The sequence below is a fragment of the Streptomyces sp. NPDC006602 genome (genome assembly GCF_042870385.1).
Taxonomy (GTDB): Bacteria; Actinomycetota; Actinomycetes; order Streptomycetales; family Streptomycetaceae; genus Streptomyces.
Genome location: NZ_JBIAHG010000003.1, coordinates 401,782 through 457,626, shown reverse-complemented (window position 1 = coordinate 457,626; position 55,845 = coordinate 401,782). Strand labels below are relative to the sequence as shown.

Annotated in this window: 54 protein-coding genes (1 of these 54 only partly in view); 34 read left to right on the top strand and 20 right to left on the bottom strand. The window is 69.6% G+C overall.

Annotation, left to right across the window (positions count from 1 at the left end):
- Window positions 1–206 precede the first annotated feature (206 nt).
- Complete coding sequence (locus tag ACFYO2_RS10845; protein ID WP_388347036.1) at window positions 207–2,039, top strand: phosphoenolpyruvate carboxykinase (GTP); 1,833 nt, start codon at window positions 207–209, stop codon at window positions 2,037–2,039.
- 195 nt (window positions 2,040–2,234) lie between these two features.
- On the opposite strand, the gene ACFYO2_RS10840 is transcribed toward ACFYO2_RS10845, so the two are convergent.
- The 6 genes from ACFYO2_RS10840 to ACFYO2_RS10815 form a co-directional block, all read right to left on the bottom strand.
- The gene (locus ACFYO2_RS10840) at window positions 2,235–2,837 is read right to left on the bottom strand and encodes a hypothetical protein (RefSeq protein WP_388347034.1); all 603 of its coding nucleotides are present in this window, start codon (window positions 2,835–2,837) and stop codon (window positions 2,235–2,237) included.
- Window positions 2,824–4,356, bottom strand: coding sequence for a substrate-binding domain-containing protein (locus ACFYO2_RS10835; RefSeq protein ID WP_388347032.1), 1,533 nt, complete (start codon window positions 4,354–4,356; stop codon window positions 2,824–2,826). The genes ACFYO2_RS10840 and ACFYO2_RS10835 overlap by 14 nt, the downstream gene beginning before the upstream one ends.
- A complete protein-coding gene (locus tag ACFYO2_RS10830; RefSeq protein WP_388347030.1) occupies window positions 4,353–5,522 on the bottom strand; it encodes a toxic anion resistance protein in 1,170 nt (389 codons plus the stop codon). Before ACFYO2_RS10830 ends, ACFYO2_RS10835 begins: the two co-directional genes overlap by 4 nt.
- A 13-nt stretch (window positions 5,523–5,535) precedes the next feature.
- Window positions 5,536–6,609, bottom strand: a complete 1,074-nt coding sequence (locus tag ACFYO2_RS10825) for a substrate-binding domain-containing protein (protein ID WP_388347028.1) — start codon at window positions 6,607–6,609, stop codon at window positions 5,536–5,538.
- A 300-nt stretch (window positions 6,610–6,909) separates the two neighbouring features.
- Entirely contained in the window at window positions 6,910–7,332 is a 423-nt protein-coding gene (locus ACFYO2_RS10820) for a hypothetical protein (RefSeq protein ID WP_388347026.1), read from the bottom strand.
- A 100-nt stretch (window positions 7,333–7,432) separates the two neighbouring features.
- The gene (locus ACFYO2_RS10815) at window positions 7,433–8,644 is read right to left on the bottom strand and encodes a pyridoxal phosphate-dependent aminotransferase (protein ID WP_388347024.1); all 1,212 of its coding nucleotides are present in this window, start codon (window positions 8,642–8,644) and stop codon (window positions 7,433–7,435) included.
- A 126-nt stretch (window positions 8,645–8,770) separates the two neighbouring features.
- Here ACFYO2_RS10815 and ACFYO2_RS10810 point away from each other — a divergent pair, with 126 nt between their 5' ends.
- Together ACFYO2_RS10810 and ACFYO2_RS10805 are read left to right on the top strand one after the other, a co-directional pair.
- The gene (locus tag ACFYO2_RS10810) at window positions 8,771–9,535 is read left to right on the top strand and encodes a hypothetical protein (RefSeq protein ID WP_388347022.1); all 765 of its coding nucleotides are present in this window, start codon (window positions 8,771–8,773) and stop codon (window positions 9,533–9,535) included.
- 161 nt (window positions 9,536–9,696) lie between these two features.
- Window positions 9,697–10,587 carry a serine protease gene (locus ACFYO2_RS10805; RefSeq protein WP_388347020.1) on the top strand — a complete coding sequence of 297 codons (891 nt, stop codon included), beginning with the start codon at window positions 9,697–9,699 and terminating at the stop codon, window positions 10,585–10,587.
- A 3-nt stretch (window positions 10,588–10,590) separates the two neighbouring features.
- Here ACFYO2_RS10805 and ACFYO2_RS10800 read toward each other — a convergent pair whose 3' ends face one another.
- Complete coding sequence (locus ACFYO2_RS10800; RefSeq protein WP_388347018.1) at window positions 10,591–12,213, bottom strand: amidohydrolase family protein; 1,623 nt, start codon at window positions 12,211–12,213, stop codon at window positions 10,591–10,593.
- A gap of 10 nt (window positions 12,214–12,223) precedes the next feature.
- Complete coding sequence (locus ACFYO2_RS10795) at window positions 12,224–13,489, bottom strand: amino acid deaminase (RefSeq protein ID WP_388347016.1); 1,266 nt, start codon at window positions 13,487–13,489, stop codon at window positions 12,224–12,226.
- A gap of 147 nt (window positions 13,490–13,636) precedes the next feature.
- On the opposite strand from ACFYO2_RS10795, the gene ACFYO2_RS10790 reads away from it, so the two are divergent.
- The 3 genes from ACFYO2_RS10790 to ACFYO2_RS10780 are packed head-to-tail and all read left to right on the top strand — an operon-like array spanning window position 13,637 to window position 16,091.
- On the top strand, window positions 13,637–14,923 hold the full coding sequence (locus tag ACFYO2_RS10790) for a sugar kinase (RefSeq protein WP_388347014.1): 1,287 nt from the start codon (window positions 13,637–13,639) through the stop codon (window positions 14,921–14,923).
- Window positions 14,920–15,684, top strand: a complete 765-nt coding sequence (locus ACFYO2_RS10785) for an IclR family transcriptional regulator (protein ID WP_388347012.1) — start codon at window positions 14,920–14,922, stop codon at window positions 15,682–15,684. Before ACFYO2_RS10790 ends, ACFYO2_RS10785 begins: the two co-directional genes overlap by 4 nt.
- Window positions 15,681–16,091, top strand: a complete 411-nt coding sequence (locus ACFYO2_RS10780; protein WP_217241283.1) for a RidA family protein — start codon at window positions 15,681–15,683, stop codon at window positions 16,089–16,091. The genes ACFYO2_RS10785 and ACFYO2_RS10780 overlap by 4 nt, the downstream gene beginning before the upstream one ends.
- Before the next feature lie 115 nt (window positions 16,092–16,206).
- Here ACFYO2_RS10780 and tnpB read toward each other — a convergent pair whose 3' ends face one another.
- Window positions 16,207–17,670 (bottom strand): IS607 family element RNA-guided endonuclease TnpB, encoded by a 1,464-nt coding sequence (gene tnpB, locus ACFYO2_RS10775; protein WP_388347010.1) that lies wholly within the window; start codon window positions 17,668–17,670, stop codon window positions 16,207–16,209.
- Window positions 17,671–18,093: 423 nt separating this feature from the next.
- Here tnpB and ACFYO2_RS10770 point away from each other — a divergent pair, with 423 nt between their 5' ends.
- Window positions 18,094–18,687 (top strand): hypothetical protein, encoded by a 594-nt coding sequence (locus ACFYO2_RS10770; protein ID WP_388347008.1) that lies wholly within the window; start codon window positions 18,094–18,096, stop codon window positions 18,685–18,687.
- A gap of 71 nt (window positions 18,688–18,758) precedes the next feature.
- On the opposite strand, the gene ACFYO2_RS10765 is transcribed toward ACFYO2_RS10770, so the two are convergent.
- Window positions 18,759–20,099, bottom strand: a complete 1,341-nt coding sequence (locus ACFYO2_RS10765) for a M14 family metallopeptidase (protein WP_388347006.1) — start codon at window positions 20,097–20,099, stop codon at window positions 18,759–18,761.
- 425 nt (window positions 20,100–20,524) lie between these two features.
- On the opposite strand from ACFYO2_RS10765, the gene ACFYO2_RS10760 reads away from it, so the two are divergent.
- Complete coding sequence (locus tag ACFYO2_RS10760; protein WP_388347004.1) at window positions 20,525–21,844, top strand: Nramp family divalent metal transporter; 1,320 nt, start codon at window positions 20,525–20,527, stop codon at window positions 21,842–21,844.
- Here ACFYO2_RS10760 and ACFYO2_RS10755 read toward each other — a convergent pair.
- Both ACFYO2_RS10755 and ACFYO2_RS10750 read right to left on the bottom strand, forming a co-directional pair.
- A complete protein-coding gene (locus ACFYO2_RS10755; protein WP_388347002.1) occupies window positions 21,841–23,106 on the bottom strand; it encodes a hypothetical protein in 1,266 nt (421 codons plus the stop codon). The genes ACFYO2_RS10760 and ACFYO2_RS10755 overlap by 4 nt on opposite strands.
- Window positions 23,107–23,161: 55 nt before the next feature.
- Window positions 23,162–23,671, bottom strand: coding sequence for a SigE family RNA polymerase sigma factor (locus ACFYO2_RS10750; RefSeq protein WP_388347000.1), 510 nt, complete (start codon window positions 23,669–23,671; stop codon window positions 23,162–23,164).
- 167 nt (window positions 23,672–23,838) lie between these two features.
- On the opposite strand from ACFYO2_RS10750, the gene ACFYO2_RS10745 reads away from it, so the two are divergent.
- Together ACFYO2_RS10745 and ACFYO2_RS10740 are read left to right on the top strand one after the other, a co-directional pair.
- A complete protein-coding gene (locus ACFYO2_RS10745; protein WP_388346998.1) occupies window positions 23,839–24,273 on the top strand; it encodes a hypothetical protein in 435 nt (144 codons plus the stop codon).
- Window positions 24,274–24,470: 197 nt separating this feature from the next.
- Window positions 24,471–24,869 carry a nuclear transport factor 2 family protein gene (locus ACFYO2_RS10740; protein ID WP_388346996.1) on the top strand — a complete coding sequence of 133 codons (399 nt, stop codon included), beginning with the start codon at window positions 24,471–24,473 and terminating at the stop codon, window positions 24,867–24,869.
- Window positions 24,870–25,001: 132 nt separating this feature from the next.
- Here the strand turns inward: ACFYO2_RS10740 and ACFYO2_RS10735 are convergent, their stop codons facing one another.
- Window positions 25,002–26,705: a chitinase gene (locus tag ACFYO2_RS10735; RefSeq protein ID WP_388346994.1), complete on the bottom strand. Its 1,704-nt coding sequence runs from the start codon at window positions 26,703–26,705 to the stop codon at window positions 25,002–25,004.
- A 373-nt stretch (window positions 26,706–27,078) separates the two neighbouring features.
- Here ACFYO2_RS10735 and ACFYO2_RS10730 point away from each other — a divergent pair, with 373 nt between their 5' ends.
- The 14 genes from ACFYO2_RS10730 (at window position 27,079) to ACFYO2_RS10665 (ending at window position 38,332) form a co-directional block, all read left to right on the top strand.
- Entirely contained in the window at window positions 27,079–27,942 is an 864-nt protein-coding gene (locus tag ACFYO2_RS10730; protein ID WP_388347572.1) for a hypothetical protein, read from the top strand.
- Between the two features lie 66 nt (window positions 27,943–28,008).
- A complete protein-coding gene (gene cpaB, locus ACFYO2_RS10725; RefSeq protein ID WP_388346992.1) occupies window positions 28,009–28,716 on the top strand; it encodes a Flp pilus assembly protein CpaB in 708 nt (235 codons plus the stop codon).
- A 9-nt stretch (window positions 28,717–28,725) separates the two neighbouring features.
- Window positions 28,726–29,985 (top strand): CpaE family protein, encoded by a 1,260-nt coding sequence (locus ACFYO2_RS10720; protein WP_388346990.1) that lies wholly within the window; start codon window positions 28,726–28,728, stop codon window positions 29,983–29,985.
- An 11-nt stretch (window positions 29,986–29,996) separates the two neighbouring features.
- Complete coding sequence (locus ACFYO2_RS10715) at window positions 29,997–30,389, top strand: TadE/TadG family type IV pilus assembly protein (protein ID WP_388346988.1); 393 nt, start codon at window positions 29,997–29,999, stop codon at window positions 30,387–30,389.
- A gap of 1 nt (window position 30,390) precedes the next feature.
- Window positions 30,391–30,777: a TadE/TadG family type IV pilus assembly protein gene (locus ACFYO2_RS10710; RefSeq protein WP_388346987.1), complete on the top strand. Its 387-nt coding sequence runs from the start codon at window positions 30,391–30,393 to the stop codon at window positions 30,775–30,777.
- 24 nt (window positions 30,778–30,801) lie between these two features.
- A complete protein-coding gene (locus ACFYO2_RS10705) occupies window positions 30,802–32,139 on the top strand; it encodes a CpaF family protein (protein ID WP_388346985.1) in 1,338 nt (445 codons plus the stop codon).
- Between the two features lie 11 nt (window positions 32,140–32,150).
- On the top strand, window positions 32,151–33,095 hold the full coding sequence (locus ACFYO2_RS10700) for a type II secretion system F family protein (RefSeq protein WP_388346983.1): 945 nt from the start codon (window positions 32,151–32,153) through the stop codon (window positions 33,093–33,095).
- An 18-nt stretch (window positions 33,096–33,113) separates the two neighbouring features.
- Window positions 33,114–34,001, top strand: coding sequence for a DUF5936 domain-containing protein (locus ACFYO2_RS10695; RefSeq protein WP_388346982.1), 888 nt, complete (start codon window positions 33,114–33,116; stop codon window positions 33,999–34,001).
- Between the two features lie 4 nt (window positions 34,002–34,005).
- Entirely contained in the window at window positions 34,006–35,409 is a 1,404-nt protein-coding gene (locus ACFYO2_RS10690; RefSeq protein ID WP_388346981.1) for a sensor histidine kinase, read from the top strand.
- A gap of 14 nt (window positions 35,410–35,423) precedes the next feature.
- Entirely contained in the window at window positions 35,424–36,191 is a 768-nt protein-coding gene (locus ACFYO2_RS10685) for a response regulator (RefSeq protein WP_388347570.1), read from the top strand.
- 100 nt (window positions 36,192–36,291) lie between these two features.
- A complete protein-coding gene (locus ACFYO2_RS10680; protein ID WP_388347567.1) occupies window positions 36,292–36,489 on the top strand; it encodes a Flp family type IVb pilin in 198 nt (65 codons plus the stop codon).
- A 56-nt stretch (window positions 36,490–36,545) separates the two neighbouring features.
- On the top strand, window positions 36,546–37,082 hold the full coding sequence (locus ACFYO2_RS10675; RefSeq protein ID WP_388346979.1) for a hypothetical protein: 537 nt from the start codon (window positions 36,546–36,548) through the stop codon (window positions 37,080–37,082).
- Window positions 37,083–37,116: 34 nt separating this feature from the next.
- Entirely contained in the window at window positions 37,117–37,692 is a 576-nt protein-coding gene (locus ACFYO2_RS10670) for a hypothetical protein (RefSeq protein WP_388346977.1), read from the top strand.
- A 7-nt stretch (window positions 37,693–37,699) separates the two neighbouring features.
- Window positions 37,700–38,332 carry an OmpA family protein gene (locus ACFYO2_RS10665; RefSeq protein WP_388346975.1) on the top strand — a complete coding sequence of 211 codons (633 nt, stop codon included), beginning with the start codon at window positions 37,700–37,702 and terminating at the stop codon, window positions 38,330–38,332.
- Window positions 38,333–38,675: 343 nt separating this feature from the next.
- On the opposite strand, the gene ACFYO2_RS10660 is transcribed toward ACFYO2_RS10665, so the two are convergent.
- The gene (locus tag ACFYO2_RS10660; RefSeq protein ID WP_307161941.1) at window positions 38,676–39,053 is read right to left on the bottom strand and encodes a VOC family protein; all 378 of its coding nucleotides are present in this window, start codon (window positions 39,051–39,053) and stop codon (window positions 38,676–38,678) included.
- 142 nt (window positions 39,054–39,195) lie between these two features.
- Here ACFYO2_RS10660 and ACFYO2_RS10655 point away from each other — a divergent pair, with 142 nt between their 5' ends.
- The gene (locus ACFYO2_RS10655) at window positions 39,196–39,384 is read left to right on the top strand and encodes a hypothetical protein (RefSeq protein ID WP_388346973.1); all 189 of its coding nucleotides are present in this window, start codon (window positions 39,196–39,198) and stop codon (window positions 39,382–39,384) included.
- Between the two features lie 89 nt (window positions 39,385–39,473).
- On the opposite strand, the gene ACFYO2_RS10650 is transcribed toward ACFYO2_RS10655, so the two are convergent.
- A complete protein-coding gene (locus tag ACFYO2_RS10650) occupies window positions 39,474–39,665 on the bottom strand; it encodes a hypothetical protein (RefSeq protein WP_388346971.1) in 192 nt (63 codons plus the stop codon).
- Window positions 39,666–39,676: 11 nt separating this feature from the next.
- On the bottom strand, window positions 39,677–40,489 hold the full coding sequence (locus ACFYO2_RS10645; protein ID WP_388347565.1) for a helix-turn-helix domain-containing protein: 813 nt from the start codon (window positions 40,487–40,489) through the stop codon (window positions 39,677–39,679).
- 292 nt (window positions 40,490–40,781) lie between these two features.
- Between ACFYO2_RS10645 and ACFYO2_RS10640 the strand changes: the two genes are divergently transcribed.
- Together ACFYO2_RS10640 and ACFYO2_RS10635 are read left to right on the top strand one after the other, a co-directional pair.
- Window positions 40,782–41,168, top strand: a complete 387-nt coding sequence (locus tag ACFYO2_RS10640; RefSeq protein ID WP_388346969.1) for a hypothetical protein — start codon at window positions 40,782–40,784, stop codon at window positions 41,166–41,168.
- 128 nt (window positions 41,169–41,296) lie between these two features.
- Window positions 41,297–42,346 carry a hypothetical protein gene (locus ACFYO2_RS10635; RefSeq protein WP_388346967.1) on the top strand — a complete coding sequence of 350 codons (1,050 nt, stop codon included), beginning with the start codon at window positions 41,297–41,299 and terminating at the stop codon, window positions 42,344–42,346.
- 28 nt (window positions 42,347–42,374) lie between these two features.
- Here ACFYO2_RS10635 and ACFYO2_RS10630 read toward each other — a convergent pair whose 3' ends face one another.
- Complete coding sequence (locus tag ACFYO2_RS10630; RefSeq protein WP_388346965.1) at window positions 42,375–42,746, bottom strand: DUF192 domain-containing protein; 372 nt, start codon at window positions 42,744–42,746, stop codon at window positions 42,375–42,377.
- Window positions 42,747–42,850: 104 nt separating this feature from the next.
- Here ACFYO2_RS10630 and ACFYO2_RS10625 point away from each other — a divergent pair, with 104 nt between their 5' ends.
- From ACFYO2_RS10625 to ACFYO2_RS10600, 6 genes are all read left to right on the top strand, one after another.
- A complete protein-coding gene (locus ACFYO2_RS10625) occupies window positions 42,851–43,441 on the top strand; it encodes a dihydrofolate reductase family protein (RefSeq protein ID WP_388346963.1) in 591 nt (196 codons plus the stop codon).
- A gap of 44 nt (window positions 43,442–43,485) precedes the next feature.
- Window positions 43,486–44,319 (top strand): methyltransferase domain-containing protein, encoded by an 834-nt coding sequence (locus ACFYO2_RS10620; RefSeq protein ID WP_388346961.1) that lies wholly within the window; start codon window positions 43,486–43,488, stop codon window positions 44,317–44,319.
- 727 nt (window positions 44,320–45,046) lie between these two features.
- Window positions 45,047–45,820, top strand: a complete 774-nt coding sequence (locus ACFYO2_RS10615) for an isoprenyl transferase (RefSeq protein WP_388346959.1) — start codon at window positions 45,047–45,049, stop codon at window positions 45,818–45,820.
- A 419-nt stretch (window positions 45,821–46,239) separates the two neighbouring features.
- The gene (locus ACFYO2_RS10610) at window positions 46,240–47,565 is read left to right on the top strand and encodes a PhoH family protein (protein ID WP_388346957.1); all 1,326 of its coding nucleotides are present in this window, start codon (window positions 46,240–46,242) and stop codon (window positions 47,563–47,565) included.
- A gap of 413 nt (window positions 47,566–47,978) precedes the next feature.
- A complete protein-coding gene (locus ACFYO2_RS10605; RefSeq protein WP_388346956.1) occupies window positions 47,979–48,662 on the top strand; it encodes a transglycosylase SLT domain-containing protein in 684 nt (227 codons plus the stop codon).
- 124 nt (window positions 48,663–48,786) lie between these two features.
- Window positions 48,787–50,097 (top strand): AI-2E family transporter, encoded by a 1,311-nt coding sequence (locus ACFYO2_RS10600; RefSeq protein ID WP_388346954.1) that lies wholly within the window; start codon window positions 48,787–48,789, stop codon window positions 50,095–50,097.
- A gap of 143 nt (window positions 50,098–50,240) precedes the next feature.
- Here the strand turns inward: ACFYO2_RS10600 and ACFYO2_RS10595 are convergent, their stop codons facing one another.
- From ACFYO2_RS10595 to ACFYO2_RS10585, 3 genes are read right to left on the bottom strand one after another with little or no spacing between them, the layout of a single operon-like run.
- Window positions 50,241–52,583: an ABC transporter permease gene (locus ACFYO2_RS10595; protein ID WP_388346952.1), complete on the bottom strand. Its 2,343-nt coding sequence runs from the start codon at window positions 52,581–52,583 to the stop codon at window positions 50,241–50,243.
- Window positions 52,580–53,269: an ABC transporter ATP-binding protein gene (locus ACFYO2_RS10590; RefSeq protein ID WP_388346950.1), complete on the bottom strand. Its 690-nt coding sequence runs from the start codon at window positions 53,267–53,269 to the stop codon at window positions 52,580–52,582. The genes ACFYO2_RS10595 and ACFYO2_RS10590 overlap by 4 nt, the downstream gene beginning before the upstream one ends.
- Complete coding sequence (locus tag ACFYO2_RS10585) at window positions 53,266–53,790, bottom strand: PadR family transcriptional regulator (RefSeq protein WP_388346948.1); 525 nt, start codon at window positions 53,788–53,790, stop codon at window positions 53,266–53,268. Before ACFYO2_RS10585 ends, ACFYO2_RS10590 begins: the two co-directional genes overlap by 4 nt.
- Before the next feature lie 291 nt (window positions 53,791–54,081).
- On the opposite strand from ACFYO2_RS10585, the gene ACFYO2_RS10580 reads away from it, so the two are divergent.
- Window positions 54,082–55,845: the 5' portion of a transglycosylase domain-containing protein gene (locus ACFYO2_RS10580; protein ID WP_388346946.1), read on the top strand. Its footprint extends 537 nt past the window's final position; the window shows 1,764 of its 2,301 coding nt (coding positions 1–1,764); it begins with the start codon at window positions 54,082–54,084; its stop codon lies beyond the right edge, outside the window.

Genomic DNA, 55,845 nt, shown 5'->3' with positions numbered 1-55,845 from the left:
CCAAGTGGACGCAAAGTGGCGATTTTACACGTGGCAATCCTCACTCCGCTCATTTGTACGGCCCTCTGGACAGATGGGCGTACTCGTCGGATGATCAAATGAGTGCGGTCGGCACCGGATGAGCGCCAGAGGGAATCGACGCGAAGCATCCGGGCCGCGGCCCCCACGGGGCAACAAAGGACAAAATCCCTCACTTAGGAGCAATCGTGGCGCGCGACATCGCGGCTCCCCCCGTCATCCCCACCACCCACAAGGAACTGGTCTCGTGGGTGAACGAGATCGCAGAACTGACGCAGCCGGACAGCGTGGTCTGGTGTGACGGATCAGAGGCCGAGTACGAGCGCCTGTGCGAGGAGCTCGCGGCGAAGGGCACCTTCAAGAAACTCGACCCGATCAAGCGGCCCAACTCCTACTACGCCGCCTCCGACCCGACCGACGTCGCCCGCGTCGAGGACCGGACCTTCATCTGTTCGGAGCGGGAGGAGGACGCCGGCCCCACGAACCACTGGAAGGACCCCGCGGAGATGCGGGAGATATTCCAGGGCTCCGAAGGCCAGGGCGGCGTCTTCCGCGGCTCGATGCGCGGCCGGACGATGTACGTCGTCCCGTTCTGCATGGGCCCGCTGGGCTCGGACCTCTCCGCGATCGGCGTCGAGATCACCGACTCCGCCTACGTCGCCGTGTCCATGCGCACCATGACCCGCATGGGTCAGCCGGTCCTGGACGAACTCGGCTCCGACGGCTTCTTCGTGCGTGCTGTGCACACGCTCGGGGCGCCGCTGGAGGAGGGCCAGGAGGACGTTCCCTGGCCGTGCAACTCCACGAAGTACATCTCGCACTTCCCCGAGACCCGCGAGATCTGGTCCTACGGCTCCGGCTACGGCGGCAACGCCCTGCTCGGCAAGAAGTGCTACGCCCTGCGCATCGCGTCCGTCATGGCCCGCGACGAGGGCTGGCTGGCCGAGCACATGCTGATCCTGAAGCTCACGCCCCCGCAGGGTGAGTCCAAGTACGTCGCCGCCGCCTTCCCGAGCGCATGCGGCAAGACCAACCTCGCCATGCTGGAGCCGACCACCCGCGGCTGGACGGTCGAGACCATCGGTGACGACATCGCGTGGATGCGGTTCGGCGAGGACGGCCGCCTGTACGCGATCAACCCCGAGGCCGGTTTCTTCGGCGTCGCGCCCGGCACCGGTGAGCACACCAACGCCAACGCGATGAAGACGCTGTGGGGCAACGCCGTCTTCACCAACGTGGCGTTGACGGACGACGACGACGTGTGGTGGGAGGGCATGACCGAGGAGCCCCCGGCCCACCTCACGGACTGGAAGGGCAACGACTGGACGCCGGAGTCCAAGACCCCGGCCGCCCACCCGAACGCCCGCTTCACCGTCCCCGCCTCGCAGTGCCCGATCATCGCGCCCGAGTGGGAGGACCCCAAGGGCGTGCCGATCTCGGCGATCCTCTTCGGCGGGCGCCGCGCCAGCGCCGTGCCGCTGGTGACGGAGTCCTTCGACTGGAACCACGGCGTCTTCCTCGGCGCCAACGTGGCGAGCGAGAAGACCGCCGCCGCCGAGGGCAAGGTCGGCGAGCTGCGCCGCGACCCCTTCGCCATGCTGCCGTTCTGCGGCTACAACATGGGCGACTACATGGGCCACTGGGTCGACGTCGCCAAGGGCAAGGACCCCGAGAAACTTCCGAAGATCTACTACGTCAACTGGTTCCGCAAGAACGACGAGGGCAAGTTCGTCTGGCCCGGATTCGGCGAGAACAGCCGCGTCCTGAAGTGGATCGTGGAGCGTCTTGAGGGCAGGGCCGAGGGCGTCGAGAGCCCGATCGGCATCCTCCCGGCCAAGGGCGCCCTCGACACCGACGGCCTCGAACTCTCCGGGTCCGACCTGGACTTCCTGCTCACGGTCGACAAGGAGGTCTGGCGCGAGGAGGCCGCCCTGGTCCCCGAGCACCTCAACACCTTCGGTGAGCACACGCCCAAGGAACTGTGGGACGAGTACCGCGCACTGGTGCAGCGCCTGGGCTGAGACAGCCCCTCCAGATGCCGCGGCCGGCTCGATCGTGCCCTGACCAGCAACATCGTCACGGCCGGCCGCGGTCATGGCACCCCGTACCGGCGAGGTTTTGCACAACGGCGTGTAGAGCCCTGGGCCTGTCGTCGTCCTCCCGTCCGCCCCGACGCGAGGACGACGACAGGCCCTCGCCCTTTTGGCCGGGCGGTCTTACTTCGACCGGTCCTCCAGATACCGCGTGTGCGACTCCTGCCGCCGCGCCTCCGTCTCCCGCAGGGCCGCGGCCAGCCGCTCCGCCTCCTCGTGCAGCAGCGTCAACTGCCGCTCCAGATGCCGCTCCGGAGACTCCTGGCCCGGTGCGAGCCGCGCCCACCATCGGGTCCGTACGAACGTGTCGACGGCCTCGGGAACGTCCTGCCGTACGGCCCGCGACAGCGTGTGCACGCCCTCCGGGTCCTGGACGAGCACCTCGGTGACCCAGCCGGGATCCAGCAGGGCGGCCAGCAGCTCGGTGAGTTCGGTGAGGCGGCCAGCGGCGGCGGGCGGCAGCTCGACGTCCCCGAGGTAGGACGTGAGGCGGCCGAAGTCGGCCCGGAGCTCGTCGAGTTGGGCCGACGGGTCCGGGAAGTCCGGCAGCGAAGGCCGCTTGGGCGGGGCGACCAGCGCGCCCGCGCCGTACAGACCCACCACGACCACGGGCCAGTACGGCCCCGCGACCCCGGCGAAGGTCAGTGCCAGCCCCGCCAGACCGCACGCGCTCCCGGCGATGTTCTTACGGGACTCGAGATAGCCGAGCAGGTTACTGGTAGCCACGGATCTCCTCGAAGGCGCCGTCCAGCGAGCCCTGCCGGGCGTCGAAGAGGCGGCCGCCGGTCAGCTCGGCGATGTGCCCCAGTTCGGAGCGGTCGGAGTCGCCGAAGAGAATGGGGAAGACGGGCGTCTCCTTCTGCGCGGTCCCGAGCCCGGCGTAGAAGTCGTCGAACTCCGCCGCCTCCGCGCCCGCCGTGTTCTCGCCGTCCGTCATCAGCACGATCGACGTGAAGGTGTCCCGGCCGGCGTCGAGGTGCTCGTACGCCTTCTCCAGGGAGGTGTAGATCGCGGTGTCGCCGTCGGCGGTGAGCGCCTCGGTGTCCTCGCGGATGGCGTCGAGGCCGGCCTGTGGATCCGCCGGTTCCACCACATGCGTCCGTACGCTCTTCACCGCCGACCCGAACGGCATCAGCGTGACCTCCTCGCGCTCCCGGAAGTCTCCGGTGAGACCGGCGAGCGCGTCCTTGAGCCCGGACAGCCGGTCGCCCTCCATCGAGCCCGAGGTGTCGAGGACGTAGACGGTCCTGGACGGGCGGCGCAGCTCGTTCTCGTACGAGTCGAGCAGGCCGTCGGCGACGGAACGGCTGCCCGGGAAGGGCAGTTCACGCCGCCGGGCCGGGTCGAGGCCGGACGCGGGCTGCACCGAGGCGACGACCGGGCGCCGGTGGGTGCGCTCGGTGATCTCGCGCTGGATGTCCGGTGTGCGCAGGGCCTCGGTCAGCCGGCGGACGTCCTCGCGGGTGGCGGCGTCGGTGGCCGCGAGGGAGGAGAGCGGGTAGTCGGCGGTGACGACCCCGTCGCGGGGGCGGATCACGGTGAGGCCCGGGATTCCCTTGAGGACGGACTCGTAGTTGAGGAGCGCGTCGACGTTCCCGCGCCGCTCGTACGCCGCCGCCAGCCAGCCCGACGACCCCGACGTCAGCCGCTGCCCCCGGAAGAACTCCTTCAGCCGGGGCGCGGCCTTCGTGACGTCGGCGTCCGTGAGCGCGGACTGCGCGCCGGAGAGGGCGGACGCCACCGAGACCAGCGTGGAGAAGCCGGAGTTGGAGCGGGCCGGGTCGGTCATGCCGTACGTCAGCTTCCCGTCCTGGACGGCCTGCTCGACCTGCGCCCAGGTGACGTCGTCCGGCTTCCAGCCGAGCGCCCGGACGGTCGCCGGCTTCACGCCCACGGCGACCGGGCTGGACATGACCGGCGTCTCGGACACGACCTTCTTCGCCGCGTCGGGACGCAGGCGCAGGTAGTCGTCGGACGACAGCCACAGGGCGTCGTACTTCCCGTCCGCCTCGCCCTTCGCCAGCAGCTCCACGGCGTCCAGGGTGCCCAGGTAGGTGGGCCGGACCTTGACGCCGGTGTCCTTCTCGACCCGGTCGAGGACCGGGGCCATGTCGGCGATCTCGCTGGAGGCGAGGATGCGGAGGGTGCCGGGTTCGGGGGCGCCCGTGTCGTCGCCCCGCTCCTGTGCCGCGGTGCAGCCCGTCAGGAGCGCGAGGGCGAGGAAGGCCGTGAGTCGTCGTCTCATGCAAGGCCCCCTTCCAGCACGCCCTGCGACCGGCTCCGCTCCAAGTACGTGCTCGCCTGCTGGAGTTCAGAGGTCAGGGACTCCACGGTCGCCGCCATCACCTCCGTCGCCTGGACCTTGTAGGTGTCGATGGCGTCGAGCGTGCGGTAGATCTGCTGGAAGGCCGACCGCAGGGTCTCGGCGCCGACCGCCGGGTCCGCGGCGATCCGCTGGATCTCGCCGCTCTGCGTGGCGAGCATCTCCGCGTTGCCCCGGATGAGGTCCTCGGTCGTCCCGCGCAGGGCGCCCACCTGGTCGACGACCTTCTTCTGGTTGTCGAGGGCGGAGGCCAGCATCACGGAGATGCGCAGCGCCGACACCGTGGTCGTGGCCGCCCGGTCGACGCCCTTGATCAGCTCCTCGTTGTTGCGTCGTACGACGTCCATCGCGAGGTACCCCTGCGCGCACACCGCGAGCTGGGTCAGCAGGTCCTGGTGCTTCTGCCGGACAGGGAAGAGGACGTCTGCGCGCAGCGAGTCGGCCTGCTGCGGGTCCGTCGCCTCCACGCCGGTGACGTGCTGCTCGACGGCCGCGGCCAGGGCCTCGGCCAGCACCACGTACTCCTGGAGCTTGCCCATGGTCTCCCACAGGCGGACCCGCTCGGTCAGCAACGCGGCGTTGTCACGCCTCAGTTCGTCCTGACCGCCGCGCAGCGAGCCCACGATCTTGTTCAGGGTCCCCTGCGCGGAGGCGTACTTGGAGACGTGGTCGCGCAGCTTGTTGCCGCCGGGCAGCCGGGACAGGAACTTCCGCCCCTTGGCGGCGGGCAGGTCACGCGGATCGAGGTCCTCGACGACTCGCCGGAGCTCGACGAGCGAGCCCGCCACCTGCGACTGGGCGTCGCCGCCCTTGGCGGGCAGACTCCGTACGGTCCGCTCCAGCATGCGGTTGGACTGCGCGGCGGCGCTGCGCATCTCGCCGGCGCCGAGTGCGGTGATCTCCCCGATCTTGCCGGCGAACTCGGGGGAGCGGGCGTCGAGAGCGGCGAGGCCCTCGATGTACGTGGCGGCCTTCTTGGCCATGTCGGTCCGGACGGTGTCGTCGACGGGGACGAGCCCGCCCGCCTTCTCCCGGGGCACGGGCGTGACGGCCTCGGGCGGCGTGAGGACGAAAGTGTCTTCGGTCATCTGCTGTTCCCCCTTATCCGCGCGCCCGGCGCGCCATCGCGTGCAGCACCTCGTAGGTGGGCACGGGCGCCTGCCGGACGCCGGTCAGCTTCTGGTTGAGGTACGCGGCGTGGGCGGCCGTGGCCTTGGTGAACTCGGCGGTCGCGCCCTGCGGCCGGAACCCGTGCCGGACGGCCAGCTCGCGCAACTGCGGATCGCTGCTGAGGACTTCGCCGAACGTGCGGCCGTTCTCCGTGAGCGGTACGACGGTGTGGTCGCTGTTGGCGGTGGTGTCCGGGTAGAGGACGGTGAGGTCGTCGGCCCCCTCGCCCGCGCCGAGCAGCGCGGCGACCTGCGACTCGTACACCAGCACCAGCGGATTCCCGGCGCCGCTGACGAAGTCGCGGAAGGCCGCGTCCGTGCTGGACTGCTGGGCGCCCTGCACGCTGACCAGCTTGCGCATCAGGGGTGCTGTCCGGTCGACGTCGGCGTCACTCGCGGCCACCTTGCCGCCGGCGGCGACGTAGGAGGCGGCGGCGAGGTAGAGGGAGCCGGAGTTGGAGGTCTCGGGGTCGGTGGTGGCGACGTAGAGCGTGCCGGTCAGCTCCCCGTACTTCTCGGCACCCTTGAGCTGCTGCCAGGTCCGGTCGCGCTCGGCTGCGTCGAGATAGGCGGCCATCTTCAGGGTGCCGCGGTTCTTGTCGAGGGCGGCGAGTCCATTGGCGGCGAGCACCTCGGCGGCGCCGCGATGGGCCACGACGACGAGCGGCGAGTAGAAGGGCACGGGCAGCGGCTGCCGGACCCTGTACTTCGCGGCGAGCTCGGCGGCCGGCGCCTGGCTGGACGGGAAGGCGAGGTCGTAGCCCTCGAGGTCCAGCCCCTCCATGGCCCAGGACCCGGAGGTCTCGGCCTTGACGGTGTAGCCCTTGGCGGCGAGGGCCTTCACCACGTCGGGATCGGCGAAGAACTCCGTCTTCTCCGATCCGATCACTGCGCGCACGGTCTTCGTTGCCGTGCTCTTGTCCCCGTTGTCCCGGCCCGCTGCGACGGCTGCCACCACGCCGCCGACCAACAGAACCGCGAGGACGATTCCTACGATTCGTCTCACAGGAGGAGAGTGCTCGCGGAACCCAACATTCCCCGGCGGAAAGCATGAACGGGGGGTGACGTACCGGTCCCGGTACTGCAGCGCCGCAAAGGGGCGCGGGGAACTGCGCGACAGGCCACGGACAACCCGCGGCCGTCCGACGACAGATCCTCCACGGCGAAACGCACCGCATCCAACCGGCACTTCGCAACCGGCGAGAACAACAACCGCCGCTCAAGCCGACGCAGTGCGTGGCACCCGGTCCGCGCCTCGCTTCGGGTGCACGCGGACCGGGGCCGTCATGGGGAGCCCGGTGAGGGCTCAGCGCGCGGCGAGTTCCCGCGGCTCCAAGGCCGCCGCGTGCGCGTCCATCCGCTCGGCGGACAGGATCGCCGCCGCGGTGTCGGCACGGGACGCGGCCACCACCAGCGCGCGGCCCGCGAACGCATGCGCCCGCCGGTGCAAGGACGCGAGGTCGCTCCGGCCGGTCGTGGTCGTGAGCGGTGCCCGGGCCGGCGCACGGCCTCCGCGCAGCCGGGTCACCTGCTCGGCGAGCCGGTCGGCAGCGGTGTCCAGGTCGGTGGACGGCGCCAGTGCGCGGAGCTCGTCCGTGACGGCGAGCAGCGCGGCGAGATGGCCTGCGAGCTGGATGTCCAGCTCTTCCTCACGGGAACGGTGAGGGAAGTCGGAGGGGGTGCCGGCCATCGTGCTGTGGACCGACTTGGTGCGGATCGGCTCGTACATGGGATGGCCTCCTGTGCTGTCAGGAAACCATCCTAGCTTAGATCTCGTCTAAAGTTGAGCGATCCATAAGTGATCCCCGAGTTGCCCCGTCAAACGCCCGTCACGGCTGGCTGTAGCCGTCCAGGAAGTTCCCGATCCGGGTGATCGCCGATCGCAGGTCCCCCGCCGTCGGCAGGGTCACGACCCGGAAATGGTCCGGCTCGGGCCAGTTGAAGCCGGTGCCCTGGACGACCATGATCTTCTCCTGCCGAAGCAGGTCCAGGACCATCTGCCGGTCGTCCTTGATCTTGAAGACCTTGGGGTCGAGGCGCGGGAAGAGATACAGCGCCCCCTTCGGCTTGACGCAGCTCACACCCGGGATCTGGGTCAGCAGCTCGTAGGCCACGTCCCGCTGCTCCCGCAGCCGTCCGCCCGGCAGCACGAGGTCGTTGATGGTCTGCCGCCCGCTGAGCGCGGCGACGACCCCGTGCTGACCCGGCATGTTCGCGCACAGGCGCATGTTCGCCAGGATCGTCAGACCCTCGATGTAGGAGTCGGCGTGCGCGCGCGGCCCGGAGATCGCCATCCAGCCGACCCGGTAACCGGCGACCCGGTACGCCTTCGACATCCCGTTGAAGGTGAGGGTCAGCAGGTCGGGGGCGACCTTGGCGGTCGGGATGTGCGCCGCCTCGTCGTACAGGATCTTGTCGTAGATCTCGTCGGAGCAGACCAGCAGGTTGTGTCGGCGGGCGATGTCGGTCAGCCCGCGCAGCATCGCCTCGTCGTATACCGCGCCGGTCGGGTTGTTCGGGTTGATGATGACGATCGCCTTGGTGCGGTCGGTGACCTTCCGCTCCACGTCGGCGAGGTCGGGCATCCAGTCGGCCTGCTCGTCGCACCGGTAGTGCACGGCCGTACCGCCCGAGAGGGAGACCGCCGCGGTCCACAGCGGATAGTCGGGCGCCGGGATGAGGACCTCGTCCCCGTCGTCCAGCAGCCCCTGCATCGCCATCACGATCAGCTCGGAGGCACCGTTGCCGATGAAGACGTGCTCGACGTCCGTCTCGATGCCGAGGGTCTGGTTGTGCATCACGACGGCCCGGCGTGCGGCCAGCAGGCCCTTCGCGTCGCCGTAGCCGTGCGCCGACGAGACGTTGCGGAGGATGTCCTCCAGGATCTCGGGCGGGCACTCGAAGCCGAACGCGGCCGGGTTTCCGGTGTTCAGCTTGAGGATGCGGTGCCCTGCCGCCTCCAGGCGCATCGCCTCCTCGAGAACCGGGCCCCGGATCTCGTAACAGACGTTGGCGAGCTTGGTCGACTGGATCACCTGCATGTCTGGGAGCTTACGGCCCGGTAACGCTTCATGGGTCGTGTTTTCCGCCACGTGAGACGCGTCGGTTTGGGTGGTTATCGCCGACAGCTGTCGCACGGGCCCCTCCCGTCTCTACAATGCGCGGCCATGTCCAGGCCACCTCAGTACGAGAACGGGGCGTACGGCGCCGACGGCGCGACCGGCGTCCACGGCACGGGTGCGGGCGGCGCGCCGCAGGAGGTACCGAAGGTGTACCTCCCGCAGGTCGAGTCGACGCCCCCGTACGAGGCGTACGTCGATCCGGCCGCCGCGCACGGCTGGCAGAACGCCTACGACGAGACGGCCGAGCTGCCTGCGGTGGCCGATGGCGGGCCGGTGTGGCTCGGCGAGCCGGTGGCCGACGCCGGGCCGGTGTCCGGAGCCGGGCCGGTGTTCGGAGCCGAGCTGGTGCCGGTCCGCGCTGCCGGCCCGGTGCCGCGGCGGTCGCGGCGGAAGCCGAGCCGGTGGCGGTCGCGCCGGGTGGTGGTCGCCGCCGGTGCGGCGGGCGCGGTGTCGGCGGCGGCGCTGATCGCCGGGTTCTCGTTCTCGGGGTCCTCCTCGGACGGACCGCGGGGCAAGGAGGGCACGAGGTCGGCGCCGGAGGAGTCCACCGGCTCGGCGGGCTCCTCGTCCTCGGACGGCTCGGCGTCTTCCGGTTCCCCGGACACCGCGGGGCCGGGCGGTACGCCGTCCGCCGGGGCGGACGCCTCGAAGGGCGGCTCGCCGGACGAGTCGAAGTCCGGCGAGCCCTCGGCCACGGCGTCCACGGACCCGGCCACCGCCCCCACGGCCACCTCCTCCGCCGCCCCGGACGACTCGGCCCCGGGCAACTCCGACGGCAAGGGGCACGGGAGCACGAAAGCGCCCAAGTAGCCGCGAGCCGGCCGCGAAACCGGGGAGGTGTTTTCGGCCCCGTCCCCAGGCCGAAAACGCCTCCTTGCCCCCACGCACCCCTCAATTCACAATGCGCATGACAAAACTGCGGGTGGCCGGAAGATCTCCGGTCACCCTCGTCATGCAGAGGGGACCCCCACATGAGAAAGCCTCTCGTCGCCGCACTCTTCGCCCTGGTGATCGCCGGGGCGGGCGCGGCACCCGCGGTCGCGGCACCCGTGCCCACCGCACCCGCGGCAGGCGCACCAGCTCCCACGGCCAAGGCGGACACGAAGGCGGCCGCGTCGCCCACGCTCCAGGCCGTGACCCTCGCCGGGACCGTCGCGCTGAGCAACTGTTCCGGCTCCGTCGTCCGCTTCCCGAACTCCCTGGACACCGCCCCCGCCCTGGTGCTCACCAACGGCCACTGCCTGGAGAGCGGCTTCCCGGACCCCGGCGAGGTGATCGTCAACCAGGCGTCCAGCCGCACCTTCGGCCTGCTCAACTCGGCCGGCACCCGCGTCGCGACCCTGCGCGCCAGCAAGATCGCCTACTCGACGATGACCGACACGGACGCCACGATCTACCAGCTCACCAGCACCTACGCGACGATCCGGAACTCCTACGGCATCAGCGCGCTGACCGTGCAGGACACGCACCCCACGGCCGGAACCGCGATCACCGTCGCCTCCGGCTACTGGAAGCGGCTCTACAGCTGCAGCATCGACGGCTTCGTGCCCACCCTGAAGGAGGGCGACTGGACCTGGAAGGACTCGGTCCGCTACACCTCCGCCTGCAACACCATCGGCGGCACCTCGGGCTCGCCGGTCGTCGACCAGGCCACCGGCAAGGTCGTCGCCGTCAACAACACCGGCAACGAGGACGGCGAGAGCTGCACGGTGAACAACCCCTGCGAGGTCGACGCGGCCGGCAACGTCACCGTCCGCCAGGGCATCAACTACGCCCAGGAGACCTACCGGTTCCCGGGCTGCTTCACGACCGGCAACCAGCTCAGCCTGAGCGCGAGCGGCTGCGTCCTGCCCAAGCCGTAGGGCTCACGGCGTCCTGCGCACCGCCCGCCCCGCCAGTACGTCCGTCCGCCGGCCGTCCTCGATCACGAAACGGCCGTCGACCAGCACGTACGGGATGCCCGTAGGCAGCACGCGCGGGTTCTCGAAGGTCGAGCCCGCCGCCACCGTGGCGGGGTCGAACAGCACGAGGTCCGCCCGGTAACCCTCGCGGACCAGCCCGCGGTCCGGCAGTCGCAGCCGGGCCGCGGGGCGTGCGGTGAGACGGGCGACGCACTCCTCCAGGGACAGCACGCCCAACTCCCGTACGTACCGGCCGAGGTAGCGCGGGAAGGTGCCGTACGCGCGCGGGTGCGGCTTGGCGCCCTGGAGGATGCCGTCGGAGCCGCCGGTGTGCACGCGGTGCCGCATGATCGCCCGGACGTTCTCCTCGTGGCCGACGTGCTGGAGGATCGTCGTGCCGAGCCGGTCCTCGAGGAGGAGCCGGCGGGCGGTGACCCAGGGGGCCTCGCCGCGCAGACCGGCGGACTCCCGGACCGTACGGCCGACGAAGTCCGCGAGCCCCGGATCGGTCACGCCGGAGATCTCGATCGTGTCCCACTCGACGGGCACCCCGTGACAGCCGTCCGCGCCGACGACCTCCAGATCGTGCCGGATGCGCTCGGCGCTCTCCTCGTCGGCCAACCGCCCCAGGATCTCCTCTGGCCCGCCCTCGCTCGCCCAGCTCGGCAGCAGCGCCACGAGCGTCGTACTGCCGGGCGTGTAGGGATACGCGTCGAGGCTGAGGTCGGCTCCGGCGGCGAGCGCGTCGTCCAGGAGGGCAAGCAGCTCGGACGCGCGGCCCTTGTTCACGCCGAAGTTCATCGTGGCGTGCGCGAGATGGAGCGAACAGCCGGCTTCCCGGGTCAGGGCCACCATCTCCTCGTACGCCTGCACGGCCCCGGCCCCGTACGAGCGGTGATGCGGGCAGTAGTAGCCGCCGTACGACGCCACCACCCGGCACAGTTCGGTGAGTTCGGCGTCCTTGGCGTACATGCCGGGCGTGTAGGTGAGGCCCGACGACATGCCGACCGCGCCCTGCTGCATTCCCTCCGCGACCAACTGCCGCATTCGGTCCAGCTCCTGGGGCGTCGCCTCGCGGTCCTCCCAGCCGACGGCGAGCGCACGGACCGTGCCCTGGGGGATGAGGTAGGCGGCGTTGACCGCGATGCCCCGCCCCCCGAAACCGAAGTCGAGCCGGTCGAGGTACTCGCCGACCGACCGCCAGTCGAAGTCCAGGTCGTCGCCGTGCCCGTTCCAGCCGGTGATCGCGCGGCGGACCTCGGCGAGCGTGCGGTCGTCGACCGGCGCGTACGACAGCCCGTCCTGGCCGAGGACTTCGAGCGTGACGCCCTGCGCGGCCTTGGCGCTGTGGTCGGGGTCCCGGAGCAGGGCCAGGTCGCTGTGCGCGTGCATGTCGATGAAGCCGGGGGAGAGGACGAGCCCTTCGGCGTCCAACTCGCGGACTGCTTTGGGGCGTTGGCAGCCCGCCGCCGCGGCCTCCTGGACGATCGACACGATTCGGCCGTTGTCGATCACCACATCGGCGCGGTACGACGGACCGCCCGAGCCGTCCACGACGTCCGCGTCCCGGATGACGAGCTCTTCCACGCCGGACCTCCTAAAAGAACGTACGGATGTAGTCGACCACCGTGCCGTCCGCCTCCGCGACCGGGATCAGCTGCCACTTGTCGAAGGACGTGCACGGGTGGGACAGACCGAGGCCGAGCCAGTCACCGACCTCCAGGTCCGCCTCGGGGCCGGTCCGCAACCAGGCGTGCTGGTCGGAGAGCGCGGTGACCTCGATGCCGGTCGCCGGGTGTTCGGTGCCGTCCCGCCGTACGACTTGAGCGAAGGGCAGGTCCAGGTCGTACGCCGCGTCCCGCTTGCCCGCGTTCGCGAAGGCCTGCTCGGCCGAGGGCCGGGACACCACCTGCGTCCAGAGCCGGAAGGCGGGCTCCAGGGCGCCCTCTTCGGGGACGCGGTTGAAGGGCGTGATCTTGCGGTAGTGCCCGTCGTCGTGCGAGACGTAGGCGCCCGAGCGCAGCAACTTCAGTACGGGGGAGGAGAGTTCGGGAATCCCGGCGAAGACGTCCGCGACCGCGTCGAACCAGGCGCTGCCGCCCGCGCTGACGACGATCTCGTCGGTGTGCGCGAACCGGCCCGCCTTGTCGAAGTCCACGGCGAGCGCGATCAGCCGCCGCAGCCAGGCGCGCACCCGCTCGGTGTCCGCTTGCGGGACCTCGCCCTCATAACCGGCGACGCCGACGAGGCGCAGTGCCCCCGCCCCCGCCACGGCGTCCGCGACCGCCGCGCACTCCGCCTCCGTACGGACGCCGGTGCGGGCACCCTCGCCGGCGGCGAGCTCGACGACGACGTCCAGGGGGCGGCGGGCGCCGCGCAGAGCCGCGTCCATCAGCTCGACGCCGCGTACGGAGTCGACGTAACAGATGAGACGGAAGTCGTCGTCGGCGTCGAGTTCGGCGGAGAGCCGGCGCAGGGCGGCCGCGTCGACCAGCTCGTTGGCGAGGAAGACCCGCTGGACGCCGAACGCGCGGGCCACCCGCACCTGGTGCGGCATCGCGAGCGTGATGCCCCACGCCCCGTGCTCGATCTGGCGCTGGAAGAGCTGGGGGGCCATCGAGGTCTTGCCGTGCGGGGCGAAGGCGAGGCCGTGGCGGGTCGCGTACCTCTCCATGAGCCGCAGGTTGTGCTCCAGGCGCTCGGCGGAGAGGGCGAGCACGGGGGTCACGAAGCCGTCGGTGAAGAGGTTGCGGCGCTCGGCGGCCAGCTCGCCGACCGTGCGGCCGTCGGCGTCCGGGGGGAGGCCCTTGAAGCGGTGGTCGACGCGTTCCTCTGCCAGGCGGGCGAGCGCTTCGCTGGCCATGGAGCCTCCCTGATCAGGTGCGTTGCGTAGACGTTGCACTACTTGCAACGCTCATTGCGTATATCGCTTGCTGCTGTCTAACATCTCGGCCAACGCGGGGTCAACGAAGCCGCCGCCCCCGCACAAGATTCAGGAGCTACGACGATCGTGACCATCAGCGGACCCTGCAATGCCCCCGACGTCGTGGACGTCGTCGCGCTCGGCGAGTCCATGGTCACCTTCCTGCCCTCCCGGCCGGGCCGCCTCGCCGATGTCCCGTGCTTCGCGCGGGGGATCGGCGGTGCGGAGTCCAATGTGGCGTGCGTGCTGGCCGCCGCCGGCCATTCCGCGCGGTGGGTCAGCCGGGTCGGCGCGGACGGCTTCGGCGACCACCTGGTCGAGGTGATCGGGGGCTACGGCGTCGACGTCTCCACCGTGCACCGGGACCCGGCCCGTCCGACGGGCATCTACTTCCGCACGGCGGGCGACCGGTCCACCGACGCCCACGAGGTGGCGTACTACCGCGCCGGGTCGGCGGCCTCGGCCATGACGGTGGACAACGTGAACCCGGCAGCGGTGCGGGCGGGCCGGGTGCTGCACCTGTCGGGGATCACGGCGGCCCTGTCCGAAGGCTGCCTGGACCTGCTGCGCGAGCTCACCGCCCGTCGGCCGGACCGCCCACTGGTCTCCTTCGACATCAACCACCGCGCCGGCCTGTGGCAGAACACCGACGGCCCGCGAGTCCTGCTGGAACTGGCACGCGGTGCCGACATCGTCTTCGTGGGCGAGGACGAGGCGGAGGAGGCGTGGGGCGCGACGGGCGGGGCGCAGGCAATACGGGAGATGCTGCCGGAGCCGGGGGTGCTGGTGGTGAAGGAGGGGGCGCGGGGTGCGACGGTGTTCGAGGACGCGGGCGCGCACGGCGCCCAGGCGCTCCGTCCATCCGCGGGCGCGCACGGCGCGCAACCATGCCGTCAAGCTGCGGGCAGTCGTGCCGCTGGGGCGATGGGGGTCCCCCCGCTCGAGCGCAGCCGAGAGTGGGGGAGGGTGGGCGCAGGCGGCACTCCGCAAGTGCCGGGCTGCGCGACCCACCCCCCGGCAGCAACCCCGGTCACCGCACAGCCGACCTCTCCTCACCCCTCCGCCCCCGACACCCTCACCTTCGTCCACGCCCTGAACGTCGACGTAGTCGCACCCGTCGGCGCCGGCGACGCCTTCGCCGCCGGTTTCCTCTCCGCCACCCTGCGCGACCTCCCCGTACGGGACAGAATCCGCCACGGCCACCTCTGGGCCGCCGCCGCCCTCACGGCCCCCGGTGACCTGGCTACACCCCCCACCCGCCCCCACGCCGACCGTCTCGCCGCCCTCGACGACGACGCGTGGGGGAGACTTCGACTCGGCCCCGGCTGGACACAGCCCGAACAGCGGGCCGAGGAGGAGGTACGTACGCCATGAGCCAGACCGTAGACCGCGCGCTGAACATCCTGCCGCTGCTCGCCGAGGGCCCCGCCGACCTGGGCCAGGTCGCCGACCGCCTCGGCGTGCACAAGTCCACCGCCCTGCGTCTCCTCCGCACCCTGCACGAGCACGGCATGGTCTACCGCCAGTCCGACCAGCGCTACCGCCTCGGCGCCCGCCTCATCGCGCTCGCCCAGGAGGCGATGGAGAACCTCGACATCCGCGGGATCGCCCACCCCCACCTCGTACGCCTCAACGAACAGTGCGGCCACACCGTCCACCTCGCCGTCCAGGAGGAGGACGAGGTCCTCTACATCGACAAGGTGGAGAGCCGGTACCCGGTGCGGATGTACTCCCGGATCGGCAAGCCCGTCGCGATCACCGTCGCCGCCGTGGCGAAGCTCCTCCTCGCCGACCTGCCCGAACCCGAGCGCCGCGCCCGCGCCGACAAGCTCGACTACCCCATGTACACGGCCCGTTCGACGCCCAACGCCCCCGCGTTCCTGCGGGAGTTGGACAAGGTGCGCGAACAGGGCTGGGCCACCGACCTCGGTGGTCACGAGGAGTCCATCAACTGCGTCGCCGCGCCGATCCGCGGCGCCGACGGCCGGGTCGTCGCCGCGATGTCGGTGTCCGCGCCGAACGTCGTCGTCACCGCGGACGAACTCCTCACCCTGTTGCCGCTGGTCCGCCGCACCGCGGACGCGATCAGCGGCGAGTACTCCGGCAGAACACCCGTCAAGGAAGCCACCTCATGACCGAGAAGACCGCGCTCACCCCGAAGACCCACACCACCCCGCCCGCGAAGTTCTCGCACGGCGTGAGGAAGGGCAACATCCTTCAGGTCGCCGGCCAGGTCGGCTTCCTCCCCGCCGAGGAGGGCAAGCCGCCCACGCCCGCAGGGCCGACCCTGCGCGAGCAGACCCTCCAGACCCTCGCCAACGTCAAGGCGATCCTGGAGGAGGGCGGCGCGAGCTGGGACGACGTGATGATGATCCGCGTCTACCTCACGGACGTGGACCACTTCGCCGAGATGAACGCCATCTACAACACGTACTTCGAGGAGCAGGCCCTCACCGCGCCCCCGGCCGCCCGCACGACGGTCTACGTCGGCCTCCCCGCCGGGCTCCTCGTCGAGATCGACGCACTGGCCGTCCTGGGCTGAGCCCGGCTGACGCCACCTCGACTCCCGCACGCCGTACACGGCATGGCGCCGTTACTCAGAGGCTCAGCGACTCTCCGCAATCCAGGCATTTCTGTCTAGAAGGTCCGTGGCGGTGTCACCAGAGCGCGAGTTGCGCTTCGGTGTCCTGACGACGGTCTCCCGTTTCCTTCTGCCGCTGGTGCGGCAGGGTTGCGCCACCTGCCCGCCCGCCTCGGCCGGTGTTCCGGTCGGGGCGTTGGTGGCGGGTCTTACGGTCGGCTCCACGGGGCTTCGGCGCCGTGTCGGCGCCCTGGTCTCCGGCCACTCCGGTACCAGTGGTGCAGGCCGCCGCGAGGGCGACCAGGTTGCGGGCTGCGGTCTCGTCCCGGTCCATCACAAGCGGGCACTCGTCGCAGTCGAAGACTCGGACGTGCAGCGGCAGCTTGGCTTTCGTTGCGCCGCAGTTCGAGCAGGTCTTGGAGGAGGGGTACCAGCGGTTGGCGACGATGGTGGGGCAGGCGATCCGTCGGCCCTTGTAGGTGAGCTGACGCCGAATCTCCCCGAATCCGGCATCGGCCACTCGGCGGGCGAGCCGTTTGTTGCGGAGCATTCCGGCGACGTTGAGGTCTTCGACCACCACGGTGCGGTACTCGGCGCGTACGTGGGTGGTGAGTTTGTGCAGTGCGTCCGTGCGCAGGTTCGCCACCCGGTGGTGGATCTTGTTGCGTTCGGCGTTGGCCTTCTCCCATCGTTTCGACGGCTTCTGGCCGGTCCTGCGGTCCGGTCCCTGCCGTCGGGAGGCTCGGCGGGAATGGAACCGCAGCAGTTTGAGGGCGCCGTCCAGGTGCTTTGGGTTCGGTTCGTAGCGGATCTCGCCGGAGCTGTCGGCCAGGACCGCCAGGTGTTTCACACCCAAGTCGATCCCGACCGCACTGTCCGGCCGGTCGATGCGGGTGATCTCCCGGGTGGTCTCGACCTGGAAGGAGACGAACCAGCGCCCGCGCTCGTGCCGGACGGTTGCGGACAGGATGCGCGCCGTTCCGGCCCGGAGGCGGGCCAGGAGCTTGGCCGTGGGTTCGTGGGTGCGGATCGTGCCCAGCCGGGGCAGGGTGACATGCCGGCCGTCCGGCTCGATGCGGATCGTACCGGTGGTGAACCGGCAGGCCAGGCGGGCTTTCCGCTTCGGCTTCCGGCGCGGGACACCCACCCTGGCGCCCTTGCGTTTGCCCTGCTTGGACTTGGCGTAGTTGTCGAACGCGGCAGCCGCGTTCGCGAGCCCGGTGCTGTAGGCCTCCTTGGAATTCTCCGCCCACCAGCCGGCGAATCTCGGGTCGGTGGTCTTGGCCCTGTTGAACTCCCTGCGCAGCGCGGGCAGCGACCACGACCGCCACGGCGTCAACTCCTCCTCACCGATGCCGTACGAGGCTTCCGCCTTGCGTTGCCACCACGAGGCGGTCACCCAGGACACGGCCCAGTTGTAGGCGGCGCGGGCGGCACCGCAATGCGAGCGCCGCGCCCGCTCCTGCCTGGCGTTGGGGTCGAGAGCGAACTTGTAGGCCTGCACGACACGGCCTGGCTGCGGCCGGAACTTTCCGCTCACTCGGCAGCCTCACCCCCCGCTTCGAAGATCCCCTCACCGCACCCAACGAGCACCGCTCGCAAAGGTCACGTATTCGATGAGGGAACACCCGTTTCCGTCCGGGTAGGCAAAGACCCGGGCCCCTACCAGGCAGGGCACGCCATGACGCACAGTCCCAGTCGGGGAACTTCACGCCATTACGACACAAGTCGAGAGGAGCTGAGACGCACTGAAGGATTGCTCAGCAGTTGTCAGCCCTCCGGGGCGCCGTGCCTCGCTGTCGGGCGGTCTGTGAAGCAGGAACCGGCGGCCCCGCGAGGGGCACCGCGCCAACCGGCTTCACCTCTGGTTGGAATCCCCTCACCATAACGCTGCGGGGCGGAAGCCAAAACGAAGTAGGGGCTGGCTATGCCCGGCACAGGTTCGTCGACCATACTGCCCGCTGTGGAGCAGCGCATAGGTTCGAGCAGCCAGCCCCTGGAAGGCGCCGGATTCGACCCGGCATTCATCCCCGGGCTCACCTCACCCGTGTCCGGCGAGCCGGCGGACGCCAAGCCGGAAGAGGCCGAGGAGGCCAAGGAGGCGACGCCGGTCGAGTCGGAGTCGGAGGCGTCCGAGGAGCCTGCGGTCAAGGAGCCCTCCGCCGAGGAGCCCGAGGAGGCCGACGAGGAGGAGACCCCCGAGGGCCCCGTCTTCGAGGCGTCCGACCGCCGCGCCAAGATCGTCGCCGACCACAAGGGCGTACGACTGACTCTCGACGACCAGCAGTGCGAGTTCCGCTGGGACGAGATCGGCGCGGTCGAGACGGAGTCCCCCCGCTTCGGCAAGCGGTTCACCATCACGGTGCACACCCCTGACCGCCGCTGGTATCCGATCGAGATCGAGGCGGCGGCCAGGGCACGTTTCACCGAGTGGGAAGGCCGGCTGGACGCGGTCCTCGACGCGTACTTCGAGGACGACGCGGAAGCCGATGTGGAAGTCGACGCGGAAGCCGACGCCGAAACGGACGCGGAGAAGGCGGGCGGGGCCGACGTCTGAGTGGCGGTCGCGGCCCGCACCGGGCGTGACCTGCCCGACGCGGACCGCACGTCACATCGACGTCGACGCACTCAACCGCAGTACTGCGCTTCCTTCCCGATGGACCGGTACATGCAGTCGGCGTTCTCCAGCAACTGCAGGACCGCGTCCCGGTTGTTCGCGGTCTCCCGCTCGATCACCTCGTCGGGCGGGTAGAACCCTCCACCCGAACTGGACGAGGGATACATCTCGAACGTGTAGGCGAAGATCTTCTGATTGCCCCACAGCCAGTCGTCGATCGACCCGTCGGTGATGTACAGGTCGCTGGACTGCTCCGGGGTGTAGCCGTTGCTGGCGGCCATCTTCTGGCCGATCGCGGCGAACGCGTTGCGGTCGTCCGCCGTCATGCCGGTCGTCGTGTCGGCGGTGGTGTACCCGAAGGGCCACAGCACCAGCTCGCTGTACGTGTGGAAGTCGATGGCCGCCGTGATCTGCTGGACGCCCCCGACCACCCTGCCGCGCACGAAGTCGGCGACGACCTTGACCTCCGGCGCCGACTCGGCGGCGGCGCCCCGGTACGTCTCGGAGGACGTCGACCCCGACGACCCGCCGCAGCAGCCCCACCGGTAGTTCCAGTTCCGGTTCATGTCCGTACCGACGTACGAGGAACCGCTGTTGGGCTGCCGGTTCTTGCGCCATGAGCGGTACGACCCGGTCGCGATGTCGTACTCGCCGCCGTCCGGGTTGAGGTCGGGCACGATCCAGATCTCGCGGTTGTTCACCATGCTCGTGACCCGGGAGTCGGAGCCGTAGCCCGCGCCGAGCTCGCGGATCAGGTAGAGCGCCATCTCGACCGTCAGGTGCTCGCGCGCGTGCTGGTGGTGGGTGAACAGCACCTCGGGCTCGGACTCGTCCGTCGCCACGTTGTCGCTGATCTTGATGGCGACGATGTCCCGGCCCTGGTACGACTTTCCGATCACGCGCTTGCTCATGATGTTCGGGTACGCCGAGAGGCGGGTGTCGATCTCCGCGTTCATCTCGGCGTAGTTGTGGTAGCGCGAGTCGGCCGAGGGGAAGTCGAGGAGCCGTACGCCGTCCTCGCCGCTCGACCGGTCCGGCGCCGCACCCAAGGCCGTCACCTGGTAGCCGAGTCGGCGCAGCTTGCTGATCTGCTCCGCGCGGCCGGAGACCACCACGGTCTCCTCGTCCGCCTCGTCGACCGTGACTCCGGTCTGCTGAATGGCCGTACGGGTCAAGGGAGTCGTGTGCTGATGGATCTCGTACTGGCGGACGTCTTCGGCGGACGGCGCGGCCTTCTCGGCGCTGTCGGCGTTCGCGGAGAGCGGGGCCGCGAGGGCGAGGGCGAGAACGGCGGCCAGAGCGGCGTAGCGTCTGCCGCTACGGGCGCCTGAGCCTCGTATACGAAGTCGCATGAAGTCTCCTGTTTTCTCCTGGAATTCCGGGATCTCCGGAAATGGGGGAGTGGAGCGGGGGGTGGTTCAGCGACGAACTGGTGCGGGTGTGCCGCTCATCGTCCGCGTATGGCATGAGCAGGTCAAGAGTGAATAAAGACGCGATGGCGTGAACTGTTCGGCGGGAAAAGCCGTTGGACGGGCCGGGCAAGACCGTATGGTTCGAGCTCGGCACGTGCGGGTCCGACGGCTGCGGTCGGCGACAGCGCTGGCACCCGCGAGTTGGGGACGCCCGGGGCGACCGTGCCGGGCTGCCCACCGCGGGACCACAGCACGGCTCCGGCGGCACGCCCAGCCTCCGGGGCCCGCCCCCGGCTACCGGCTACCGTCTTCCTTCACCGCATGCCCTCTTGTGCCCTCGTCCACTTTGCGATTTCTTGATCGGCATGGCGGACACCACGGGCACCACAGGAACAGGGACAGGAACAGCTACCTCAGCACCCCGGAAGTCCAGTTGGAAATACATCGGCCCCGGGATCGTCGTCGCGGCGACCGGCGTCGGCGCCGGCGACCTCGTGGCCACCCTCATCGCGGGCAGCAACTTCGGCTACACCCTCCTGTGGGCCGCCGTCATCGGCTGCCTGGTCAAGATCTCCCTCGCCGAGGCGGCGGGCCGCTGGCACCTGTCCACCGGCCGCACCCTCTTCGACGGCTGGGCGAGCCTCGGCCGCTGGACGACGTGGTTCTTCGTCGTCTACGTCGTGATCTGGGGCTTCGTCTACGGCGCGGCGGCGATGTCGTCCAGCGCGCTCCCGCTCCAGGCGCTGTTCCCCGACGTGATGGACCTCAAGTGGTGGGGCGTCGCGTGCGGCCTGGTCGGCCTGGTCTTCGTCTGGTTCAACAAGTACGCGGTCTTCGAGAAGGTCATGACGGTCCTGGTGGGCGTCATGTTCGTGGTGACGGTCTACCTGGCGATCCGCGTCACCCCGAACCTGGGCGACGCCTTCGCGGGCCTCCTCCCCGTCCTCCCCGACGAGAAGGACTCCATCCTCAACACCCTCGGCCTGATCGGCGGCGTCGGCGGCACCATCACGCTGGCGGCGTACGGCTACTGGGTCAACGCCAAGGGCTGGACCAACACGGGTTGGATGAAGGTGATGCGCCTGGACAACCGCGTCGCCTACGCCACCACCGGCATCTTCGTCGTCTCGATGCTCTTCGTGGGCGCCGAACTCCTCCACTCGGCAGACGTGGCCATCGCGAGCGGCGACAAGGGCCTGATCCAGCTCAGCGACATCCTGGAGGACAAGTACGGCACGGCGACCGCCAAGTTCTTCCTGATCGGCTTCTTCGCCACCTCCTTCACCTCCCTGATCGGCGTCTGGCACGGCGTGAGCCTGATGTTCGCGGACTTCGTGGCCCGCTACCGTTCGCGCGGTGAGGCGGCGCGGGGCGAGGAGGTCGCCTCGGGCGAGCGCGAGAAGTCCTGGCCGTTCCGCGCGTACCTGCTCTGGCTGACCTTCCCGCCGATCGTGCTGCTCTTCGAGGGCCAGCCGTTCCGCCTGATCATCCTCTACGGCGTGCTCGGCGCCGCCTTCCTCCCCTTCCTGGCCGGCACGCTGATGTGGCTCCTGAACACCGCCCGCACCCCGCGGGAGTGGCGCAACGGCCCTCTGAGCAACGCGATGCTGGCGATCGCGGGCCTGCTCTTCCTGGTCCTGTGCGTGAAGCAGGTCTGGGACCAGCCGTGGTCGGAGTTCTTCTAGCCATTCATGAGCGCGTCCCACTTCGGGCTGAGGGCGATGGCCCTCAGCTGCTCGATCGTGAGGGCGGGCGTCGAACGGCTCGCGTCGCTGTGCTGGTCGGCGGCGTTGAAGGCGCTGATCACGACCCGCATCCCGTCCTTCCTCATCGTGTCGGCGGTCCACATGACGACCCCAGAGCCGACCTTGTCGTCGCCGGGCCCCTGCCGGATGGTCACCCGGGTGCCGTCGGGCAGGGTCTCGGAGCCGGCGCCGTAGAGGTCGCCCGCGACGTCCCGCATGTCGGCCTGGACGTTGATCTGGACGAAGCTTCTGCCCTTGCCGTCATCGACGACGACATACGCGTACTCGGTGTCCTCGCCGCTCTTGGCGACCACATCGAGGCCCTCGGGAAGCAGACCGGCGAGGGTCTGTCCGATGGCGTTGCCGTCGACGGGAGCTTTGCCCGTGGGGGAGGGGTCCGGCTGCCTGGAGTCCGCGGGCATGGCGTCGACGACCTGCCGCCACACCTCGGCCGACACCAGCTCCTTCAACTGGGCGTTCGACAACGGCGGGTTCGGCCTGCTGATCGGCGCGTCCTTCTCGGCCGCGGCGTTCCATTCGCTCACGGTGACGTACTGCCCGCCGGGCGTGACGAGATCGGCGGTCCACATCTTGGTGTCCACACGCCGGTCGGGATACTCGTAGCCTTGGACGACCCTGAACAACGACCCGTCCGCCAGCCTGCTGGTGCTGCAACTGTCGTACACGATGAACACCTTGTCCGGGCACTGGCCGATCTCACGGGCCTGATCGCTCCCCGGCTCGATCCGGTCGAGGCTCATGGAGATCATCGCGGCGCCCTTGCCGTCGTCGAACACGACACGTGCGTACGGTGCCGGCTTCGCGTCCGTGCCGCGCGCATCCGCATCGCTGAACTGACCCTCGGGGAGCAGCTCCTGGAACGTACGGATCATGTCGGCCCGGGACATGGGCAGGGGCGTTGCGGTCGGACTCGGGGTGGCGGTCGACCCGGTGGCCACCGAGCGCTGTTCCGGTTCCGCGGAACCGTCACCGGGCAGGACCAGCGCCCCGCCCACCCCGACGAGCGCGAGACTCGCCGCCCCGCCCACCACGGCGGCCCGACGCCGCAGCCGCAGCCGCCGCCCGCGCGTCTGCCCGGCGGCGGCGAGCGCGGCGCCGTCGGGGTCGAAGGTGTGTCCGGCCTGACGCAGCGCGGCGCCGAGCCGGTCCTCGAAGGGGTCGCTGTGCTGTTCAACGGGCATGGCAAACCACCGTTTCGGCGTGGTCGGAAGTATCGGACGTGGTGAGGGCTGGAAGTCAGGGACTGACGTACTCGGCGAGGTCCTCGCCGAGGAGCTCGCGCAGTCTTCCCAGGGCACGGGTGCAACGGGTCCGTACGGCGGCCGAGCTGGCGTCCATCGCGTCGGCGGTCTCCTCGATCGACCGGTCCTCCCAGTACCGGAGCACGATCACCGCCCGGTCCTTGGCGGGCAGCCGCGCCAGCGCCTCCAGCAGCGTCAGCCGCAGCGAGACGTCGCCGTGGGCGCCGTCGGCGCGGTCGGGCAGCACGTCGGTGGCCCGCTCGGTACTGCTGCGGCGCCGCTTGTGAGTGAGGAAGGTCCGGGTGAGGACGGTCTGCGCGTACCCGGCGGGGTTGCCGACGCGGGCCACCCGGTGCCAGCTGATGTACAGCCGGCCCAGCGTCTCCTGCACCAGGTCCTCGGCGAGATGCGTGTCCCCCGCGGTGAGCAGACACGCGGACCGGTACAGATGCGCCGCGCGCGCCGCGGCGAACTCCGCGTACTGATCCGCCAGGACCTTCCTCATGTGCTCCCCCTGCGCAGTGCCCACTGTGCCCTCACCCCTAGTGACGCGGTGGGCCCCCGGAAATGTTTCACGACGACTTCGCGGGCCGCTCGACGGGAGGGTCTGCCGGCGGATGGCCGGGTAGGGTCCGTTCGACCCACCGGTGAGACACGAGGAGCAGACAGACCATGAACCACGCGGCGTACGGCCCACAGCCGCCCGACGGCACCCGGCCGCCGCCCGCACCGGGCTTCGGCCCGCCCGCCGCGCCCACTCCACCACCGGGCTTCGGCCCGCCGCCCCCGCAGTACGCGGGTCCGCCGCCCCAACCTGCCGCGACGGGCCCGGAGTTCCTCGCGGTGCACCGCAACAGCTCGATCGCGGTCGACGCCTCGGGCGTCGTCTTCGAGATCAACGGCCACGAGGCCGAATTCCCCTGGCCCGAGATCCGCAGCGTCCACTACAAGGCGAGCCCGTCGGGCAAGTCCCTCATGATGGCCGTCGTCCATCTCGAAGGCACGATGTACGAGTGCGTCGTGGACGCGAAGCCGAGGGAGTTGCTGGGGGAGTGGTTCGGGCAGCTGTCGGCGGTGCTGGGGTACTACCGACCGATGGGGTGGTAGGCCGGCGACGCAGCCGAGGGCGGGCGCGGCGTCGTACGGACGGGCCTATCGGAAGGGGATGTTGAGCCAGGGGCTGCCGGGATCGGACATCAGGATCCGGTGGGCGTCGAGTGCGTCGGCCTTCCGGCACCCGAACCCCACGCTGCTCGGCGAGGTCGGCACAACCGGGGCGTTCGAGCGCCTGCTACTGTCGCGCGATGTCCAAGACCGACATCGACTTGGTGACCGCCGAGTTCTTCGGCGCCTTCGACAACCGCGGCGGCAAGGCAGCCGATGTGGCACGCATACGTCGGCTGTTTCTTCCCGCCGGCGTGATCGTCAAGACCGGACCGGAGTTCACGGTGTACACCGTGGACGAGTTCATCGAGCCTCGCCGACAGCTGCTGACCGACGGGCGGCTGGTCGAGTTCTCCGAGTGGGAGACCTCCGAACGAACCGAGATCGCAGGAGACATCGCGTCACGCTTCTGCGAGTACCGTAAGTCCGGGCTCTTGGACGGTGAGCCGTACGACGGCGTCGGGACCAAGACCATTCAGTTCGTCCGCACCTCAGCGGGCTGGCGCATCGCAGCGGCCTCCTGGTACGACCAGCCCTGACCGCCGGAGCGGTCGAAACCGCGGGCACGCAGGCAGGCACCCTCGCAGGTTCGCCGCGTCCCCGAATGCGACCCGCGGCACACCGGCGGGTGCGGCACCGCCCACAGAGCAGTGCCGCACCCTCGTCACCGCCTACGGCAGCGCGTGCACGTGCGGCCCCACCGAGTTGGACCAGGCGTTCCCCGCAGCCGCATCCCAGTTGGTCGACCACGTCATCGCGCCCCGCAGATCGGGATAAGTGCGAGCCGGCTTGAAGGCACCGCACCCCGTCCCCTTCGCCAGGCAGTCCAGCGCGTTGTTCACCACGGACGGCGACACGTACCCGCTCCCCGCCCCACTCGGCGAAGCCGGCAGCCCCAGCCCCACCTGTGACGGAGCCAGTCCGCCCTCCAACTGGATGCACGCGAGGGCCGTCAGGAAGTCCACCGAGCCCTGCGAGTACACCTTGCCGTCGCAGCCCAGCATCGACCCGCTGTTGTAGTACTGCATGTTGACGACCGTGAGGATGTCCTTCACGTTCAGGGCGGTCTGGAAGTACGAGTTCGAGGCCGACTGCATGTCGATGGTCTGCGGGGCCATCGTCAGGATCAGGGAGCTGCCCGCCTTCGCCGCCAACGACCGCAACGCCTGCGTCATGTACGTCGCGTTGAGCCCGTTCTCCAGGTCGATGTCGACGCCGTCGAAGCCGTACGTCTGCATCAGGGCGTACACGGAGTTCGCGAAGTTCGTCGCCGAGGTGGAGTCGTTCACCGCCACCGCTCCCCGCTCGCCACCCACCGAGATGATGACCTTCTTCCCGGCGGCCTGCTTGGCCTTCACGTCCGCCTTGAACTGGTCGACGGTGTAGCCGCCCAGCCCCGCGGAGTCCAGGGTGAAGGTCACGGCGCCCGGGGTGGTCGTGGCGTCCGCGAAGGCCACCGCGATGATGTCGTACTGGGACTGGACGGCGGAGAGCTTCTGGACCGTCGCGCCGTTGTTGAAGTTCTGCCAGTACCCCGTCACCGCGTGCTTCGGCAACGAGACGTCACCACCGCCCGGAGACGCCGTGGTCGTCCCCGTCACCGCCGAGGACTTCCCCGACTCACCCGCCGTGTTCGTCGCCGTGACCTGGAAGGAGTACGACGTCGAAGCGGCAAGGCCCGTCACCGTCGCCGACGTTCCCGTCACCGCCGTCACCTTCGTGCCGTTGCGGTAGACGTTGTAGCCCGTCGCGCCCGAGACAGTGCTCCACGACAAGGACACCGACGAGGCGGAAGTCCCCGTCACCGAGAGCCCGCTGGGCGCCACGGGGACAGTGGGGGAGGGGTCCCCGCCCCCGCCCCCGTCCGGTCCGAACACCGACACGTCGTCCGCGAAGTACGCCGCCTGCCCGTACCAGCCGTGCGTGTACACCGTCACCGAGGTCGTGGACGCGCCCGTCGTGAAGGACGTCGTCAGCTGCTTCCAGGCATTTGAGTCCGGCGTCCACGTCGACACGTCCGTCGTGCCCGTGCCCGTCGCGCCCAGATACGCGTACCCGCCCTGCACCCACGCGCTCAGCGTGTACGTCGAGTTCGGCTTCACGGCCACCGTCTGGGCGCACCGCGCGTTGTCCTGCCCGGCCGGCGTCGCCTTCAGCGCGGCCGAGCCGCCGTGCACCGGCGAGGAGACCGTCGTACCGCTGCCCGCGGAACAGGTCCAGTTGGTCAGTCCGGACTCGAAGCCGGCGTTCTTCGCGTTGTTGAGGTCCGCGGCGGAGGCCGGGCCTGCGCCGGCCACGGCCACGGCCACCGCGAGGGCGAGGGCTCCGGAAAGGAGCAGCCGGGTGCGTCTGGGTATGCCTGATACGGGGTCCACTGGGGCCTCCGGTGGGGGAGAGGGGTGGAGAGGACGACGGTGGCCACCGTTGGCGTACAAGTTGGTCCAGACCAATTGGCCTGTCAAGGGTGCCGGGTCGACTCGCCTGTGCAATCGGGTCAACTCGCCCTCGCCGTCCATGATCTCGTGGCACATGCGCCCCATCTGGACTGAAATAGACCTCTTTTGCGCTCCCAACAGGACCAGGAAGTCACAGAAACGCTGTTCTCCGGTCACGGGGGCGTGGATACAGTGCTCAGGTAGTCACGCAGTGAAGTCGACTGGGTGCGCCGGGGTAGGGCCGGGCGGGCCGACGGGCGTGGGATTCGGGGAGCTGCGCGTGCCAACTGCCATCGCCGTGACCAGTGCCGACATGGCGCTGCCGCCGCAGGACGAACGGACCATGCCCGCCGTGGTCCTGCCGAGCCTGGACAGCGAGCCGCTCGACCGCTCGCTGGCCGTCCTGCAGTCGCTGATCGACCAGCACGGGCATGTGATCGTCGTCTACTCGCGCGCGGTCTCGCAGCAGACGGAACGGCGGCTGCACACCGTACGGGCCCTGCTGGAGAGCGACCGGATCGCCCTGTTCCGGCCCGAACTTCCGCCCCTCGGACTCGCCGTCCTGGCACGCCAGTTGAGGCAGCTCGCCTCCTGTGACCTCAGCCCGGGCGTGCTCGCCTCGGCCGGCCGGCTGCTCACCCATTACCTCCACGCCGGAGCACTCCTCGGTTCGGTCACCAAGCTCGACCGCGTCCCCGTGGGCCTGAAGTCGCACGCCAAGTCCTGGGTGCCCGGCAGCCAGTTCGCGGTGCTCGCCCATCCGCAGCCGCAGCTGGAGCGGATCGGGCCCGGGGCCACCCTCGCGGGCCCGGAGTTCGCCACGTCCATGCTGGTGGCCAGAGGGCAGCTCCAGTCCGACTGGGTCAACGACTCGCTGGCCAAGGCGTGGAACGTACAAGGACTGCGGGAGAGTCCGTTGCCGGCCGAGTCCGCGCAGTGGTGGGGGACCGGCAGGCTGATCGAGTTCTGCAGCTTCCTGCCCGATCTGTCGGTGCTTTACCAACTGGTCACCTCGGTACGGCAGAACGTCTGTCACTGGTGCGGCATCGATCTCATCGGCGACCGCTGCGTCTTCTGCTCCGCGACAGCACCCGCACAATCCGGACCACCAGGACTACAGGCATCGCCGGCGTCAGCCGCAGCACCCCGGTACCAGAACCAACTGCCCGCCGGGTAACCCCTCGAAGGCCACCCGCACCCACTGACTCCGCTCGACCGAACCCCCAATGAGGTTGCACGGCTCATGAACTCCCGTCAGCGCCGCGGCGTGATACTTCTGCTTCTGTCGGTCCTGTGCGCCCTGGCCGCGTTCGCCGGCGTGCTGTCCGTCATCAACGACGTGAAGTCCAAGGTCGGCCCCGAGGTCACGGCGTACCGGCTGAAGTCCGACGTGCAGCCCTACACCAACCTCACCGCGGGCCAGTTCGAGAAGACCGAGATGCCCGAGCGCTGGCTGCCGGACACCGCGGTCACCGACCTCGCCGACATCCGCGGCAAGATCGCCGTCACCACCCTGGAGCAGGGCTCCCTGCTCCAGAGCGACATGATCGTCGCCCAGCCCGCCCTGCAGCCCGGGGAGCAGGAGGTCGCCATCATGATCGACGCGGCGACCGGGGTCGCGGGCAAGATCACGCCGGGTTCGACGGTCAACGTGTACGCCACCTTCGAGGGGCAGCGGGAGGACGATCCCGACCAGTCCAAGATCATCGTGACCAGTGCCAGGGTCATCGACGTCGGCGATCTCAAGGTGCTCAAGCCGGACGCGGACGACCGCACCCGGCAGGAGACCGACGCCGTCCCGATCACCTTCGCTCTCACCACCGTCGACGCCCAGCGCATCACGTACGCCGAGTCGTTCGCCAAGGAGGTCCGGCTCGCGCTCGTCGCGCCCGGCACCGACACCACCGTCCCGGAGCAGGACCGCACCTACGAACTCGCCAAGGACAAGTGAGAGGTCGCCATGCCCACGAGGATCCTCCCGGCTGTCGGCGACGCGGACGCGATCCGGTCCATCACGACACTCCTCAGCCAGCTCCCCGACGCCGAGCCGGTGGCCCCGGTGGCCGACTCCACGCAGCTCATCGACACCCTCGCCCGCCTCGCCGCCGAGTCGATCGACGAACTGCCCGAGGTGGTCGTCGTCCACGAGCGCATCGGGCCGGTGCCCGCCCTGGAGCTCATCCGCGAAGTCGCCCTGCGCTTCCCGGCCGTCGGCGTCATCCTCGTCACCTCCGACGCCAGCCCCGGCCTCTTCCAGGCCGCCATGGACTACGGTGCCCGCGGTCTGATCGCCCTGCCGCTCGGGTACGAGGAACTGGCCATCCGCGTGCAGGCGGTCGCCCAGTGGTCGGTGGGCGTACGGCGTCACCTGGGCGCCGGCGGCGACGTGTTCACCGGCGTTGGCGGCACCGTCGTCACGGTCAGCGGGGCCAAGGGGGGCGTGGGCGTGACCCTCACCGCCATCCACCTCGCCCTCGCCGCCCAGGCGTCCGGCCGCAGCACCGCCCTGGTCGACCTGGACCTCCAGGCCGGGGACGTCGCCTCCTTCCTGGACGTCCAGTTCCGCCGCTCGGTCGTCGACCTGGCCGCCATCACCGACATCTCGCCGCGCGTCCTCGCCGACGCCGTCTTCCGCCACGACACCGGCCTCGCCCTGCTCCTCGCCCCCGGCGAGGGCGAACGGGGTGAGGAGGTCACCGACCGCGCCGCCCGCCAGATCGTCAGCGCCCTGCGCTCCCGCTACGAGATCGTCGTCGTCGACTGCGGCGCCCAGATCGGCGGCGCGGGCGCGGCCGCCGTGGAGATGGCCGACACCGCGCTGCTGGTCACGACGCCGGACGTGGTGGCGGTCCGGGGCGCCAAGCGCACCGTACGGATGTGGGACCGGCTGCAGATCCGCAAGGCCGAGGAGACGACGGTCGTCGTCAACCGCCACACCCGCGGTACGGAGATCCAGCCCGCGCTCATCCAGAAGATCACCGGCACCGCTGTCGCCGGCACGGCGGTCCCGGCCAACTTCAAGGAACTCCAGGGCGCGGTGGACGCCGGCCGCGTCCACGAACTCGACAACCGGAGCACCGTGAAACAGGCCCTGTGGACCCTCGCGGGGGAGCTGGGGCTGGTCAAGGGGTCCGACGCGCCCGGCCATCGCGCCGGCCGGCTGCGGGGCGCCGACCGCTCGGCGATCGGTTTTCGGCGGCGCAGAGAGCTGGGGAGGTAGGGGTGCGGGGCATGCGGGCCATGCGGGCGCCTTCCTCGGGCCGACGTGACGATGGCCAGGTCACCATCGAGTTCCTCGGAATGACCCCGCTGATCATCCTCACACTGGTGCTGATGTGGCAGTTCGTGCTGCTGGGATACACCTTCACCCTCGCGGGGAATGCTGCCGACGAGGCGGTACGGGCGGCGACGGCGGCGGATCCGGGGGCGCGGCAGGGCGCATGTCAGCAGGCGGGCCTGGACAAGCTCCCGGACGCGTGGAGCGGCACGGTGGAATGCGACACGGCCGGCGGCTATGTCACGGCCGACGTCCATCTCCAGGTCCCTGTCCTCTTCCCCGGCTCGATCGGCTTCCCTTTCGAGGTCGACGGCCACGCGGGCGCCGTAGAGGAGGCGAAGGACTGAGATGTCGTACGACGGGAACGGGCGGGCCCGCCGCACAGGCCGCGACCGCGGCCAGGTCGCCCTCGAGTACCTCGGGTTCATCCCGATCCTGGTCCTCGTCGCGATGGCCGGCGTACAGATCGGGCTGATCTCCTACACCGCCCAGCAGGCCGGTACGGCGGCCCGCGCCGGGGCGCGCGCCGCCTCGCTCGAACCGGGTGCCGCCCAGGAAGGCTGCCAGAACGCGGTCAGCGGCTGGCTGGCCGACGGAACCGAGTGCACCGAGGCATCCGGCGCCGACGAGGTCATGGTCACGGCCACCGTCCAGATCCCGTCGATCGTCCCCGGCTGGGACTTCGACCCCGCCACCAAGACCGCCACCATGCCGCTCGACGCGACCACGGACTGATGCAGGAACGAGGAGCACTCCACCATGAGCCTGCGAGCACGCATCAACACCCCCGAGGAGAACGGCAGCCGGGGCGAGGACGGCCACCTGGTCGCCTCCTACCGGGCCAAGCTGCTGGAGGAGATCGACCTCGCGGAGATGAGCTCGCTCGCGGCGGCCGAGCGCCGGGCGCGGCTCGAGCGGGTGCTCGGGCACATCATCAGCCGTGAGGGTCCGGTCCTGTCGACGGTGGAGCGCTCCCAGCTGATCCGGAGGGTCGTCGACGAGGCGCTGGGCCTCGGCATCCTGGAGCCGCTGCTCGAAGACGCGTCGATCACGGAGATCATGGTGAACGGCCCGGACGCGATCTTCGTCGAACGCGGCGGCCGGGTCGAGCAGTTGCCGCTCCGCTTCCCTTCCCACGACCAGCTGATGCAGACGATCGAGCGGATCGTCTCGACGGTCAACCGGCGCGTGGACGAGTCGAACCCCATGGTCGACGCCCGCCTCCCCTCCGGCGAGCGCGTGAACGTGATCATCCCGCCGCTGTCCCTCACCGGCGCCATCCTCACCATCCGCCGCTTTCCCCGCTCCTTCACGCTCCAGGAGCTGGCCGGCTTCGGCTCCCTCGACGACCACATGCTGTATCTGCTGGCGGGCCTGGTGCAGGCGAGGTTCAACATCATCGTGTCGGGCGCGACGGGCACCGGGAAGACCACGCTCCTGAACGCCCTGTCCGGACTCATCCCCGAGGGCGACCGCATCATCACCATCGAGGACTCGGCCGAACTCCAGCTCCAGCAACGCCACGTGGTCCGCCTGGAGTCGCGCCCGCCGAACGTGGAGGGCCAGGGCCGCGTCACCATCCGCGACCTGGTCCGCAACTCGCTGCGCATGCGCCCCGACCGGATAGTCGTCGGTGAGGTCCGCGGCGGCGAGTCCCTGGACATGCTCCAGGCGATGTCCACGGGCCACGACGGCTCGCTGGCCACCGTGCACGCCAACAGCGCCGAGGACGCCCTGATGCGGCTGAAGACTTTGGCGTCGATGTCCGAGGTCGAGATCCCCTTCGAGGCGCTGCACGACCAGATCAACAGCGCCATCGACGTGATCATCCAGCTGACCCGGTTCGCCGACGGCGTCCGCCGCATCACCGAGATCGCCCTGCTCGACAGCCACGGCAGCGAGCCGTACCGCATCGCCACCGTCGCCCGCTTCAACGCCCAGCCGATGGCGGCCGACGGCCGGATCCACGGCCGCTTCGAGTACTTCCCGATCCCGCGCAGCACCGCCGACCGCCTCTACATGGCGAGCCAGCCCACGCCCCAGGCCTTCGGCGTGGCCCAGTCAGCAGATCAGCTAGCCACCCGAGTAGCCAGGTAGGAACGACCCCCATGGATCTCCAGACCCTCGTCACCCTCACCACCGGCATAGCGCTGCTGACCTGCGTACTCGCCGTCATCGGCGTCCACCTCTACGCCAAGGGCAAGGCGCAGCGGGCCGCACTCGTGGAACGCCTGACGGCAGCCGGCCAGATACCGCTCACCGGCCGCCGGCGCCGTTTCCGCAACCTCGACCGCCGACTGCGCGGTACGAATCTGGGCCGGAAGCTGGAACTCCGCCTGGCGGCGACCGGCCTGGACATCACCCCCGGCGAGTTCTTCGCCGCGATGCTCGCCGCGGTCGCCGGCCTCTGGCTGATCGGCCAGGCCACCCTCGCCCCCTTCTTCGGCCCGATCGCCGGGCTGCTCGGCATCTGGGCGGCGGTCCAGTTCCTCAACTGGCAACGCCAGCAGCGCATCGAGAAGTTCATCAACCAACTCCCCGAGATGTCCCGCATCCTGGCCAACGCCACCCACGCGGGACTGGCCCTGCGCACGGCCATCGGCATGGCGGCGGAGGAACTGGAGGCCCCGGCCGGCGAGGAACTCGCCAAGGTCGCCAACCAGTTGGCGATGGGCGCCACGATGGACGACGCGCTGGGCGAGATGGCGGAGCGGCTGCCGTCACGCGAACTGGTCGTCCTGGTCACGACCCTGGTCCTGTCCAACCGGGCGGGCGGCCAGGTCGTCAGCGCCCTGCGGAACCTGACCGAGACGCTGGAGGAGAGGAAGGAGACCAGGCGCGAGGTCCGTACGCAGCTGTCCCAGGTGAACATGACGTCGTACGCGGTCCCGGTCCTGGGCGTCGGCTCGCTCTTCCTCATGAACGGCGTGAAGGACGGCGCGCTGGACCGCATGACGGGCTCGCCGGTCGGCCAAGGGGCGGTGATCATCGCGTTCGCGCTCTACGCGGTGGGCTTCATCCTCATCCGCCGCCTGTCCCGCATCGACGTCTGAGCGGCGGGGGATCACACGATGGCACTCCTGCTCGCCCTGCTGATGGGCCTCAGCGTCTGGGGCATCTTTGCCGGCATCCGCATGTACCGGGCCGACGCCAAGCTCCCCAGCGACCTGGCGCTCGCCCTGGAGGTCGGCGCCACCCGCACCGGCGCGGTCGACTCGCTCATCGACCGCATGGGCATGCGCTACGCCCCCGCGGTCCTACGGCTGATGGGCCCCAAGCAGGTGGCCAAGTACCGCCGCAAGATCGACCTCGCGGGCAACCCCGGTGGCCTGACGATCGACCGCTACGCGGCCCGCCGGGCGGTCTACGGCTTCCTCGGCGGCGTCGGCTTCCTGGTGTTCCTGCTCCGTGGCCAGGTACTGGTGGCCCTGTTGCTGCTGGCCTTCGGCGCGTTCTGGACGGAGGTCGGCATCTGGTCGGCGATCCGGATCCGCAAGGACGTCATCGAGCGCACCCTGCCGGACTTCCTGGACGTACTGGCGGTGGTGGTGAGCGCGGGGCTGGGTTTCCGGCAGGCCTTGGACCGAGTGGCGTCGAAGTACGAGGGCCCCTGGGCGGACGAACTCCGCATCACCCTGCGCCAGATGGACCTCGGCATGAGCCGCCGCCAGGCCTTCGCGGAACTGCGCCGACGCAACGACTCCGAGCAGGTGGCGATGTTCGTCACGGCACTGCAGCAGGGGGAGGAGCTGGGCGCCCCCATCGTCGACACGCTGGTGTCCCTGGCGAAGGACATGCGCCGCACGGACGCCCAGAACGCCCGCCGCAAGGCGGCCCGCGCGGTACCCAAGGCCACGATGATGATCACGACGTTCATGGTCCCGGCCACGATGATCCTGCTGGGCGCGGGGCTGTTGTTGGGGTCGGGGACGGACTTCGGGTCGATCACGGGGGAGTAGGGCCATGTTGAGCGTGAAAGGACGCGCGGCCGCCGACGGCGGTCGGCCCCCACAGGGGCCACCCGCAGCCGACGACGAAAGCGGTACCGGTGGTGCGGGTGGGAACTTAGAAAACCCGGCCGAAGGCCGGGTACAAAAAAACGCCTCCGCACCCGCCCTGTCGGTCCAGGTGAACGCCTTACAGGCCATGTGCCGCCAAGTCTTCGGCTTCCGCCTCGCGATGATCGCCGTAGCCGCCCCCGCCGCCCTCCTCAACGCGGGCCCCGGCCTCGGCGTCCGCCTCGTCGGCGCCGCCGTGGTGGTCACCTTCATGACCTCCTACGTCCTCTTCAGGGACTGGGAACGCTTCGGCCCGCTCCTCCTCCGCCACCCCACCCTCCTCGCCGCCGACACCCTCCTGGGCTCGCTGCTCCTGATCTCCGCAGGCCCGGACACGACCCTCGCCTACGTGAGCGTGTGCACCCCGCTCCTCGCCGGCATCGTCTACGGCTGGCGCGGCGCCGCCGTCTTCGCCTCGCTCCAGTCCCTGATCCTCCTGCTGGTCCACGCGGCCCTGAACGACGGACCTCACGTCGGCCCGGCGGAGCGACTGCTCCTCCCCGGCCTGTGCGTCATCACCGGAGCCCTGGGCTCCACCCTGCGCAACCTCATGCTCCGCTTCGGCACGGCGACGCAGGCGCTGGCCACCGTCAAGGCCCGTCTCGCCGTCACGGAGGCGGTCGGCGCCGAACGAGCCCGCCTCGCCCGCGAGATGCACGACTCCGTCGCCAAGACCCTGCACGGCGTGGCCCTCGCGGCGGACGGCCTGGCCCACTCGGCGGGCTCGGCCGACATGGACCCGGCCCGGGTGAAACAGCAGGCCGAACTCGTCGCCCGCGCCGCCCGCCGCGCCGCCGCCGAGTCCCGCGAACTCCTCACCGACCTGCGCCGCGAGTCGGACCCGGCCCACTGCACGGACGTCCTGTCCGAACTGGCCGCCCGCACAAAGGACTTCACCACCCGCACGACCCTCCTGGCGACGTACCACCCCACCGGCGAGAACACCGGGCCACCACCCCGCGTCCCGCCCGCCGTGGCCCGCCAACTCCTCACCATCGCCACGGAGGCCATGGAGAACGCCCACCGCCACGCGTCCGCGACCCGTGTGGACGTCCGCGCGGGCGTCCACGGCGACCTGCTCCGCATCAGCGTGTACGACGACGGCCGGGGCCTCCCCCCGGACACCACCCTCGAACACCTCCGCAAATCCGGCCACTTCGGCCTGCTCGGCATGCTCGAACGCGCGGCGTCCGTCGGCGCCCGCATCGACATCGGCCAGGGCCCCCACGCAAAGGGCACGGAGGTCCTCCTGGAACTCCCCTTGGCAGCGGTGATTCCGTTGGCCGACTCCCAACCCCCCACTACCTGAGAGGAGGCCGAATGATGCCGGACCAAGAGACGACGCCACCCCGCACGCCTTTACGCATCGTCGTCGCGGACGACAACCCGGTGGTACGAGCAGGCCTCACCGCCCTGCTCTGTGGCCGCCCGGACCTCACCGTCGTCGCGGAGGCCGCCAACGGCCACGAGGCCTGCGAGGCGACCCGCGACCACCGCCCCGACGTGGTCCTCCTGGACGTCCGCATGCCCGGCACGGACGGCATCTCGGCCCTCCCGTACCTGGTGAAGATCGCCCCGGTCCTGATGCTGACCTACAGCGCGGAGCCGGAGACCGTCCGAGAGGCGCTGCGCCGAGGCGCCGCGGGCTACCTGGTCCACGGCGAGTTCACGGTGAACGAGCTCATCACCGCCGTACGAGCGGCGGCGGCGCAGGAGAGTGCGACTGCATACGAAAATATGGACGCGTTGATTCCGCAAGTGAGCAGCGAACTGGCAGCTGGAACAGGCAGGTTCGCCCTACGGTCGGTCCCGTCACCCCCCAATTTCCCCAAAGCGCTTTCGCAACTGCAACCAACTGTGGGACAGTCGTCGAGGTTGCGGTTCCGGCTGAGTACGAGGGAGGTGGAGATCATGGACCTCATCGCGTCAGGCATGAACAACCAGCAGATCGCCGCCGCCTGCTTCATCAGCGAGAAGACGGTCAAGAACCACATCAACCGCATCTTCGCCAAACTCCACAGCACAAGCCGCTCCCAGGCCGCCGCGAAGTGGCTGGGCACCGCACCGAGTTCCTACCGAGGACTGGGGTGACCTGTGGCGACGGGGAATTGGGCCCAGGGGCCCTCGGCAGGACGGGGTGTTCCGGCTTACGGTTCGCATGTCGATGGCGACGACAGCGGAGGGGAACACCATGAGCAACTGGATCAACACGACCATCACGTACCTTCAGGCCCGCGCCGCCCGCGACGACAGGGGGCAGACCGCGGTGGAGTACCTGGGGATCATCGCGGTGGTGGTGGCGATCGTGCTGGCGATCACGGGGACGGACATCGGGCAGACGATCTACGACGCGATCGTGGACAAGGTCGACGAAGTCGTCGGTGCTTGAGGCGATCCTCTGAGGGCAGCGACGCAGGGCAGGCTTTCCCCATCTATATAACGGTGGTGGCGGGTCTGCTCTTTCTCGCGTTCGCGTACCTCGCGGTCGGCCAGGCCGCGGCGAATCGGAACGGCGCCCAGACGGCCGCCGATGCGGCGGCGCTGGCGGCGGCCCTGGACACTCGGGACCAACTCGCGGACAAGTGGGTGGAGGACGTACTCGACCCGACCAAGTGGCAGGCCATCTTCGACGGCATCGCGGAGGGACTGACCCCCTCGTGCTGGCGCGCCGATCAGCTCGCCGCGCAGAACGACGCCAACGTGCAGTGCGGGCCGGACGGGCCGTTGGCCTACACGGTCGAGGCGAAGACCAACAAGTCCGTCGGAGAGTCCATCGTCCCCGGCACGGAGGACCGTCACTCCAGGGCCTCGGCCACCGCGGTGATCGATCCGCTGTGCACATTCGAGCTTCCCGGAGGGGATGCCGGGGGCGACGTACTGCCACAGCTCTCGTGCAAGGACAGGAACTGGGTCCTGGACCCGGACGACCTCACCGTTCTGCCGGAACCCGAGGACCTCTTCGACGTCCATCTGGTCGACTGACGAGCGAACGACGAGTGATGAAGGAAGCGGAGAGATGAGTATTCGGTTCACTGCGAGGGCCCGCAGGGGGATCGTCGCGCTGACTGTTGCGGCTGGTCTGGCCGTCGGTGTGGCCGGCTGCGGCGGCGGAGGTGACGACAAGAAGCCAGAGGCATCGGCGTCCGCTTCCAAGAACGGCGGGTCCGACCCGAGTACTCAGGAGGGGACCGACGAACTCTTGGCAGAACTCAAGGGTGAAGACGGCCTGATTCTCCAGATCGCCTCTGCGCAGAGGGATTCCGGGGGGTTCGTCACAGTGAGCGGTGAGCTGAAGAACGACGGTGACAAGGCGGCCCGGGTCTCGGTACGGACAGCGGGCGACGAGACCGAGATCATCAGGCATGGCTCATCGCTCGGCGGAGCGACCCTGGTGGACTCTGCGACCAAGAAGCGGTACTACGTGCTGCGTGACACGGACGGGCGTCCGCTGACGACCACGGGCATGCCCAGGATCGACGCGGGCGCGTCCATCCCGGTGTTCATGCAGTTTCCAGCGCCGCCGACGAGTACATCCGAGGTGACGTTCCAGCTGCCGACCTTCGCCAGCGCCACGATCACGATCTCCGGGTGAGGCCACCATGACCCCCACGGCCCCCCGCCTAGCCCTGACCCTCACCGCCGCCTCCCTCATGGTCGCCGCGAACCTCTTCACCGCGTCCACGGCCCACGCCGACGACTCGCCCAGCGTCCCCCCAGGCACCGAACCGTCCGCCTCCGCCCCCGTCAACGTCGACGCCAACGACCCCGACCTCAAGCTCCCCGAGGGCGCCACCCTCGCCGAGGCCAAAGTCCTGGACATCAAGCAGGTCGTCGAAGACCAGAGCGGTGACGAACGCCGCGAGGACACCAACGCGGACGTGAAGTTCGCGCTACAGGCGGAGGTGCTGTTCGGCAAGGACAGCGCGAAGCTGAGCGCCGAAGCCAGGGCGCGTATCTCCGGGATCGCGGAGGAGATCAAGACCCAGAACGCGACGAGGATCCGCGTCTTCGGCTTCACGGACAACCTCGGCTCCTCCGCCCACGGCGACGTCCTGTCCAGACAACGCGCCAACGCCGTGCAGGCGGTCCTGGACCAGGAACTCAACGACCCGAACGTCACCTTCGAGGTCCGCGGCTACGGCGAGCAGTACCCGATCTCCTCCAACGCGACGGAGAGCGGCCGCAAGAAGAACCGACGGGTGGAAGTGTCCTTCCCGCGAACGGAGAGCTGAGAAGCGCCTGACGTGTCCGCCATGCAACTCACGACATGCCCGACGTCATGATTCGCGTGGCCTGTTGACCGAACTGCGGCCGCGCATACGGAACCGACTGCGCTCATGAGCACGCTCCCAGCTCGACGCGCAGATCTCCCGGCAGCAGCAGTCCGTTGACTTGGGAATACCTTCCTTCCGGGAGATCGTTGCTCGCACCACTGCGGTGCCCGCATCGACGGAGCCTTCATGACCTGGATGGTTGTCACCTCCGGCGATGGTCATGCGCAACACCCAGTTCCTGCAGGGATAAGCAGCCGCCCCGGCTCCATTCGTAGCCGGGGCGGATTCTCGTCGTGTGCGGTCAGGACTGGGGACGGTTGCGGCACAGGCAGAACGGATGCCCGGCCGGGTCGGTGTAGACCTGCCAGCCGTAGCCGGACTCGCCGACGAAGCTCTTCTGGAGGGTGGCGCCCAGCTTGATCACCCGGCGCTGCTCGGGCTCGAACTCGTCCACTTCGAAGTCTAGGTGGAACTGCTGCGGATGCTCCTGGCCCGGCCAGCTGGGCCGCTGGTAGTTCTCCACCCGCTGAAACGACAGCTCGACGCCGTCATTGCGCAGGTTGACCCAGTCCTTCTGGCTTATGTCGGTGTTGATCTCCCAACCCAGCAGCTCGGCATAGAACTCGGCCAGCTTCCAGGGGTCGGGGCAGTCGAGAATGACATCGGTGAACGTCAGCATCCGATCATCGTAAGTCGCGGCGCCGGACGCCCTCGATGCATTAGATCGGTGCACCCCAAGACTTAGGTCGGAGAAGCCCGCCGAAGTACGTGACCAGCTAGCCGCCGTGGCGGAGGCTCGTGGGATCAGTCTCCGTGCCCTGATGCAGGAGATAGCCGCTCAGACCTTGACCCCCGAGCAGATCGGGGAGCGGGCCGACCGCACCCGTGCCCTCCTCTCCGAGCTGTTCGGGCATGAGGTGATGGCGCGGAATCCAGTGATGCGACGCGGGATTCGGGAAGCCGCCGCCGCTCACCGGGCCGCTCTCGTGGAGGCGAAGTCGCCCCGTTGAACCAGACCGAACCGATCCACCCGGCTGTGGATCTCCTCGTTCGAGTGACCATGCTTCAGAGACGAGGCGCGTGACGTCGCCATGACGTGTCAGAGCAGGTGATCTGCCTTGCCGGCCTTGATGTCCCGGATGAGCGTACGGAGGGCATCGCGGCTGTCGGTCAGGTGGTGCTCCTCCTGTCCGGCGACGGCGATGTAGGCGTTGCCGTCGGCGTCGGTGCCTATGCGGAAGCAGTTGTTGCCTTCACCGCAGAAGGGCTCTTCCCAGGTGATGCCGGTCATGGCGGGCTCCCTCAGATCTCGCGGGCGACGGTACGGATGAGGTCGCGCGAAGCCGCCGAGGGCAGCGCCGCGTCGTCCATCCAGTCCAAGTGGGAACGGTACTTGGTGAGCTGAGACTCGGAGCCGGTGAATTCCGGCCCGTGTGCGGAATCAAGCTGCACGGTGTCGAGTTGTAGAACGGGCCCGTCAGCGTAGAGCAGCGCGTGCCCGGCCCCCGGGAAGCCGCCCACACTCGTCGGAATGACCCGTACGTGGATCGTGTCGCGCTCGGACTGGGCGGCCAGGTGATCCAGTTGCTGCCGGGTCACCTCGGTGCCGCCGTACGGCATGCGCAGCGCGGCCTCGTGGACGTAGGCGACGTAAGGAAGCGGCTCGGCCCGCTCGAACACCTGCTGCCGACCCATGCGATGCGCCACCCGCAGTTCGACCTCGAGCCGGCTCAATGCCGGCAGTACGGCAGCGAATACTGCGCGGGCGTACTCCTCGGTCTGGAGCAGTCCGGGTACGTGCATGAATTGCGTGGTCCGCACGCGCGCGGCGTGCCACTCCAACTCGGCGATGTCCAGCAGTCCGGCGGACAGGGTGCCCCGGTACTGCTCCCACCACCCCCGCTCTTTGCCCTCCGCCATGGCGACCAATGCCGCGACATAACTCTCATCGGTGCAGGCGTAGTTGCAGGCCAGGGTGCGAATGCGTTCGGCCGAGAATGGGCGGATCCCCGACTCCATGTTGGACAGCCGGGTCCGATCGATGCCGAGCAGTCCGGCCGCGTACTCCGTGGTGGCGCCCGCCGCCAGCCGCATCTTGCGCAACTCGGCACCCAGCCGCTTCTGCCGCTCAGTCGGCGTGCTTCTCCCGTTCCCCCATGCAAGGATGCGTTCGCTAACGCGAAGGCAAGGTTAGACCTTCACGGTGTCCATCACATAGGAGATAATTACCCCCCACCGTGGTGGACCCGGGACGCCGCTCACCGGCAGACTGTGACCCATCACAGTGGAGAAGGGACGGCATGTCGACGAGGCCCGCGTGACCGTACTGATGGCGGCTGCCGCGCTGTACGGGGTTGTCCAGCTCTGCGCGCTTTCCTGGCCAACACGTTCAGTACGTCTCTCAACGGTGCTGCTGGCCTTTCTCGTCGGCATGTATGCCTGTGGAACGGCCACGGCGCTCCTGGAACTCGAGGTCCGTCGTCAGTGGGGCCTGACGGACTTCACCGTCCTGGGAGCCGCACTCGGTGCCGGCTTCGGCCTACTGGAAGCGCTCCTGCGCTACTCGTTGGACGCAGATCGCGCCCTGTCGCGCCATGGCGGCTGGCTGGTCCCCGACAGCCTGTCACCTCCCTACATCCCGCGCCCGGGCGAGGTGTTCACGTCCTGGCTCCCCTCCCCTGCGGCCACACTGCACCTCGGCCGGACGGGCGAGGCGACGGTGGCGACTTTCACGCATCACCCGGCGTACTACTGGCGCGGGAGCGGACGGACGGCGACACCGCAGCCACCCTGATTCGCTACGCGGCCTGGCGTCTTCCCCGGACCCCGCTGATAGCTCTGCGCTTCATACGCCTACGCCGAGCCCTCTGCTATGCGGCACCCGCGACTCCACCTGCCGCCCTTGAACCCTTGCACCGCGCAGTGGCCGACACAGCCACCCGGATCGACGCCACCGATCGTCCACAGCCTTGGCGTGCGGCCGACATACGAGCACACATCAGAGCCGCCCGAGCCGGCACGGTCCGCCGCAGAAGACGACTCCTGAACCTGATCCCCTTCCTCCTGCTGCTCCCGTCCGTCCTCTTCCTGGGCGTCGGCTCGTTCAAATCCACGGCCGAACTCCAGGAGTACTTCACGACGTGCACCGGCCCGAAGCTCCTCCTGGCCTGCGCGGCAGCCGCCCTCGCCTGGACGGCCTGGCTGTTGACGATGTTGCTCCGCACCTGGCGCGAAGCAGCCGCCCAACCCCTGGCCGAACCCCTCGCCACCCACCGCTTCCGTTTCTCCTCGGCGGTGGCCTCTGCGACAACCGGAACGCTTCTGCTCTGGCGAAGCGCAGGCCCGGCCGGCCCCGACGGCCGGGTCATCCCCACCACTCACCTCCTCGAAGCCCTCGACCATTTCCTCGCCTACCTCGGCTTCGCCCTGCTCCTCCTCTCCCTCCTGGCGCCCTTTCCGCCAGGAGCCGGCCTCGCCCTGGCCGGAAGCGGCGCCGTGGGCGGCCTCACCCCGGAGGGAGTTCTCGTGGCTGCACGGCTGGGCATCGCGGGGATCGCCCTCATGGCGGCAGGAGGCGCAGGCGGAGGTGTACCTGGTGAAAACGGCGGATCGGAGGAAGGGGAACGGGGGAAGTCCCGGGATGATTCCATAGACGAGACCGAAAAGGTTTTCAGTCCCAAGGAGCGCTCCGAAGTGAAGCCGGTGGATGCCGAGTTCGTCGACTATGCGGCGAACCTCGGGCACGCGGCGGTCGAGGTGGAACTCACCCATGAGTACGAAGAAGACCACGGCATGCCGTTTGAGCGGTACGACTCGCTGCTCACCGTCCGCGATCTCGACTCGAACCCGGAACGCCAGGAGGCGACAGCGAGACAGATCTTCGAGCGTCTGTCCGCCCTCGGCCGCTACGACCTGATCCTCGTGCGGGACCTGCAAGAACTGCTCGCCTCCTCCCGGCCGTCGTCGGAGTGAGGGCCTGCCATCGGGCCGGGCCGGCGACTTACCTCTCCTCCACCTCTATGTCCACCCGCACGCCCATCCGCACCCCCCACCCCGCCATCACCCCGGCCTCCGCCTCCAGCACATGCCGGGCCCACACCCGCGGCAGCCCGAGCCGTCCCGGCCGCATGGTGCGTACGGCGATCACCTTGAGCCGTCGGTCCAGGTACGCGACGTCGATCGGCATGCGCATCCGGAAGGTGTGGACGCTGCCCGCGGGGGAGAGGAGCATCGCCCCGTCGATGGAATCCCGGCCGAGCAGGCCCTTCGTGCGGGCCCGGTACGAGGCGGCGATCTCCAGCGGAACCCTGACGACGGCCTCGCCCTCGCCGGGTACGACCAGCTTCCCCCGCCCGTCACGCCAACGCCCCATGTCCGACCACCCCTCCCTCTGCGCCTCCCTATTCATACGGGAAACGGTGACTACGGTGGTTGCCGACTGCCGCGACAGGCGACGTGAGACGAGACGGGGTGTCCATGCGAAAGATCGTCCTGATGATGTCGGTGTCCCTCGACGGCTACATCGAGGGCCCGGGCCGCGACATCGGCTGGCACCGGGTCGACGAGGAACTGCACCGGTACTTCAACGACGTGGTCGCGGGAATGGGCGGGCTGCTGAGCGGCCGGGTCACGCACGAGCTGATGGCCGCGTTCTGGCCCACCGCCGACACCGACCCCGAGGCCACCCCGGTCACCGCCGAGTTCGCCGCCATCTGGCGGGAGATCCCGAAGATCGTGTACTCGCGGACGCTGGAGGACGCGGGCTGGAACACCACCGTCGTGCGGGAGGTCGTCCCCGAGGAGGTCCGGGCCCTCACGGAGCAACCCGGCGGCGACCTCGGCCTGGGCGGCGCCGACCTCGCCGCGGCCTTCCTCCGCCACGACCTCGTCGACGAGTTCCATATCTGCGTCCACCCCGTCCTCGTCGGCGCCGGCAAGCCCCTCTTCCCGGCGCCCGGGACCCCGGCGGCCCTCCGGCTCATCGAGTCCCGCACCTTCGGCAACGGCGTCGTACTCCTGCGCCACGAACGCGACCGCGCCGCCGGGCGGGTACTCGTCACGCAGTAAAAAATGAGCTGCGGCCACTGACCACGCCTTGCGACGATCACCCCATGGCAGAGCAGCAGCACAGCGCGGCCGAACACGGGCGACGTACCTTTGAGGAGCTTGTCGCCGAGGGGGCCGCCGTTCCCACCGAGGGCTGGGACTTCTCCTGGTTCGAGGGGCGGGCCACCGAGGCGCGGCCGTCATGGGGCTACGCGCGCTCGATGGCCGGCCGGCTGGCCGGCGCGACCGCCGCACTCGACCTCCAGACCGGCGGGGGAGAGGTGCTGGACTTCGCCCTCGGCGCGGCCGCCCCGAAGGCACCCACGCTCACCGTCGCGACCGAAGGCTGGCCACCGAACGTCGCCCAGGCCACCGCACGCCTCAGCCCGCGCGGCGTCGCCGTCGTGGCCTCGCCGCAGGACGCGCCGCTGCCCTTCGCGGACGCGGCCTTCGACCTCGTGGTGAGCCGGCATCCCGTTAACCCCAGCTGGCCCGAAATCGTCCGTGTGCTGGAGCCCGGTGGCACCTACTTCGCCCAACACGTCGGTCCCCGTAGCGCGTTCGAGCTCGTCGAGCACTTTCTCGGCCCCCTGTCGCCGGAGATCAGCGCGAACCGCCACCCCGACCGTGAACGCGCCGACGCCGAGGCCGCCGGCCTGGAGATCGTCGACCTGCGCGCCGAGCGCCTGCGCATGGAGTTCCACGACATCGGGGCCGTCGTGCACTTCCTGCGCAAGGTCGTCTGGATGGTCCCCGGCTTCACCGTCGAGGCCTACGAACCCCGGCTTCGCGCCCTGCACGAGCGGATCGAGTCCGAGGGCCCCTTCATCGCCCACAGCACCCGCCACCTCTTCGATGCCCGGAAGCCGAAGTCATGCTCCGACGGTACGCAGGCATGAGGTCAGGTCTCGTCCTCGCTCGGTGTGCCCTGGTTCGCCACGAACACCACCCATTCGGGCTGTATGCCCCCCGTGGATCCATGCCTCCATGCGGTTTCCACATTGTTATCGCAGGCGGCTCGCGTCGGCCCCAGGTCTTACGTAAGTTCAGACCAAGGTAATTCGCGTGAGCAAAGCTGCGCGGGCGGTACCGCGCGGCGGAGGGGGCTGCGCGGTGCCGCGACCGCCGCCGACACTTTCGGCGTCAAAGGCGCGCTCACCCGGGCGTCACCCGGGAGGGGGAAGCTCACCAAACCTCCCGGATCTCCCCGCCTCCGGCCCGGTTCCCCGCAGAATCCGCTGTGTTCCGGCCATGAACCCGCCCCGAAGAGGCCCTTGACGGCCACCGGGCCGTCGCCGCCCGACTCCGGAGAGTAGTTGTGGCACGCCGATGCGCGCGGCATCACTTACGAAGGGTTATGGTGGAACCCCCCCCTCGGGCCGGTCCGTATCCCCCCCACGGACCGGCCCGTTTTTTGTGCCCGGAGGGGTCCCTTCAAAGGGGCGGGCGGGCGTCCTGCCCAAGGGGCGCGGGAACTGCGCGACGAGCCCCCAACGGACCGGCACTCGCCCCTGCACGCCAGGCACCCCCGTGAGAGGCGCCACAACCCACCGGCACCCCGACAGACGCGCCCGCGATACCCTCGCTCCGCGGGGACCGCCACCGTACGGAGGGGCTGACAATCACGTGAACCTGCGCGACAAGCTGCGCGGCCTGCTCGTCAGGCTGTACGCACGCCGGGTGGAAGGTCACCTGGACCACGCCCAGGTGCCCAAGCACATCGGCGTCGTCATGGACGGCAACCGGCGCTGGGCGAAGGCCGCGGGTTCCACCACAGCCCAGGGTCACCGCGCCGGTGCGGACAAGATCGAGGAGTTCCTCGGCTGGTGCACCGAGACGGACGTCGAGGTCGTCACGCTCTGGCTGTTCTCCACGGACAACTTCGACCGGCCGCAGGAAGAGCTCGTCCCGCTCTTCGGGATCATCGAGGACGTGGTCCGCTCCCTCGCCGCCGACGGTCGCTGGCGCGTGCACCACGTCGGCACGCTCGACCTGCTGCCGCAGGGCATGCAGCGCACCATCAAGGAGGCCGAGGAGGCCACCGAGAAGGTCGACGGGATACTGGTCAACGTCGCCATCGGCTACGGCGGCCGCCAGGAGATCGCCGACGCGGTCCGCTCGATGATCCTCGACGCCGCCGACAAGGGCACCTCGATGGCGGACCTCGCCGAGTCCGTCGACGTCGACATGATCGGCCGCCACCTCTACACCGGTGACCAGCCCGATCCTGACCTGGTGATCCGTACCAGCGGCGAACAGCGACTGTCCGGATTCATGCTGTGGCAGACGGCCCACTCGGAGTACTACTTCTGCGAGGTCTTCTGGCCGGCCTTCCGCAAGGTCGACTTCCTGCGCGCCCTGCGCGACTACGCGGCACGCCACCGCCGCTACGGCGGCTAGGCCACCGCTGTCACGTTGGCCGGGCGACCGCTGTCACGGCGGCCGGGCGACCGTCGTCACGGCGGCCGGGCGACCGTCGTCACGGCGGTTGAGGCCCGCACCCGGCCGAAGGGCGCCCGAATACCCCGTTTGGGGCGGAAGTAACAAGGAGTTCACCAGCGCGCCGTCATATGCACTGGCATGGCGGCGCATGTTCGAGGGCATAAGCCAAGCAGGTCGACGCCCGAACCACGGGTGTCGTATCTCAGCGGACGGCACGGGGCCGTCCGCCCGGGAGGCCCTTTGCACCAGCCCGACCGTGCGGTCACAGCGCGGACGACAAGGCGGAGGGCCGGTTTTCGGCCCGTGCAGGGCGGCCGACGACCGGTCCAGCTCCACTCCGTCGCTCCCCGACCTCATCCGAGGGGGTACGTCCTTCCGTGGTGACCAGCACAAAGCGCCACAAGCCCGACCGGCGCACTTATGTTCTCGACACCAGCGTCCTGCTGGCCGACCCGCACGCCCTGAACCGCTTCGACGAGCATGAAGTAGTGCTGCCGATCGTCGTGGTCACGGAACTGGAGGCCAAGCGGCACCATCCCGAACTCGGCTACTTCGCCCGGCAGGCCCTGCGCCTGCTCGACGAGTTCCGCGTCCAGCACGGCCGCCTTGATGCTCCCATCCCCATCGGGGATCTCGGCGGGACCGTCCGTGTCGAGCTCAACCACTCGGACCCCAGCGTCCTGCCCAGCGGCTACCGCCTGGGGGACAACGACTCCCGCATCCTCGCGGTCGCCCGCAATCTGCAGGCCGAGGGGTTCGACGTCACAGTCGTGTCGAAGGACCTCCCGCTCAGGATCAAGGCCTCGTCCGTCGGGCTCCTCGCCGAGGAGTACCGCGCCGAGCTCGCGATCACGGACGCCTCCGGCTGGACCGGAATGTCCGAACTGACCCTGCCCGGCGAGCAGGTCGACATCCTCTTCGAGGAGGGGCACGTCTACGTGCCCGAGGCGGCGGAACTGCCCGTGCACACGGGTCTGACGATCCAGTCCGAGCGTGGCAAGGCGCTCGGCCGGGTCACGCCCGAGGGCAACGTCCGGGTGGTGCGCGGAGATCGTGAGGTCTTCGGCATCAAGGGCAGGAGCGCCGAGCAGCGCATCGCGCTCGATCTGCTCCTCGACCCGGACGTCGGGATCGTGTCCATGGGCGGCCGGGCCGGCACCGGCAAGTCGGCTCTCGCGCTGTGCGCGGGGCTCGAGGCGGTCCTGGAGCGCCGTCAGCACAAGAAGGTGATGGTCTTCCGGCCGCTGTACGCGGTGGGCGGGCAGGAGCTCGGCTATCTGCCCGGCTCCGAGTCCGAGAAGATGAGCCCCTGGGCGCAGGCGGTCTTCGACACGCTGTCCGCGGTCACCAGCCGCGAGGTCATCGAGGAGATCAGCGCGCGCGGGATGCTGGAGGTGCTCCCGCTCACCCACATCCGCGGCCGCTCGCTGCACGACGCGTTCGTGATCGTGGACGAGGCGCAGTCGCTGGAACGGAACGTCCTGCTGACCGTTCTGTCACGGATCGGCGCGAATTCACGGGTCGTTCTGACCCATGATGTGGCGCAAAGGGACAATCTGCGAGTCGGCCGCTACGACGGTGTCGTCGCCGTCGTCGAGAAACTGAAGGGGCATCCGCTCTTCGCCCATGTCACGCTGACGCGGTCCGAGAGGTCCCAGATCGCGGCCCTTGTGACCGAAATGCTGGAGGATGGGCACATCTGAGAAGCTCGGTCCAATCAGGGCCGGTTACGCGGTAGTTGGCGCCGTTCGGAAAGGCAGTGAGCCTAGCCGGGCGGCGCCTTCGCGCGTGGAGCTTTCTCGGAATCCCCTGGGCCAAACAGGATGTGAGCTTTCACACGCAACTCAGAATTGCCTTGCGGCGTCCGGTTACGGCAGAGTCTCACTCCTGTCAGGCCCCGCATACGGCACACCTGTACCCCCAGCGGTACGGCACCACAGCAGCACCACATCAACTCCATACCGTCGCCGTATGCCGCCCGCTCACCACGCGGCGCTCCCGCAAGGGAGTTGCCCACCGGGCCCGCGCCTCCGTGACCCGCTGTTGGAGGCCAGTGCCAGGGGCACGATTGCGTCCGCCAGGGTCACCGAAGCGGGCGATGCTGGAAGGAAACCGTGTGAGCCCGATTTCGGTCCGGGGATTCGCAGTGGCCTCTGCCACGGCGGTCACCGCTGTCGGAAGCGTTGTTGGAGTTGCCTCGGGCAGCACCGCGCAGAACAACGACGCCGAGGCGACTGCAGCCGACTCGACGCTCCTCGCAGACATCCCCGCGGGTCAGCAGGCCCAGGTGCAGACCGCCTCCCTGACACAGCAGGCGGACGCCCAGGCCATCGCCGCGGACGCGAGCGCCAAGAAGGTGGCGGAGGAAGCGGCCCGCAAGGCTGCCGCCCAGACCGCGATCGAGAAGAAGGACGCTGCCGAGAAGGCCGCCCAGGCAGCCAAGGAGCGCGCGGAGGCCGAGACCAAGGCCAGCCGCGACTCCTCAAGCTTCCCCGTCCAGAGCTCCTACACCATCGCGCAGATCCAGGCGATGGCGCAGTCGATGGTGCCGAGCGGCCAGTGGCAGTGCTTCAGCAACATCGTGGACCACGAGTCCAGCTGGAACTACCGGGCCGTCAACGCCTCCTCCGGCGCCTACGGCCTCTTCCAGGCCCTGCCGGGTTCCAAGATGTCGTCGGTCGGCGCCGACTGGCAGACCAACCCGGCCACCCAGATCAAGTGGGGCCTCAACTACATGGACAGCCGCTACGGCAGCCCCTGTGAGGCGTGGTCGTTCTGGCAGGCCAACAACTGGTACTGAGCCGCCACCCGCTCAACCTCGCGCAGCCCCTCCCCGTCCTAGGGGGAGGGGCTTTCGCCATGTACGGTCGGTCCGGACGACTCCAGGGGGAGTGGTGGGGAGAGACGGGGAAAAGGGACGGATCATGTCGCCAGTGCCAGGGTGGCTCGGTCGGCTCGGAGCCAAACTGACCGACATGGGTGAGCGGTTCGGCGAGCGCCGGGCCGAGGCGGAGCGGGAGCATGCCGAGGCGCAGGAGAGGGACCTGCCCACCGACCACCTTCCGCCGTCCGCGGACCCCGTGCCCGTGGTCGTGGTGGACCGCCCGGATCCCGCACAGGTCGTGCCCTGGGGCGTCCGGGTCGCCGCCGAGGCCGGCTGGCGCCTGCTCGTCCTGGCCGGCACGCTCTGGGTCCTCATGCGGATCATCAGCGCCGTACAACTCGTCGTACTGGCGTTCGTGGCGGCGCTGCTCATCACCGCGCTGCTCCAGCCGACGGTGGAACGGCTGCGGCGGCTCGGCTTCCCGCGCGGGCTCGCCACCGCCCTCACCGCGATCCTCGGCTTCGTCGTCATGGGCCTGATCGGGTGGTTCGTCACCTGGCAGGTCATGGAGAACATCGACAACCTCTCCGACCAGATCCAGGACGGCATCGACGAGCTGCGCAAGTGGCTGCTCAACAGCCCCTTCCACGTCACCGACAAGCAGATCAACGACATCGCCGAGAACCTGCGCGACGCGGTCGGCGCGAACACCGACCAGATCACCTCGGCGGGCCTGGAGGGCGTGACCGTCGTCGTCGAGGCGCTGACCGGCATACTGCTGGCGGCCTTCTCGACGCTGTTCCTGCTCTACGACGGCCGGCGCATCTGGCAGTGGACGCTGAAGCTGGTGCCGGCGGCGGCCCGGCCGGGTGTGGCGGGCGCGGGCCCGCGGGCCTGGCGGACGCTGACGGCGTACGTCCGCGGCACGGTGATAGTGGCCCTGATCGACGCCATCTTCATCGGTCTGGGCATCTACTTCCTCGACGTCCCGATGGCCGTCCCGCTCGCCGTCTTCATCTTCCTGTTCGCCTTCATCCCGCTCGTGGGCGCGGTCGTGTCGGGGGCGCTGGCGGTCGTGGTCGCGCTGGTGACGCAGGGTGTCTTCACGGCCGTGATGGTGCTGGTGGTGGTCCTGGCGGTCCAGCAGATCGAGGGCCACATCCTGCAGCCGTTCATCCTGGGCCGGGCGGTCCGCGTGCACCCGCTGGCGGTGGTGCTGTCGGTCGCCGCGGGCGGGATGGTCGCCGGTATCGGGGGTGCGGTGGTGGCGGTGCCGCTGGTGGCGGTGACGAACACGGTGGTCGGCTATCTGCGGTCGTACTCCCACGAGGCGGCGCTTCAGCGGTCGCCGCGACCCAGGGGTGCTACGGCGGTGGAAGCGGCCCCTACTGACACGCCCCCGGCGTCGTAACCCGGGGGTCCAGGGGGCTCCGCCCCCAGGACCCCCGGGCCTGTGCCCACCCACCGCCCGACTCGGTGGGTCGAGAGGCTGAGGTCGAGGGCCACCTCTCGGTGGGCACAGGCCGGGTGTCCGGGGGCGGAGCCCCCAGTCGGCTACTCCGTGCGCAGCCCGTCCGGCCGCATCAGCCTCAGCAGCGGCGGCAGGCTCAGCAGCGTCACCCCCAGCACGACCGCCGCACCGACGCCGGCCATCGACAGCACGCTCGGCCAGTCCACCCGTACCGAGGTGTTCGTCATCTGCAGCAGGACCGCGCCCAGCGTCAGCCCCACCGCCGAGGCCAGCAGCAGACCGAGCGCGATCGGGATCGCCGTCTGCCACAGCACCGACAGGCTCAGCGTGCGCCGCCGGGTGCCGAAGGCGACCAGCGACGACAACAGCTTCTTGCGTTCGCGCAGTTGCTCCAGCTGCGAGACCAGGAGGCTCGCGCCGATGAGGGCGAGGACACATGCGGCGCCGACGAAGAGGCCGGTGCGGATGGCGGTGAAGCGGTCCGCCCGCTCGACCGACTGCCAGACCATGGGCTCGCTCAGCGGGTCGATGGTCGCCGCCGTGTTCCGCACCAGGTCGTGCACGTCCGGCACGGACTCGTCGAGGTTCAGGTAGAGCTGCCCCTGCAGTACCTCACCGACCGCGGCCGGCAGCGCCTTCGGGGTGATCAGGAAGCCGCCCCGCTCCGACTCGGTCGGGTCCGGGCGGGTCTGCGCCTGCTTCACGCCCGACGGGACCACCCAGGGCACCTCCGCGCTCTCCACGTCGTCGCCCTCGTAGGACGGATCGAAGTACAGCGTCCGTCCGGCCTTCGCCAGCTTCGGGGTGTCGGTGTCGTAGTCGGCACCCCGTACGGCGAACACGTCACCGTCCCGGCACGAGGGCAGCTCGGCCACTGCCCGCAGCGACGCGCAGTCCCCGACGGTCACCTGGGCGCCGAGGGCCGGATCCGTGCGCCGCTCGCCGAGGTAGCCCTCGGAGTACGCGTAGACCTGGCGCACGCCCTCGGTCCGCCGGAACTTCTCGGCGGAGGAACCGAGCGGTTGCCCGTCACGCAGCGACACCTGCATCTGCACCCGTGAGACGTCGTAGCCGGTGGCCTTCGTGTAGTCGCTCTCCACCCCGGCGAACAGCATCTGCAGCGCGATCGCCCCGGCCACCGCCACCGCGATGCCGTTGACCATGCGAGCGGCCGTGCCGCTGCTCAACTGCAGCCTGCGTACGGCCAGTTGCCAGGCCACACCGCCCCGGCCGAGCCGCGCCACGACCGCCTCGACGATCCACGGCAGCAGCGCGGTCACGCCGACGAGCAGCAGCAGGACACCGCCGACGACCAGGTACTGGTTGAAGCCGCCCTCGTCGCGGCCCTGTCCGAGCATCGGGTAGAGCATGGCGAGCCCGGCCAGCGGCAGCAGCAGCCGCCACCACAGCCGGCGCCGCGCGGGCTTCGCCGTACGCACCACACCGAGCGGCTCGATGACCACGCCGCGCAGTGCGAACAGCGTGACCAGTACGGCGCCCGCCGGCACGGCGAGACCGACCAGCAGGGCCAGCGCGGGGGAGGGATTGAGGTAACTCGGGTACACACTGATGTCGAACGCCTCGACCGAGCCCGCCACTTGGCGGCCGATCAGGAAGAAGCCCGCACCGAGGAGCAGCCCGAGCACCGCGCCCGCGAGCGCCTCGCCGGCGGCGATCCGCCGCGTGGACCGGCTGTCGGAGCCCACCAGCCTGAGCGCCGCGAGCCGCCGGTCGCGCCGCTCGCCGCCGAACCGTACGGCCGCGGCGACGAAGACGGCGACCGGCATCAGCAGGACGACGAAGACGACGAGGATCAGCAGGAGCAGGACGGGGTCCAGCGGTTCGGACGTCCGCTCGGAGACTCCGAACCGTTCGATCCGCGCTGCCCCGCCTCCGCCGAGCCTCTCGGCGAGGCCCTGGCCGCCCCGGTAGAAGGCGAGTTCGGCCGGGCCGATCAGCCCGCTCTCGCCGATCGTGCCGACGATCCGCTGCGGCAGCCGCTCCCGCAGCAGCTTCCCGGAGTCGGATTCCAGGAGGTCCTTCAGCGTGGGCGAGACCACCATCTCGCCCCGCGCCGGGAACTTCGCCACCCCCGGCGGCAGCGGCGCCCGCGGCCCCTCAGGCTCCAGCTCCCGCCCCCGGACGTCCTTGTCGCGGAAGGTCGTACCGGCGTTCGCGACCAGGAGCGAGTGGTCCGACCTGGACACCTTGGTGTCGGTGTCGCCGTAGGAGAGGTCGTTGCGGGCGTTCTCCCGGTCCTGGCGCGCGGCCAGTGCGCTCGGCACCGCGGTCGTCAGCAGCAGCAACGCCACTCCGAGCCCGACACCGACGGCCGTCAGCAGTGCCCGCATCCACCCCTCGCGCCCCCCGGCGAACGCGAACCGGACCCCCATGGCAAGGTCCAGCCACCACTGCCTCAAGCTCATACGACGCGCTCCATGTCCCGGGACTTCCCGTCCCGTACGACGATCTCGCGGTCGGAGTAGGCGGCCACCCGCGCCTCGTGCGTGACCAGGACGACGGCGGCGTTGGTGGAGCGGGCGGCGTCCGTGAGCAGCTCCATCACGCGCTCGCCGTTGAGGGAGTCCAGCGCGCCGGTCGGCTCGTCGGCGAACAGCACGCGCGGGTTGGTGACCAGCGCCCGGGCGACGGCGACCCGCTGCCCCTGCCCGCCGGACACCTCACCGGGCCGCTTCTTGCACAGGTCGTCGACCTCCAGCCGCTCCATCCAGGACAGGGCGGTCCGCTCGGCCTCCTTGCGGGAGACGCCGTTCAGCCTGAGCGGCAGGGCGACGTTCTCCACGCAGGCCAACTCGGGCACCAGCTGGCCGAACTGGAAGACGAACCCGAACTCGCTGCGCCGCAGCGCACTGCGCTGGGCGTCGTTCATGGTGGCCATCTCGCGCCCGTTGTACGTGATCGAGCCGGAGTCGGGCGGCACGATCCCGGCGAGACAGTGCAGCAAGGTCGACTTGCCGGACCCGGACGGGCCCATCACGGCGACGACCTCACCGGCGTGGATGGAGAACTCGGCGCCGTCGAGCGCGACGGTCGGCCCGTACGCCTTGCGCAGCTCGTCGGCCGCGAGCAGGGAACCTGCGGGTGCGCTCACTTGGCCACCACCTCGGCGAGCTTCTCCAGCCGCGCGGCCGTCAGCTCCAGCCAGCGCAGATCGGCCTCCAGATGGAACAGCGCGTGATCGCAGATCAGCTGGTCGGCCAGATCGCCCTTGCGCTTGCGGTCGGTGAGGATCCGCATCATGCGCAGGTGCTCGGCGCGCTGGGTGTCGAGGATGTCGGCCGCGTCGCGCCGCGTGAGCAGCGCGAGAACGACCTTGGTGTACAGCGTGGACTGGAGGTACGGCTCGGGCTTCTCCGGCGTGGCGAGCCACCGCTGTACGTCGGTGACGCCGGCCTCGGTGATGGCGTACCGCTTGCGCTCGGGGCCGCCGCCGGGCTCGATGCCGTCGACCTCGACGAGCCCGTGCTTCAGCAGGCGGGACATCGTCGAGTAGACCTGGCCGTAGTGCAGCGGCCGGTCGTGACCGAACTTCTCGTCGAAGGCCCGCTTCAGGTCGTAACCGTGACGGGGGCCGGACTCCAGGAGTCCCAGGAGGGTGTGACCGATGGACATGGAGAGGACTGTACACGGGGTGTATACGTCGTGTGTATAGAACGAGGACTCACGTCCGGTCTGCTTGCGCTGCCGCGGTCGCCTCTGAGAGAGCGAGCTCTCATTTCGTCCGGCCGCGGCAACCATGAACCCCTTTCGTCAGTCAGGTTCCATGGACACGGGTGCTGATTCTCACGTCCGTAAAAGACCGGATCGAGGGCCCTTTGTCACGTAGAGCGGTGTTAGCTTTCTGAGCTGACCTGGGCCACGAACCTGTGTGACAGCCGAGAAGGAAGCGGAGCGAACGGACTCATGGGACGAGCGGAAGAGAGACGAGCGCGGCAGCGCGGTGGTCGCCGCGCGGCGCCCAAGAGCCGCCGTTCGTCGGCCGCCGCGGGCGGCAAGCCCGGGAAGAGCTTCATACGCAGGCTGTTCACCTGGAAGAAGATCCTCGGCACCTTCTTCGGGCTGTGCCTGCTCGGCATCGGCGCGTTCATCGCGCTGTACATGATGGTGGACATCCCCAAGGGCAACGCGGCCGCCCAGCAGCAGAGCAACGTCTACAAGTACAGCGACGGCACGATGCTGGCCCGCGTCGGCGAGACCAACCGCGAGATCGTGGCGCTCAGCGAGGTCCCGAAGCCCGTCCAGAAAACCTTCGTCGCGGCGGAGAACAAGACCTTCTACACCGACGCCGGCGTCGACCTCAAGGGCACCGCTCGCGGTCTGATCAACACGCTGTCCGGCAAGGGCAAGCAGGGTGGCTCGACGATCACCCAGCAGTACGTCAAGAACTACTACCTCAACCAGGACCAGACCGTCACGCGCAAGCTGAAGGAACTGGTCATCTCGTTGAAGGTGGACCGCACGACGTCCAAGGACGACATCCTCGCGGGCTACATCAACACCAGCTACTACGGCCGCAGCGCCTACGGCATCCAGGCCGCCGCCCAGGCCTACTACCGCGTCGACGCCAAGGACCTCAAAGTCGAGCAGGGCGCCTACCTCGCCGCGCTGCTCCAGGCACCGAGCCAGTACGACTGGGCGGTCGCCAACAAGACCGGCAAGGCGCTGGTGACGGAGCGCTGGAACTACGTCCTGGACAACATGGTCGAGGAGGGCTGGCTCCCCAAGGCCGAGCGCGACGCCATGGAGTTCCCGGTCCCGAAGGAGCCGAAGGGCGCCCCCGGCCTGGAGGGTCAGAAGGGCTACCTGGTCAACCTGGCCAACACGCAGCTCGAGGACCAGCTCATGAAGGAGCAGGACATCTCGCGGTCCGAGGCCGAGGCGCAGGTCGAGAACCAGGGCTGGACCATCACCCTGAACATCGACAAGAAGCGGCAGGCCCAGCTGGAGAAGGCGGCCAAGACCCAGCTGACCAGCAAGCTGGACCCCAAGAAGCGGTCGGTCGACAAGAACATCCAGGCCGGCGCGGTCTCCGTGGACCCCGAGACGGGGAAGATCGTTGCCCTGTACGGCGGCGTCGACTACTACAAGCACTTCCGCAGCAACGCGACCCGCGCCGACTACCAGCCCGCGTCGACGTTCAAGCCGGTGATCCTCGCCGCCGCGCTGGAGGAGAACGCGCAGACGCAGGACGGCAAGCCGATCACCGCGAACACGATCTACGACGGCACCAGCAAGCGGCCGGTCGTGGACAACGGCACCAAGGTCGGGTTCGCCCCCGAGAACGAGGACGACCAGAACTACGGCGACGTCACCGTCCAGACGGCGATGAACAAGTCCATCAACTCCGTCTTCGCACAGCTGGGCGTCGACGTCGGCATGGACAACGTCCTGAAGGTGGCCGCCACACTCGGCATGGACACCGCCGACCTCAAGGCGGTGCCCGCGCAGACCCTCGGCACCATGGGCGCCAGCCCGCTGCAGATGGCGGGCGTCTACGCCACCCTCGACAACCACGGCAAGAAGGTCAGCCCGACCATTCTCAAGGCGGCCGAGCACAACACCCGCACGGTCGAACTGCCCGACCCCATCGGCGGCGAGGTGCTCAGCCGTGAGACCGCCGACACGGTCACCTCGGTGCTGACCGGCGTGGTCGACGACGGTACGGCC

Bases quoted from the DNA above. Each gene is read 5' to 3' on its own strand.
- ACFYO2_RS10655 (WP_388346973.1), top strand. From the start codon at position 39,196: ATGCAGGAGATAGCCGCTCAGACCTTGACCCCCGAGCAGATCGGGGAG.
- ACFYO2_RS10670 (WP_388346977.1), top strand. From the start codon at position 37,117: ATGAGTATTCGGTTCACTGCGAGGGCCCGCAGGGGGATCGTCGCGCTG.
- ACFYO2_RS10620 (WP_388346961.1), top strand. From the start codon at position 43,486: ATGGCAGAGCAGCAGCACAGCGCGGCCGAACACGGGCGACGTACCTTT.
- ACFYO2_RS10600 (WP_388346954.1), top strand. From the start codon at position 48,787: ATGTCGCCAGTGCCAGGGTGGCTCGGTCGGCTCGGAGCCAAACTGACC.
- ACFYO2_RS10705 (WP_388346985.1), top strand. From the start codon at position 30,802: ATGAGCCTGCGAGCACGCATCAACACCCCCGAGGAGAACGGCAGCCGG.
- ACFYO2_RS10730 (WP_388347572.1), top strand. From the start codon at position 27,079: ATGGCGCTGCCGCCGCAGGACGAACGGACCATGCCCGCCGTGGTCCTG.
- ACFYO2_RS10715 (WP_388346988.1), top strand. From the start codon at position 29,997: ATGCGGGCCATGCGGGCGCCTTCCTCGGGCCGACGTGACGATGGCCAG.
- ACFYO2_RS10595 (WP_388346952.1), bottom strand. From the start codon at position 52,583: ATGAGCTTGAGGCAGTGGTGGCTGGACCTTGCCATGGGGGTCCGGTTC.
- ACFYO2_RS10740 (WP_388346996.1), top strand. From the start codon at position 24,471: ATGTCCAAGACCGACATCGACTTGGTGACCGCCGAGTTCTTCGGCGCC.
- ACFYO2_RS10745 (WP_388346998.1), top strand. From the start codon at position 23,839: ATGAACCACGCGGCGTACGGCCCACAGCCGCCCGACGGCACCCGGCCG.
- ACFYO2_RS10795 (WP_388347016.1), bottom strand. From the start codon at position 13,489: ATGGCCAGCGAAGCGCTCGCCCGCCTGGCAGAGGAACGCGTCGACCAC.
- ACFYO2_RS10835 (WP_388347032.1), bottom strand. From the start codon at position 4,356: ATGAGACGACGACTCACGGCCTTCCTCGCCCTCGCGCTCCTGACGGGC.
- ACFYO2_RS10750 (WP_388347000.1), bottom strand. From the start codon at position 23,671: ATGAGGAAGGTCCTGGCGGATCAGTACGCGGAGTTCGCCGCGGCGCGC.
- ACFYO2_RS10780 (WP_217241283.1), top strand. From the start codon at position 15,681: ATGACCGAGAAGACCGCGCTCACCCCGAAGACCCACACCACCCCGCCC.
- ACFYO2_RS10760 (WP_388347004.1), top strand. From the start codon at position 20,525: ATGGCGGACACCACGGGCACCACAGGAACAGGGACAGGAACAGCTACC.
- ACFYO2_RS10625 (WP_388346963.1), top strand. From the start codon at position 42,851: ATGCGAAAGATCGTCCTGATGATGTCGGTGTCCCTCGACGGCTACATC.
- ACFYO2_RS10700 (WP_388346983.1), top strand. From the start codon at position 32,151: ATGGATCTCCAGACCCTCGTCACCCTCACCACCGGCATAGCGCTGCTG.
- ACFYO2_RS10630 (WP_388346965.1), bottom strand. From the start codon at position 42,746: ATGGGGCGTTGGCGTGACGGGCGGGGGAAGCTGGTCGTACCCGGCGAG.
- ACFYO2_RS10665 (WP_388346975.1), top strand. From the start codon at position 37,700: ATGACCCCCACGGCCCCCCGCCTAGCCCTGACCCTCACCGCCGCCTCC.
- ACFYO2_RS10810 (WP_388347022.1), top strand. From the start codon at position 8,771: ATGTCCAGGCCACCTCAGTACGAGAACGGGGCGTACGGCGCCGACGGC.
- ACFYO2_RS10710 (WP_388346987.1), top strand. From the start codon at position 30,391: ATGTCGTACGACGGGAACGGGCGGGCCCGCCGCACAGGCCGCGACCGC.
- ACFYO2_RS10585 (WP_388346948.1), bottom strand. From the start codon at position 53,790: ATGTCCATCGGTCACACCCTCCTGGGACTCCTGGAGTCCGGCCCCCGT.
- ACFYO2_RS10695 (WP_388346982.1), top strand. From the start codon at position 33,114: ATGGCACTCCTGCTCGCCCTGCTGATGGGCCTCAGCGTCTGGGGCATC.
- ACFYO2_RS10815 (WP_388347024.1), bottom strand. From the start codon at position 8,644: ATGCAGGTGATCCAGTCGACCAAGCTCGCCAACGTCTGTTACGAGATC.
- ACFYO2_RS10830 (WP_388347030.1), bottom strand. From the start codon at position 5,522: ATGACCGAAGACACTTTCGTCCTCACGCCGCCCGAGGCCGTCACGCCC.
- ACFYO2_RS10805 (WP_388347020.1), top strand. From the start codon at position 9,697: ATGAGAAAGCCTCTCGTCGCCGCACTCTTCGCCCTGGTGATCGCCGGG.
- ACFYO2_RS10650 (WP_388346971.1), bottom strand. From the start codon at position 39,665: ATGACCGGCATCACCTGGGAAGAGCCCTTCTGCGGTGAAGGCAACAAC.
- ACFYO2_RS10685 (WP_388347570.1), top strand. From the start codon at position 35,424: ATGCCGGACCAAGAGACGACGCCACCCCGCACGCCTTTACGCATCGTC.
- ACFYO2_RS10690 (WP_388346981.1), top strand. From the start codon at position 34,006: ATGTTGAGCGTGAAAGGACGCGCGGCCGCCGACGGCGGTCGGCCCCCA.
- ACFYO2_RS10660 (WP_307161941.1), bottom strand. From the start codon at position 39,053: ATGCTGACGTTCACCGATGTCATTCTCGACTGCCCCGACCCCTGGAAG.
- ACFYO2_RS10720 (WP_388346990.1), top strand. From the start codon at position 28,726: ATGCCCACGAGGATCCTCCCGGCTGTCGGCGACGCGGACGCGATCCGG.
- cpaB (WP_388346992.1), top strand. From the start codon at position 28,009: ATGAACTCCCGTCAGCGCCGCGGCGTGATACTTCTGCTTCTGTCGGTC.
- ACFYO2_RS10765 (WP_388347006.1), bottom strand. From the start codon at position 20,099: ATGCGACTTCGTATACGAGGCTCAGGCGCCCGTAGCGGCAGACGCTAC.
- ACFYO2_RS10680 (WP_388347567.1), top strand. From the start codon at position 36,292: ATGAGCAACTGGATCAACACGACCATCACGTACCTTCAGGCCCGCGCC.
- ACFYO2_RS10755 (WP_388347002.1), bottom strand. From the start codon at position 23,106: ATGCCCGTTGAACAGCACAGCGACCCCTTCGAGGACCGGCTCGGCGCC.
- ACFYO2_RS10820 (WP_388347026.1), bottom strand. From the start codon at position 7,332: ATGTACGAGCCGATCCGCACCAAGTCGGTCCACAGCACGATGGCCGGC.
- ACFYO2_RS10785 (WP_388347012.1), top strand. From the start codon at position 14,920: ATGAGCCAGACCGTAGACCGCGCGCTGAACATCCTGCCGCTGCTCGCC.